Here is a 57119-nt window from a genome sequence, read left to right as displayed (position 1 = left end):
GCGGCGGCGTGCGATTTGTTGAAACCATAGTCGGCGAACTTGGCCAGCAGGTCGAAAATGAAGTCGGCTTGCGGCTTGCTGACGCCACGCTCGACCGCGCCGGAGACGAAGCGCTCGCGCTGCTTGTCCATCTCGGCGCGGATCTTCTTGCCCATGGCGCGGCGCAGCAGATCGGCTTCGCCGAGTGAATAGCCGGACAGCTCCTGCGCGATCTGCATCACCTGTTCCTGGTAGACGATGACGCCTTGCGTCTCCTTCACCAGATGGTCGATCTTGGGATGGATCGACGCCATCTCCTCCTCGCCATGCTTGCGGGCGTTGTAGGTCGGGATGTTCTCCATCGGCCCCGGCCGGTAGAGCGCGACCAGCGCGATGATGTCCTCGATGCAGTCGGGCCGCATGCCGATCAGCGCCTTGCGCATGCCGGCACTTTCCACCTGGAACACGCCGACCACCTCGCCGCGCGACAGCATGGCATAGGTGTCGGGATCGTCGAGCGGGATCGTCGCCAGGTCGATCTCGATGCCGCGCCGGCGGATCAGCTTCACCGCCGTCTCCAGCACGGTCAGCGTCTTCAGGCCGAGGAAGTCGAATTTCACCAGCCCAGCCTGCTCGACATATTTCATGTTGAACTGGGTGACCGGCATGTCCGAGCGCGGATCACGATACATCGGCACCAGTTCCGACAGCGGCCGGTCGCCGATGACGATGCCGGCAGCGTGGGTCGAGGCATGGCGGTAGAGGCCTTCCAGCTTCTGCGCCATGTCTAGCAGCGTCTGGACGATAGGCTCCCTCTCCGCCTCTTCGGCAAAGCGCGGTTCGTTGGCAATGGCCTCGGCGAGCTTGACCGGATTGGCCGGATTCTGCGGCACCATCTTGGAGAGCTTGTCGACCTGGCCATAGGGCATCTGCAGCACGCGGCCGACGTCGCGCAGCACGGCGCGCGCCTGCAGCGTACCGAAGGTGATGATCTGGCCGACCTGGTCGCGGCCGTATTTTTGCTGGACGTAGCGGATCACCTCCTCACGCCGATCCTGGCAGAAGTCGATATCGAAGTCGGGCATCGACACGCGGTCGGGATTGAGGAAGCGCTCGAAAAGAAGTGAGAAGCGCAGCGGATCGATGTCGGTGATGGTCGTCGAATAGGCGACCAGCGACCCGGCGCCCGAACCGCGTCCCGGCCCGACCGGGATGCCCTGTGCCTTCGCCCATTTGATGAAGTCGGCAACGATCAGGAAATAGCCGGGAAACTTCATCTTGGTGATGATGCCGAGCTCGAAATTCAACCGCTCGCGATATTGCTCGACCGTGTAGCCGGCTGTCGGGCCATGCGCGGCCAGCCGCGCGTCGAGCCCCTCATGCGCCTGGCGGGCCAGTTCATCGGCTTCCGCCTGCAAGGCCGCGTCATTGTCGGCGACATCGCCGCCGGTGAAGCGCGGCAGGATCGGGTTGCGGTTCTTCGGATAGTAGGAGCAGCGCAGCGCGATCTCGACGGTGTTGTCGATCGCCTCCGGCAGATCGGCGAACAGCCTGGCCATATCGGCCTGGCTGCGCAGGAAATTGTCTGGCGACAGCCGGCGGCGATTGTCGGCGGCGACAACCGAGCCCTCGGCAATGGCGATCAGCGCGTCATGCGCGTCATAATCGTCGCGGGCCGAGAAGAAGGCCTCGTTGGTGGCGACCAGAGGCAGTTCATGGGCATAAGCCAGATCGATCGAGGATTTCTCGATCACGCGATCATAGCCGGAAACCCGGTCCAGTTCGACATAGAGCCGGTCGCCGAACATCGCCTTGAGGGTCAAAAGCCGTGCCTCGGCCAGATCGCGGCGGTCTTCCTTGAGCGCTATGCCGATCGGCCCGCGCGGCCCGCCACTAAGGCAGATCAGCCCGTCACAATAGCCTTGCATCATTTCGGTGGTCAGGTGCACCGGCTCGCCGGGCGGCGTTTCGAGGTAGACGCGGCTGACCAGCCTGACCAGATTGGCATAGCCGGACTCGGTCGCGGCGATCAGGACGACCGGCCGCATATCAGGACCTTGCCGCCTTCGATCGCGCTGGCCATCGCTGTTCTCGCCGGAGAAGGCGAGCGCAGTCTGGCAGCCGATGATCGGCTGGATGCCGTCCTTCACCGCCTTCTGCGCGAACTCGAGCGCACCGAACAGATTGTTGGTGTCCGTGACGGCAATGGCCGGGGCTTCGTCCTTGACCGCGTGAGCCACCACCTTGCCGATCTGCAAGGCGCCTTCCAGCAGCGAATAGGCCGAATGCACGCGCAGATGGACGAAGGGCCGCGCCGGCGCCTCCGGCCGCGCCGCAGCAATCGCTGCTTCGCGCTTCAGGGGATCGCGGGGAAGTTTTTCGTCGGCCATGGTGCTGCGTGAAGGTCCTGAGTCGATAGAGATGTATTGTCCGGGACCGCGCGATGCCAGTCCAGCACAAACCACTGCTGGTCACAGGCTGCCTGCTCGGCTAGCCTTACGCAAACTCCATGATCACCGCGTCCACGGCTAGGCTGTCGCCCGGCTTGGCGTTGAGTTTCGAGACCACCAGATCGCGTTCGGCGCGCAGCACGTTTTCCATCTTCATCGCTTCGACCACCGCCAGCGTCTCGCCGGCCTTGACCTCCTGGCCTTCGGCGACGGCAATCGACACGACAAGGCCAGGCATCGGGCAAAGCAGCAGTTTCGACGTGTCCGGCGCTATCTTTTCCGGCATCAGCCTTTCCAGCTCGGCGGTGCGCGGCAGCATGGCGCGCGCTGTCACCGACATGCCCTTCCAGGCGATGCGAAAGCCGTTGGCAACCGGCCTGATCTGCGCCGTAACCTTGCGTTGGCCGACCGTGCCGCGCCAGATCAGGTCGCCCGGCCGCCAGTCGGATGAAACGGTCAGCGCCTTGCCGCCCTCGATCGACAGACCGACTTCCATCGGGATGGAAATCATGCCCTCGAGGATCGACGCCGACAGGTAGTCATCGCCGATCTTCACCACCCAGTCGCGCTTCAGCGCTCCCGAATGCGGCGCCAGGCGCCCGCCCAGCCGGTCGAGCCGGTCGCGGCGCAGCAGTTCCACTGCGGTGGCGATCGACGCCAGCACGGCTTTCTCATCGCCGTTCGGTACGACCGGCGCGAAGCCGTCGGGGTATTCCTCTGATATGAAAGCGGTCGATATCTGCCCTTCCCGCCAGCGCGGATGCTGCATCAGCGCCGCCAGGAACGGAATGTTGTGCTCGATGCCGTCGACGACAAAGCTGTCGAGCGCTTCCGACATCGCGTCGATAGCTGCGAGCCGCGTCGGCGCCCAGGTGCACAGCTTGGCGAGCATAGGATCGTAGAACATCGAGATTTCGGAGCCTTCGGTGACGCCGGTGTCGTTGCGGATGACGACGTCGCCGAATTGTCCTTCCTCAGGCGGCCGGTAGCGCGTCAGCCGGCCCATCGATGGCAGGAAATTGCGGTACGGGTCTTCGGCATAGAGCCGGCTTTCCACCGCCCAGCCGTTCAGCTTGATATCACTTTGCTTCAAGGCGAGCTTCTCGCCAGCGGCGACGCGGATCATCTGCTCGACCAGATCGATGCCGGTGACGAGCTCCGTCACCGGGTGCTCGACCTGCAATCGTGTATTCATTTCAAGGAAATAGAAGTTCTTGTCCTTGTCGACGATGAACTCGACCGTGCCGGCGCTTTGGTAGTCGACGGCCCTGGCCAGCGCCACCGACTGCTCGCCCATGGTCTTGCGTGTCGCGGCATCCAGGAACGGCGACGGCGCCTCTTCGGTGACCTTCTGGTTGCGGCGCTGGATCGAGCATTCGCGCTCGCCAAGATAGAGCGCGTTGCCATGCGCGTCGGCCAGCACCTGGATCTCGATATGGCGCGGATCGACGACGAATTTCTCGATGAAGACGCGATCGTCGCCGAACGAACTCTTGGCTTCCGAACGCGCCCGGTCGAAGCCGTCGCGCACTTCCGACCGATCCCAGGCGATGCGCATGCCCTTGCCGCCGCCGCCGGCGGAAGCCTTGATCATCACGGGATAGCCGATCTCGCCGGCGATCTTTTCGGCATGGTCGGCATTCTCGATGACGCCGAGCCAGCCGGGCACCGTGGAGACCTTGGCGGCGTTAGCGAACTTCTTCGATTCGATCTTGTCGCCCATCGCCCTGATCGCCTTGGGCTTTGGGCCGATGAAAATGATGCCTTCCGCTTCCAGCGCCTCACAGAACGCCGCCCGCTCGGACAGGAACCCGTAGCCGGGATGCACGGCCTGCGCACCCGTCTCCTTGCAGGCAGCGATGATCTTTTCAGGCAAGAGATAGCTCTCCGCGGCGGGCGAAGGCCCGATATGCACTGCCTCGTCGGCCATCTCGACATGCACGGCGTCGCGATCGGCATCGGAATAGACGGCAACCGTGGCGATGCCCATCTTGCGCGCCGTCTTTATGACGCGACAGGCAATCTCGCCACGATTGGCGATCAGGATTTTGGTGAACATGCTGATGTCATCCCTCGGTCGACCGTTCCTTTTATGGCCTGCGCTTGCAGGGTCAAGCCGACCATGCAAATCACTGTCTTTCAATCGATTTGCGATTCCAATTCAGCGCCGCGACCCAGTCTCGGCACCAGCTTCCAGTTGATCGTGTCGATAAAACCTGAAACCTTGGAAAAAATTCGCATTGGAGGAATTGCCCGATGAAAACCCGCGCCGCTGTCGCTGTCGCCGCCGGAAAGCCGCTGGAGATCATGGAGGTCGACCTCGATGGCCCGCGCGAGGGCGAGGTGCTGGTCGAGATCAAGGCGACCGGCATCTGCCACACCGACGAATTCACGCTGTCTGGCGCCGATCCCGAAGGCCTGTTCCCGGCCATCCTCGGCCATGAGGGCGCCGGCGTGGTCGTCGATGTCGGCAAGGGCGTCACCTCGGTCAAGAAGGGCGACCACGTCATCCCGCTCTACACGCCCGAATGCCGCCAGTGCCCGTCCTGCCTGTCTCGCAAGACCAATCTGTGCACCGCGATCCGCGCCACGCAGGGGCAAGGGTTGATGCCGGACGGCTCGTCGCGCTTCTCGATCGGCAAGGACAAGATCTCTCACTACATGGGCTGCTCGACCTTCTCCAACTTCACGGTGCTGCCCGAGATCGCGCTGGCCAAGGTCAATCCGGACGCGCCCTTCGACAAGATCTGCTACATCGGCTGCGGCGTCACCACCGGCATTGGTGCGGTCATCAACACCGCCAAGGTCGAGATCGGCGCGACCGCCGTCGTCTTCGGCCTCGGCGGTATTGGCTTGAATGTCATCCAGGGCCTGAAACTTGCCGGCGCCGACATGATCATCGGCGTCGATCTCAACAACGACAAGAAGGCCTGGGGCGAGAAATTCGGCATGACGCATTTCGTCAATCCGAAGGAGATCGACGGCGATGTCGTGCCTCACCTCGTCAACATGACCAAGCGCGGCGCCGACCAGATCGGCGGCGCCGACTACACCTTCGACTGCACCGGCAACACCAAGGTCATGCGCCAGGCGCTGGAAGCCTCGCATCGCGGCTGGGGCAGGTCGGTCGTCATCGGCGTGGCCGGCGCCGGTCAGGAAATCTCGACCAGGCCGTTCCAGCTTGTCACCGGGCGCACCTGGATGGGCACCGCCTTCGGCGGCGCGCGTGGCCGCACCGATGTGCCGAAGATCGTCGACTGGTACATGGACGGCAAGATCCAGATCGACCCGATGATCACCCACACGCTGAAGCTCGAGGACATCAACAAGGGTTTTGATCTCATGCATGAGGGCAAATCGATCAGGAGTGTGGTGGTTTACTGAGGAAGACCACAAGCCGCCGACCAGCCGGCCTGCGACCTCTGTGGTTCACAACTGGGAGGAGAAAAGAATGGCGGAGAAACTGCATCCGAAGATCGACAATGGCTTGCCCAAGGAAAGCGCGAGCTTTGCCGGCGGCACGCTGGTGTGCGCCTGCACCAGCAAGCCAGTGAAGGTGAAGGTCAAGGGCCAGATCGCCCACAATCACGCCTGCGGCTGCACCAAGTGCTGGAAGCCCGAAGGCGCGATCTTCTCGGTCGTTGCCGTGGCCGGCACGGGAGACGTCACCGTCACAGAGAATGGCGACAAGCTCAAAGTGGTCGATCCGAGTGCGCTGATTCAGCGCCATGCCTGCACCGGCTGCGGCGTCCATATGCACGGTCCGGTCGAGCGCGACCATGCTTTCAAGGGCCTGAGCTTCATCCACCCCGAGCGCTTTGTCGAGGATGGTTGGTCGCCGCCGGGCTTCGCCGCCTTCGTCTCGTCGATCATCGAATCGGGTGTCGACCCAAAGCGGATGGACGGTATTCGCGGACAGCTAAGGACAATCGGGCTCGAGCCCTATGACTGCCTCAGCCCTGGCCTGATGGACTATATCGCTACCTGGACAGCAAAGAAGTCCGGCGCCTTGCCGGCCTGATAGTCGTGAAATTTCAGGTTTGGGGCCGGACACGTTTCCGGCCCCTGCTTATTCTGGAGAGACAATGCCCTCACCCGCCATTCTCGTCGACGCCGACGCCTGCCCGGTCAAGGCCGAGGTCGAAAAGGTCGCCGAGCGCCATGGCATCGTCGTCACCTACGTCTCCAACGGTGGCCTGCGGCCTTCGCGCGATCCGATGATCCGCAATGTCGTGGTGTCCAAGGGCGCCGATGCGGCCGACGACTGGATCGTCGACAATGCGCGGAGCAACGACATCGTGATAACCGCGGACATTCCGCTGGCCGCCCGCGCGTTGGCGCTTGGCGCGCATGTGCTTGGGCCCACGGGGCGTCCGTTCACGCCGGAAACGATCGGCATGGCGGTGGCGATGCGCGATCTCAAGCAGCATTTGCGTGAGACCGGCGAAAGCAAGGGCTACAATGCCAGCTTCGCACCGCAGGACCGCTCGCGGTTTCTCGGCGAACTCGACCGCATCTTGCGGCGCGCCCTGAAATCCGCCACACCGAGCGCCATCCAAGGGTTGGAACCGCCATGGCTGCCGAAACTCCGATGAAGCCTCCCATGCAGCGCCACATGCTTTTCGCGGTGTCGTTCGGCTTCGGCGTTGTGGCACTGGTCGTGGCGTTGCTGCTGCACGCCTCGCTCGTCTATTCGATAGGTGCCAACGCATTCTTTGCCACCTACGTTATTCTTGTCGTTGCGCATATGCCGAAGTTCACCGGCAGGTATCTGAGCAAGAATGCACGCGCCACCGACCAGCCGGTGCTGGTCATCTTCGCCGTGACGCTGGTTGTCGTCGGCGTTGCCACCTTCTCGCTGTTTCAACTGATCAACCAGAAAGACAGCGCCCACCCCATCGAGCTCGGCTTCGCGCTGCTGTCGATCCCACTCGGCTGGTTCACCATCCATGCCATGGCAGCGCTCCATTATGCCCATCTCTTCTGGATGGACGGCGATGCGGTCGACGCCGAGACCAAGAAGAAGATGCCGGTCGGCGGATTGCTGTTTCCTGGTGACAAACGGCCAGAAGGCTGGGACTTCCTCTACTTCTCGACGGTGATCGGCATGACGGCGCAGACCGCAGACACCAACATCTCGACGACGCATATGCGCTGTGTCGTGCTTGTCCATTCGATCTTGTCGTTCTTCTTCAACACGGTCATCGTCGCTGCGGCCGTCAATCTCGCCGTCAGCCTGGGCGCTCCGTAATAAATCCGTGATCGGATGAAACATTGGTTTGGATTGCGACGTATCAGGAGGACAATGAACGCGCAGGCCAGGTCGCCAAGGCCAGGAGACGAGACAAGATGGAATCCGTTGCCAGAAGCCAATCCGCCGCCGGTCCAGGCGCTTCGGCGTCGAACGAAAAAACGCTGATCTACCGGCAGTCGCGCTGGACGCGGCTGACGCATTGGCTCTGGGCTATCTCGCTGTTCTTCATGCTGCTGTCCGGCCTGCAGATCTTCAATGCCCGCCCGCAGCTCTATATCGGCAAGCAGTCGGGCTTCGACTACAACAACACCATCTTCGCCATTGGCGCCGAGAACACGAACGCCGGGCCACGCGGCTACACTGAGATCTTCGGCAAACGCTTCGATACCACAGGTGTGCTCGGCTGGTCGGGGCCGGCAGGCCAGGAGACGTCCCGCGCCTTCCCGTCCTGGGCGACGATACCGTCCTACTATGATCTCGGCACCGCCCGCGTCATCCATTTCTTCTTTGCCTGGATACTCACCACGACCTTGATCGTCTGGCTGGTCGCCAGCACTGTGAGCGGCCATCTGCGGCGCGATCTCGCGCCGCGCCTCGATGATCTCAAGCGGCTGCCGCAAGACATAATCGACCACGCAAAGCTCAAATTCCACCACACGCGGGAATACAACACGCTGCAGAAGATGGCCTACGGCGGGGTGCTGTTCGTGCTCCTGCCACTGATGATCATCACCGGCCTGGCGATGTCGCCAAGCATGGATGCGGTGCTGCCGTTCCTCAACGATCTGCTCGGTGGCCGGCAGACGGCACGCACCATCCATTTCACCGTCATGGTGCTGCTGGTCGCCTTCTTCATCGTCCACATCCTGATGATCCTGGCCGCCGGCCCGATCAACGAGCTGCGCTCGATCATCACCGGCTGGTATCGCACCGATCCTCCCGCGCATGACGACAAGACAGCCGAGAGGAGTGCGTGACATGGCGAAGTTTGAGATCAGCCGCCGCAAATTCCTGACCGGTGCCAGTCTCGGCGCCTCCGGCATCATGCTGTCGGGCTGCGACGCTTTCGACAGCCAGCTGAGCATCGGCAGCGGCCTACGCGGTTTCCTAGAAAACGCCAATGGCCTGACATACAGGGCCCAACGCCTGCTTGCTGGGCGCGATGCGTTGGCGCAGGAATTCACCGAGGCCGACATCCGCCAGCCGCAGCGCCCGAACGGTGTCACGGCACCGGACGACGATGTTTACAAAGGTCTGCTCGCGAACAACTTCGCCGACTGGCGGCTGGAGGTCTCGGGCCTCGTCGAAAAGCCGCTGTCGCTCAGCCGCGAGCAGCTTCAGAACATGCCCAGCCGCACCCAGATCACCCGCCATGACTGCGTCGAAGGCTGGAGCTGCATCGCCAAATGGACCGGCACGCCGCTGTCGCTGGTGCTGGACCAGGCGGTAGTCAAGCCGCAGGCGCGCTACGTCATGTTCCATTGCCTCGACACGATCGACCGCAGCCTGTCGGGCGACATCAAATATTACGGTACCATCGATCTTGTCGATGCCCGTCACCCGCAGACGATCCTCGCCTATGGGCTGAACGGGAAGCCGCTGCCGGTCGAGAACGGCGCTCCGCTGCGTGTCCGCGTCGAGCGACAGCTCGGCTACAAGATGCCGAAATATCTCTACAAGATCGAACTCGTCGACGGCTTTGCCGATGTCGGCGGCGGCCGGGGGGGCTATTGGGAAGACAATGGCTACGACTGGTACGGCGGGATCTGAACCGCATGCCGCAAACGCTGCGGCTCTAAAGATGGCTAGGCCTACAGCGAGCGGCGAAACAGCTCGCCTTTTCCGGCAATCCGCTCGCCAATGCCGCCGAGCCGCAGCGTATGCCAGGCTATGGCATGGTTGCTCGAGGTGACAGGTTTCCCCAGCTCCTTCTCGACCTCCTCGATGATCCGGGCAACGCGCATGCTGGTGCAGGAAACGAACACGGCCTTACAGGCTCATGCATGACCACATCGCCATCAGTGTTCGGGAAGGCCTGGCCCGGATATACATCGACGTAGACCAGATCTGATCGGGCAACCCTTTTGCCGGTCAGGCGACCTTGTCGAGCAGCGGCCTCAGCGCCGGGTGGATTTCCGGCGATGCTTGCTTGATCAGCGTCAGCAGCGCGCGTTCGTTCTCGTAGAGAGGCCGGTCCGCGCCGATATGCCCGGTCAGCCAGGAGGCTTCGTCGGCATCGATTATCTCGGCGCGGCGGGCCAGGGCCTCGGCCGCCCTGTTCTTGGCTTCCCACTCGGCCCCGATGTCGCCTGGAGACCGATAGGCTTCCATGATGCCGGCGATGCCGCCGGAGATCATGCGGCTGAAGAACCCGCCGATTTCCGGATTGGCCTGTTCAAGGAAAACATCCCGGCGTAGCGCCACATCGCGCGTCGGCGCTTCGTAGCCGGCCGAGCACATGACGAAATTGGCGATCGCCTTGACGAACAGGTCGCTCCAGGACGGATCGTTGTGTCCTTGAGCGGTACGCTCATTGATCCTGAACAGCACCTCTGCCTCGGCGCGGGTGATGGCGATGTTGCCGTCGCCGCCATGGGCATGGAGGATCCGGCGCAGCAGCTCGACCTCAGCCTTGGCGATCAGTCCGGGAACCATTGCGCCGCCGAGCATCAGCGGCCCGTTGCCGTCGATAACGGCATGCGCCACCTGCTCCAGCGCATAGACGCAAAGCCGGCCTGGCGACGATCTCGCCTCTTCCAGCACGTGGACCAGCAATTCGAGTTCGGTCCGGCTGTCGACCATGCCGTCGCGTGAGATCATGCGGATCAGCCAGTCGGCACTGTCCCGCGAGATATAGCCCGATGGCTTTTCCTGGTGAACGATATAGTCGGTAACCGCCTCGATGAAGAAGGGCGGCCATTCCTGGCATTTGTCCTTGGCAGTGGCGTCGAGCGCAAACAGCGCCTCGGCCTCGCCGCGCGTCACAACGCCATCGCCGAACACCTCATGGCGCAGCATCGCCACATCCTCCACGGCGATACTGCCTTTCGAGGTCAGCCCGGCCACCGGCGCGCTCATGATCAACTCACCCATTTGTCGTCCCCGTCCGCTGCCGGCAAGCGCCAGCGCTAAGCCTCATGGCTGCCAACATATCAGCAGTGTCTTGAAAAACCGGCAAACGGCGTGGTTAGCGAAGACTTGTCGGTCTATGTCGCCCAAAAGTGTGCCGCGGTTTTGGGGGAACGACATGCATCAAAACAGAGAGCCAAAGCGCATCGCCCGAATCCGTTTCAGCGCGACTCGCTTTAGATGTCGCTGGCAGGTGACAAGCCGTCGCGCACAAGCTATGGATGGCGCGTCGAGGACTCAGGGTCTGAGTCCTACCTGTTTGCGGGAGAGAGCAGCGAAAGCTGCCGCCGAAGGGGAAATCGCCCGAAATCTCTCAGGCAAAAGAACCGTAGACGGGAAAGACACTCTGGAAAGTCGGGGCTTGCCCCCGCGCCGAAGGTGTAAGCGCCGCTGACAGAGTTCCAGCTGCGCGAGTCTCTCAGGCTTCAGACAGAGGGGCACGGACTGGTCGCCATTCGCGACCGATTGCGTGCGACTCTGGAGATGACATGACGGGCAACGACACCAAACACCTTCCCCTCGAAGAGATCCATGTGGCCGCCGGTGCGCGCTTTGGTGCCTTTGCCGGCTGGTCGATGCCGCTGACCTATCCGGCCGGCGTCATGAAGGAGCATCTTCACACCCGCGAACAGGCTGGCCTCTTCGACATCTCGCATATGAAACTGTTCGAGGTCAGCGGGCCGGAGGCGGTTGCGCTGCTCAACCGTGCTTGCCCCTTGGATGCAGGCGCGCTCGAAATCTCGCAATCCAAATTGTCCTTCTTCCTCAATGACGCAGGCGGGATTCTGGACGACCTGATCATCACCAGGCTTGGCGATATCACGTTCATGGTGGTCGCCAACGCCGGCAATGCCGTGGCCGACGAGAAGCATTTGCGTGCGCTTGCCGCGGATTTCGACGTCAGGGTCGAGCCGCTCGACCGCGTCTTTCTCGCCATCCAGGGTCCTGAAGCCTGGGCAGCCCTTTCCCGCGTCGGCATCGAGACCGGCTCGCTGCTGTTCATGCATGGTGTCGAACCGCGGAAGAACTGGTTCATGAGCCGCTCCGGTTATACCGGCGAGGACGGTTTCGAGATCGGGCTGCCCGAGGCCGATGCGCGTGATCTCGTTGCAAAGCTGCTCGGCGACGAGCGCGTCCTGTGGATCGGTCTGGCCGCTCGAGACAGCCTACGGCTTGAGGCAGGGCTCTGCCTGCATGGTCAGGACATCACGCCGGAGACCGACCCGGCCAGCGCCGCCTTGATGTGGGCGATCCCGAAGGACATCCGCGCTTCCGGCACTTTCATCGGCGCCGATGCGCTGCGTGCCGCCGTGGAACGAGGACCCGCGCAAAAGCGCGTAGGCCTGAGGCCGGAAGGCCGCCAGCCGGTGCGTGGCGGTGCTGCGCTCTTTGACGCCGACGGCAAGCCCGCCGGCCATGTCACGTCGGGCGGCTTCGGCCCCTCGGCCGGCCATCCGGTCGCCATGGGCTATGTCGCGGCACCGCTGGCCAAGCCCGGAACACGGGTCTTCGCCGATGTTCGCGGCACGAAAATCCCGGTCGATATCAGCTCCCTGCCCTTCACACCGCATCGCTACCGCAAAGGATGATCTCAATGGCAACGACCTATTTCACATCAGATCACGAATGGCTCCGCGTCGAGGGCGGCATCGCCACTGTCGGCATCACCGACTATGCGCAGGAGCAGCTCGGCGATCTCGTCTTCGTCGAACTGCCGGAGATCGGCAAGAAATTGACCAAGGGCGATACCGCCGTCGTGGTCGAATCCGTCAAGGCGGCTTCCGATGTCTACGCGCCGGTCGATGGCGAGATCACCGAAGCCAACGGCACGCTGTCGTCGGATCCGTCACTGGTCAACTCGGCGGCAACCGGAGCCGGCTGGCTGTGGAAGATGAAGCTTGCCGACGAAAGCCAGCTCGCCGGCCTCATGGATGAGGCCGCCTACAACGCCCATATCGGCTGATATCAGGACTCGAAAGACATGACCGCAGCACCCTACCCTTTCTCGGCCCGCCATATCGGTCCCGGCCTCAATGACACCAGAGCGATGCTGGCCGCCATCGGCGTACCCTCGATCGAGACGCTGATCAGCCAGTCCGTGCCGAAGTCGATCCGGCTCGATCGGCCGCTTGCCTTGCCAGCACCGGCGAGCGAGGCGGAAGCGCTGGCCGAGCTTTCAGCGACGATGGCCGGGAATACAGTGCTGAAGAGCTTCATCGGCGCCGGCTATCATGGCGTCCATGTGCCGCCGGTGATCCAGCGCAACCTGTTCGAGAACCCGGCCTGGTACACGGCCTACACGCCCTATCAGGCCGAGATCAGCCAGGGCCGGCTCGAAATGCTGTTCAACTTCCAGACGCTGGTCACCGAACTGACCGGCCTGCCGGTGGCGTCGGCCTCGCTGCTTGACGAAGCAACCGCCGTCGCCGAAGCGGTCGGCATTGCGCTGCGCCATCACCGCGACAAGCGCACCAAGATCGCGCTTGCCGGCACGCCGCATCCGCAGACACTGGACGTGGTGCGCACGCGCGCCGAGCCGCTCGGCATCGAGATCGATGGTGAGACGATCGACGACAACACCGCCGCCCTGCTCGTCTCCTGGCCGGATACGTTTGGCGTCTATGGCGACCACAAGGCGGCGATCGACAAGGCGCGCGCGACCGGCGCCATCGTCGTCTTCATCGCCGACCCGCTCGGACTGACGCTGGCCGATGCGCCGGCCAAGCTTGGCGCCGACATTGCGGTCGGCCCGATGCAGCGCTTCGGCGTGCCGATGGGCTTTGGCGGCCCGCACGCGGCCTATTGCGCCGTCTCCGACAAGTTGACGCGGTTGATGCCCGGCCGCCTGGTCGGCCAATCCACTGACAGCAAGGGCCGGCCCGGCTACCGGCTTGCCTTGCAGACACGCGAGCAGCATATCCGCCGCGACAAGGCGACCTCCAACATCTGCACGGCGCAGGCGCTGCTCGCCAACATGGCGACCGCCTATGCCATCTGGCACGGCCCCGCTGGGCTGCAGGCGATTGCCGGGCGCATCCATGCACTGGCCAACCGGCTGGCAAGCGGCCTTGAAGCGGCAGGTGCGTCGGTGATCGGCGCCAGCCGTTTCGACACGGTGACCGTGGAGACCAAGGGCAAGGCGGCGCAGATCGCCGCCGCGGCCGAAAAGACCGGCCGGCTGCTGCGCATCATCGATGCCGACCATGTCGGCATCAGCTTCGATGAGACCTCGACCGATGCCGATCTCGATGCGATCGCGGCCCTGTTCGGCGCCAAGGCTGGTTCCTCAGCCGCCAGCACGATGCCCGGCAAGCCGCGCGGCAAGGAGTTCCTGACACAGCCTGTTTTCCACGAAAACAAGTCGGAAACCGAGATGATGCGCTTCCTGCGCCGGCTGGCCGACAAGGACCTGGCACTCGATCGCGCCATGATCCCGCTCGGATCCTGCACCATGAAGCTCAACGCCGCCGCCGAGATGATGCCGGTGAGCTGGCCAAGCATCGCCAACCTGCATCCTTTCGCCCCGGCTGCGCACTCGGCCGGCTACCGCGCCATGATCGGCGAGCTGGAAGGCTGGCTGTCGGAGATCACCGGCTTCGACGCGGTCACCTTGCAGCCCAATGCCGGCAGCCAGGGTGAATATGCCGGACTGCTCGCCATTCGCGGCTATCACCGCTCACGCGGTGACAACCACCGCACCGTCTGCCTGATCCCTTCCTCGGCGCATGGCACCAATCCGGCAAGCGCGGCGATGGCCGGCATGAGCGTCGTCGTCGTGCGCTGCACCGAAGACGGCAACATCGACATGGACGACATGAAGGCCAAGGCGACTGAGCATGCGCAAAACCTCGCGGCGCTGATGTTCACCTATCCCTCGACGCATGGCGTGTTCGAGGAAGGCGCGCGCGATCTCTGCGCGCTCATCCATGAACATGGCGGCCAGGTCTATTTCGACGGTGCCAACCTCAACGCGCTGGTCGGGCTTGCCCGTCCGGGCGACATCGGCGCCGATGTCTGCCACATGAACCTGCACAAGACCTTCTGCATCCCGCATGGCGGCGGCGGTCCCGGCGTCGGTCCGATCGGCGTCAAGGCGCATCTGAAGCCCTACTTGCCCGGCCATGTCACCGAAGGTTCGCGCCATGCGGTGTCCGCCGCCGCCTTCGGCAGCGCTTCGATCCTGCCGATCACCTGGATGTACATCCGCATGATGGGCGCGTCGGGCCTCAAGCAAGCGACTGAAACGGCGATCCTGTCCGCCAACTACATCGCGACGCGGCTCGGTGCGCATTTCCCGGTGCTCTACAAGGGCAGGCAGGGACGCGTCGCGCATGAATGCATCCTCGACACCCGCGTGCTCAAGGACAGCGCAGGCATCAGTGTCGACGATGTCGCCAAGCGCCTGATCGACTATGGTTTTCACGCGCCGACCATGTCCTTCCCGGTCTCCGGCACGCTGATGGTGGAGCCGACCGAATCCGAGCCCAAGCGGGAACTGGACCGCTTCTGCGAGGCGATGATCGCCATCGCAGGCGAAGCGTCGAAAGTCGCCAGGGGCGAATGGCCTTTGGCCGATAATCCGCTGGTCAACGCGCCGCACACGGCCGCCGAGGCACTGGCCGCCCAGTGGACCCATCCCTACTCGCGCCTGGAGGCGGCCTATCCCGCCGGCGACGCCGACGCGGCAGCCAAATACTGGCCGCCGGTGTCACGAATCGACAATGTCGCCGGCGACCGCAACCTGGTCTGCTCGTGCCCGCCCCTGTCGGACTATCTGGGTGCGGCGGAATAATTAGGCAGAGCGCAAGGCCGGCTTGATCGGCTCGGCCTTGGCCATCCTCTTGCGGCTGATGACGCAATTTCGCCCGGCACGCTTGGCCGCGTAGAGTGCCGCGTCTGCCTCGGCGAGCACCCCGTCGAGGCTGCTGCCGACTGCCTCGCCAAAACCGATGCCGCCGCTGACTGTGCTGCGCAACTTGCCGAGTTGGGTGGGAACGATTTCGGTGCCGAAGGCAACGCCGATCTTGCTGGCGAGATCATAGGCCCGCTCTTCCGTCATCCGCGACATGACGATTGCGAACTCCTCGCCGCCCAGGCGAAAAGCGTCGACACCGGTCCTGGCATATCTCTTGATGACGGCGGCGAAGCGGCAGAGAACCTGATCCCCGACCGGGTGACCGTAGACGTCGTTGGTGCGCTTGAAATGGTCGAGGTCGAACATGACGATCGCCATGAACGGGCCGAAACTCCGCTCGCCGTAGAGTGACATCAGCCCTCGACGGTTCATCAGCCCCGTCAGCGGATCGGTCATGGTCTCTGCCTTCAACTCGATCTGCGCCTGCAGATGATGGAGGGAGAGCGTCAATGCGCCGAGCCCGGTCATGCAGGCCACCGCCACGGCGGAATTCAGTCGTTCGGCCCAGTTGTCGGGCGCGGCCGCCAGCGTCCATTGCCCCTTGGTCAGCAGAACCACGCCGCAGAGCGCAAACGACACCGCGCAGGTGCCGCTCAGAAATGAAACCACCAGCAGGATGCGGCGATCGTGACTGCCGTTGATCCAGAACATGATGCCTATCGCCGACAGCAGCGCCGTCACAGTGGTGTAGGTGACGATGAAGCCGACGCCGTCAAGCCCCAGGAAGGTGACAGTGGCACAGATGGCCATGGCGGCAAGCGCAGGTGCAATGGCGCGTCTGTAGCCGGGCACGCCCAGATATTGCATGGCCGACACGCAGAGGATCAGAAATCCCAGGCTGAGCAGCGCAAGCACGATCTGGCAAAGCAGCGGGTCAGGATCCTTGGTGTATCGCCAGAACAGGATCACATGCGCGACGAGCACCAGAATGCCGCACGCCACCGTCAGCACGAAGCCTGCCTTGGGCGCGGTGAACCAGATCGCAAACATGGTGACGCTGAGGCAGATGCCCGACAGCGCGGCTGCGAGCAGGAGCGAACTGAAGTCCAGCATATCGGGCAAGGGCCTCTCGAGCGTCGGCGGTTACGCCGCATTCTAGGTCAGCGGCAGCCCTCAGACATGGTTTTGGAGCCGATCTTTCGACGCAACCTGCCGATAGGGTTTACAAAGCGTCGATGCCTTATGTCCCGAAACCGGACCTAGAACGCGACGACCGGATCAACCCTTGTTCAAGAGAGCGAGGTTGGCGTTGACGACGGTGGGATCGGCCATGCCGGCCTTCGCTTCGAGCAACAGCGCCTTGGCCTTCTTGCGATTGCCGCGCAGCAGTTGCGAATAGCCCATGTTGTTGACGATCTGCGGCTTGCGGCCGGCGACTTTCAAAAGCTGGCTGTAGGCACGATCGGCGAAGTCGAAGCGGCCGAGCTCGTCGTAGGAAGCAGCGAGCCCCATCCAGGCCTCCGCATTGTCGGCCTTCAACTCGACGGCCTTGCGAAAGTGCTTTTCGGCAAGGCCGTAATTGGCATCGCGAAACTGCGCCTTGCCTTGCGCCAGATCGGAGGTATCGACGTCTTTTGCCGCCGGTTGGATGGCGGTGGTCTTGGTGGTGTCGACCCCGCTTGTCGTACAACCAGACATCATCAAGACGGCCGCTATCGCGGCCATTGCAGTGAAATTACTGTGACGCATGCCCCTGCCTCATCGCCCGATTTGCCGGGTCGTTCTTCAGGAAACACATTACATGAGCGGCGATTAAACTTCGGTGCCGAAACGCCACTAAAATTTCGTTTCGGGCACACCAGCCATTAACCACCAGGCGCGAGATGAAGACTTATTCCCGAGAGAACCCCTGCACCAGGGACGCGAGCGGCCTTTTCACGGCCCCATGACTTTGAGTGCCTCGGGAACCGGATAGAGGTTGCCATCATAGCGCAGCCGGTAGGTCCGGTTCACCGGCTTGCCGGGACGAGACTGGCACTCACCATCCTTGTCGGGAGACGGGTTATCGGTATCCGTCCGCTCGGCCACTGAGATGTCGTGATAGCCGTGATGGCTCACCGGGCTCATTGCTAGGCTGACCTGGCTCGAATGAAAGGATCCCGCACAATTGGCATCGCCTTCGCCGCCATTGCCGGCCACGACGAGGCCGTCGAGCACCAACCGCAAGGCATCGCCGTCGAGGGCATAGAGCCGCAGGTCGGTTTCGCTGAAGGGGTTGGCCTGCGAATGGTTTGCGATTTCGACGCGCAGGCCGAAGGCGGAGACCTTGGGCGCCAGCCGGTAGCGGCCGGTATCGAGTTCGATCTTGCGGATGGCTATGGCATCATCGGTGATCAGCCCTGGCTCGAGCAGGCGCTGGCGCACCTGCAGGCTGTTCTTGTCGACGACCAGAAGCTCGATATCGCCGACATGCCCGTCGTCACTGGATTGGGCGCTGTCGGTCAGCGGCACCGCGACCAACAGCAGATCGTCATGGGCGGGCCAGATCTTACAGACCAGGACAAATGGCGTATCGGCATCCGCCAGGGCGATGCTGATATGGGGTTCAAGCGTGAACGAGGCGCCGTCAGCGCTCTTTCGAGCCTTGGGATAGGCCTGCTGCACCAAGGCGGCAGCATCGCCGCAATCGTCGGCCGCGGCCCAGGCGGGCGACAGGCCGGCGGCGGCTAGGCCGAGGAACAGAGTACGCAACAGCATTCGCATGGGCTTCTCACGTCGCAGGGCCGAGTTCGGGCAGGACAATGGGTTGTCAGCCCCTCGCCAGGACTTTCGTGGGGCGCTTGCTAATGCGCAGCCGTCATTTTGACGATAATCGGGATGATCGCAATCATCAGCACCACCGGCAGGATGCAGACCGTTACCGGCACCGACATCTTGGCCGGCAGGGCGTGCGCCTTTTCCTCGGCCAGCGACATGCGTTTGTGGCGCATTTCGTCGGAAAAGACGCGCAGCGCCCCCGACAGGCTGGTGCCGAGTTCCTTGGACTGTTGCAGCAGCGTGGCGAAGGAACGCACTTCGTCCAGGCTGAGGCGGTCGGCGAGCGCCTTCAGCGCGTCGTCGAGGCTGCGCCCTGCCCTCAACTCGAGCGACACAAGCTGCAAGTTCTGGCTGAGCGCCGGATAAGTCTTGGCGAGCTCCTTCGAGACGCGCTCGATGCCGGCCTCCATGCTCATGCCGGCGTCCGAGCAGACGATCATCAGATCCATGAAATCGGGAAAGCCGTTGCGGTATTCGCGCCTCTTTTCCCGCACCTTCTGGGTCAGCACCAGACCAGGCAGAAAGTAGCCCGCTGCTCCCGACAGGATGACGAACGTCCAGCGGCTGGCCATCGTCGCGTCCGGGCTGGCCATCCACTGGTTGAGTACAAAGACACCGATTGCCGTGCCGATCATGGCTGTGAACCGGACAAGGAAAAACATGCCGACGGCGCGGGGCTCCATGTAGCCCGCCTGGATGAGCTTCATGCGCAGCCTGGCGACATTTTCCGGATCGCTCTTGGCGTAGAATTCCTGCGCCCGCTTCACCGCCTTCTCGCGCACGATACCGGCGTTCTTCTTCTGCACCGGCTCTGGTTTTGCCGCCGCGGGACCGTCGCCGACCTTGAGCCGACGCATGACCTCGTTGCGGTCGCCCTTCGCCGTCACCATCGGCCAGGCAACCGCGACTGCGCCCATGGCCAGCAGCAGGATGGCCACCGGCATCAACGAGGTCGGCGTAAGCGAGGCGAGGAATTCGATCAAGCCCTGCATGTCAGAACCGGAAATTCGACATCTTGAACATCATCAGATTGCCCAGCATCAGCCAGGTGATCGAGCCGCCAATCAGGTACCAGGTCTTCGGCTCGCCCCAGACATCACGGTAGAAGCCCGGCATCAGCGCCATGATGGCGGCAAACAGCAGCGCCGGTATCGCCGTCAGGATGTAGGCCGACATGCGGCCTTCGGTCGAAATGGCGCGCACCTTGCGGCGCAGCTTGCCGCGCTCGCGGATCGTCAGCGCCAGGCCATCAAGGATCTCGCGCAGGTTGCCGCCCGAGCTGCTCTGGATCGAAACGGCGGTGATGAAGAGCGGCAGGTCCTCATGGCCGACCCGTTCGAACAGCGAGTTCAACGCCGAAACCAGATCCGATCCGTAGGTCACTTCATCGGCGATGACGCCGAACTCGGTGCCGATCGGGTCGGGCATCTCGCGCGCGACCATGGCGATCGCCACCGGCACTGGATGGCCGGCCTTCAGGCCACGCGTGATCAGTTCCAGTGCCTCCGGCAGCTGCATGCCGAACCGCTTCAGCCGGCGGTTGCGCTTGAAACGCAGCGTCATCACCGGCAGAATCGGCACAAGCACCACAAACAGCACAAGCCCCATCAGCGGCGGCAAGCCATACCAGATGGCGACCAGACCAGCGGCGAATGCCACGCCGCTGGTGATCATCAGGAACTTCGACAGCGGCATGATCATGCCCGACTGGGTTCGCAGAGCGCGAAACCGGTCCGGCGAAAACAGCGGCGTACCCGCATCAAGGCCCCGCTCCTTGCGCAGCTGGACGAGCACCTGCTCCTGGCTGATCTTGTTTTCCTGCAGCTTCATGCGCCGGTTGATGGCGGTGCGCTTGTCGCTGCGGCCGGCATAAAGCAGATAGCAGGCCTCGGCGATCAGTATGCCGGTCAGTGCTGCCGCGGCATAGACGACATAGATCGCGCTGAGTCCGTCGAACACGTTGGCTACTCCTGCGGCCGGCCGGGTTCGAAATATCGTCCGGGAAACTCGATACCCATGGCGCGCAGATCCTCGAGGAACCGCGGCCGGATGCCGGTTGCCTCGTAGTAGCCGAGGATCTTGCCGTCGGCCTCCATGCCGGTACGCACGAAGCGGAAGATCTCCTGCATCTGGATGACATCGCCTTCCATGCCGGTCACCTCGGCGACGCTGGTCACCTTGCGCTTGCCGTCGGACAGGCGCGTCAGCTGGACGATCAGGTCGAGCGCGCTGGCGATCTGGCTGCGGATGGACTGCACCGTCATCGGCATGCCGGTCATGCCAAGCATCTGCTCAAGCCGCGAGATGGCGTCGCGCGGCGTGTTGGCATGGATGGTCGCCATCGACCCTTCGTGACCGGTGTTCATCGCCTGCAGCATGTCGAAGGCTTCCTCGCCGCGGCACTCGCCGAGGATGACGCGGTCGGGACGCATGCGCAGCGCGTTCTTGACGAGGTCGCGTTGCTTCAGCTCGCCATGGCCTTCGATGTTGGCCGGACGCGTTTCCATGCGCGCGACATGCGGCTGCTGCAATTGCAGCTCGGCCGCGTCCTCGATGGTGATCAGCCGTTCATCTTCCGGAATGAAGGCCGACAGCGCATTGAGCATGGTCGTCTTGCCGGTACCGGTGCCGCCCGAAATGATCGTCGTCTTGCGGGCATGCACGGCCGCCGCCAGCACTTCGGCCATGTTCTGGGTGATGGCGCCGAATTCGACCAGTTTATGCAGGCCGAGCTTGTTCTTGGAGAATTTGCGGATCGACACCAGCGGACCGTCAACCGCAACCGGACGGATGGCTGCGTTGAAACGCGAGCCGTCCAGCATGCGTGCATCGACCATCGGCTGCGATTCGTCGACACGACGGCCGACCGCGGCAACGATCTTGTTGACGATGCGCAAGAGATGCGCCTCGTCCTTGAACGGAATGTGGACCGGCTGCAGCTTGCCCTTCTTTTCGACAAAGCAGTTCAGGTGGCCGTTGATCAGGATGTCGTTGATGTCGGGGTCCTTCAGCAGCGGCTCGAGCGGACCGAGACCGACCATCTCGTCGACGATGTCGTCGACCAGCGCATCAAGCTCGACGGTGTTGATCGCCATCCGCTCCTGCTTGGTCTTTTCCGACACGAAATCATGCACTTGCCGGCGCATCTCATCCTTGGGCAGACGCTCCAGCGCGACTAGATTGATCTCCTCGAGCAGCAGCCGGTGGATGCGCACGCGCGCATCGAGCACCTTGTTGGCATTCTTTGCCGGTGCGGCTTCAGGCTTGACCGGCAACGCCTTTCGGTTCGTCGGAATGACGACGGCATGATGGGCGACCGGCATTGGCTCGGCAGTGCGCTGCGGGCGCGCATCGCGGTTCTGCAGGGTGGAGAAACGGCTGGTCATCCGGCTTTCCTCTTCAGCAATCCACGGCCCATGCCAAACAACGAGCGCGATTTCGCCCGGGTTGGGACCGCCTCCTCCGGCAGGATGATCTTCTTCAGATCGTTGATGACATTGGCGTTCGGATCGATCTCGTGCAACGGCACGCCGCGATCGACCGCCTCGCGCACCAGCCGGTAGTTGTTGGCGATACCACCGACGAAATGCTCGCCGAGGATTTCCTGGACGTCCGCTTGCTTGATGCCGTTGTCGAACATCTTCTGTTCGAAGCGATTGACGATGACGTTCGGCTTCACTTCCTTGCCGGCGGTCTCGTAGACCGCCTGGATCAGCCGCTGTGTATGGCGCAGGCACGGCACCGTCATTTCGGCGACGATGTAGAGCTTGTTGGAACCGAGCAGCACGGTCTCCGTCCACGGAAACCAGGTGCGTGGCATGTCGATGACGACATTGTCGAAATAGGCCGAAACGAGGTCCAGCATGCGCACCACGACATCGGTCTTGAACGAGCGCATTTCCGACGGATGCGTCGGTGCCGCCAGCACACAGAGCCCGCTCGCGTGCTTAGACAGCATCACATCGAGCAGTTGGCGGTCGAGGCGTTCGGGCTGGTTCTCGATCTCGGTGATGTCGAAGCGCGGTTCGAGGTCGAGATATTCGGCGCAGGCGCCCTGCTGGAAATTGAGGTCGACGACGCAGGTCGAGGCACCGCGCGTTACCGAATGATGCAGCTGGAATGCGGTTTGCAACGCCAGCGTCGTGGTGCCGACGCCGCCCGCGGCCGGCATGAAGGTGTAGATCTGCGACTCGGTATTTTCCTCGCGCCCGGGTCCCTGCAGCGCCCGCACCACGGAGCGCACGAGATCGGCGGTGGTGATCGGCTTGACCAGGAAATCCGCGACCTTGAGCTGCACCAGAATGCGCACCGCGGCCGCGTTGAACTCCTGCGTGACGACGACGACCGGCACCTTGTCCTCGAGCCGGCGCATGATGCGCTGCAGCGACTCGACCTCCTCCAGTCTTGCAGCATCCATGTCGACGATGATGGCGCCGAAGTCGGCCTCCTGGATCTCGCCGCGCAGCTCGGTGACATTCTTCTCCACTGTCGAGAGCTGGATGATCTCGGAGGCGGCGAATGCGGTTCGCGTGTCCTGCACAAAGGTCCTGTCGGTCGATACGAGCAAGATCTTCCTGGTCTTGATGCCGTTTGCCATTCTGTCAGCCTGTCAGGTCGCCCGTTGGACCAGTTGCCCGTTGAATCAGTTGCTCGTGGTGGACTGCGACGCCTTCGCATCGGCTGCCTGATCGGGTGTGACGGCCGCCGCGCTGCCTCGCTGGGCCGGCACCAGAAGTCTGGTGTTCTGGACCCCGTATTTCCAGGGATCGACCATCTGCATGACGGTGTTGGCGGCCTGCGCCTCGCCCGCGCCGGTCGTCAGCCCTTCGCTGCGCACATAGTCGTCGCTGGTGCAGCCGGCGGCAAAACCCGCCAGCAGCAAGGCGATGCTCGATCTCAAAACCAGGCGCATGACTTCAGTCCTTCGGCAGGTCGAGGAAATGCCCGACCGTGGTGACGGCAGCCGGCTGCGCGATGCTGCCGTCGGCCATTGCCAACGCGCGGTTGGTGTCGGACGTCTTCACTTCCTCGGTGTTGTTGAGAAAATAGTCGGCATTGCTGGCCGGCTGCGTGCCGTCGATCGGCTCGACGAGCTTCTTCGACGGATCGACCGGCTTGACCAGATAGGGGGTGACGATAATGACCAGGTCGGTCTCGCGCCGCTGATAGGACTTCGAGGAGAACAGCGCCCCAAGCACCGGCATCTTGCCGAGACCGGGAATGCGCGACGTGGTGATGTCGTTTTGCGACTGCAGCAATCCGGCGATCATGAAGCTCTGGCCGTTCTTCAGGTCGACCGACGTCCTGGCACGGCGCACAATGAAGCCGGGAACCGAGATGGTGCCGATATTGTAGGAAGCCGAAGCGTCGATCGAGGAGACTTCCGGCGCGATGTCCAGGCTGACCAGCCCGTCCTTCAGGACGGTCGGCGTGAAATCCAGGCTGACGCCGTATTTCTTGTAACTGACCGAGATCTTGCCGTTGTCCTCGGAGACCGGGATCGGGAATTCTCCGCCAGCGAGGAAGCTCGCCGTCTGGCCGGATCGGGCGATCAGGTTCGGCTCGGCCAACCGGCGGGCGAGACCACGCTCCTCCAGCGCTTTGATGGCGATATCGATCGAGACGCCGTTCGACAAAAGCCGGCCGATGATCTCGCCGGTGCCGGCGGTCGGCACCGTACCCGGATCGATCGTCACATCGCGTCCGCCGATGCCGTAGGCGAAATTGGCGGCGTACTTGGCGCCCAGGTCCTGGCCCGCCTGCCGGTTGATCTCGACGAAGCGAACATTGAGCTGAACCTGCTGCGACGACGAGATGTTGACCGAGTTGATCACTTCCTCGTTGCCGGAAAAGCGCGTCGCGATCTTGTTTGCCTTTTCAGCGGCGACGGCGTCATCCGCCTCGCCAGACAGCACGACACGGCCATTGGCCGAGCCAACCTTGATCCTGGCATCCGGTACGCTGGCGCGAATGGTGCTGGCCAGTTGGTCGGTGTCGAGCGTCACCTCGATGTCGACGGTGCCGACAAGCTGCTTCTTCTCATCGAACAGTGCAATACCGGTGGTGCCGAGATTGTTGCCGAGCACGTAGAAGGACTTATCGGTCAGCGGATTGACGTTGGCGATCTCCGGATCGCCGATGACGATCTGGTAGAAGGCAGCACTCGTCATGATCGTCTTCGGCTTGCCCTTGGCAACCTTGATCGACGCATTCTTGGTCGACGATACATAGACGATGTCGTTGTCGGCCCTGGCTGAGGTGCCGAAGGCCAGCATCGCGGCGGCAGCCAGCGAAGTCGCGACGGCCACGGTGCGCAAAACGCGCAACCGTCCCATGACCCGATATGTGATCAGCCCGAACATTGTCCCGTCCCTCACCCAGTCCCCACTGGCTTCTATTTCTGGTCCCGCGAAGGAACCTGGTATTCCTCGGCCTTTGTGCCGCGCGTCACGATGACCGTCTTGAACTTCGGTTTCTCCGGCTCCTTGGTGGCGGCATCGAACAATGAGCCGGCCGCGGCCTGCACATTCGAGGCGACCGATCCACCGAAGGAAGAGATGGTGGTGACGCCGTTCTTGTCGTCTCCGCCTTCGCTGGAGGACCGAAGCGACAAGGACAAGGTGCCGACGGTGCGGGCAAGTGCCACTTTCTGCGCGCCGTCGGTCGTCACCTCGATAGTCACGGAATTGGAAATCTGCGGCGTCGTCTGACGCTCGTCGGCACCCTGCCCGACGCTCAGCACCTTGGCATCGGCGACAACGATCTCGGAGGTGATGGTGGAACCGGCAGCGCCCTGTGCGTTCTTGGCCACCTCCTGGATTTCGCCGGCATCGCGTGTCAGCACGACATCAACCCGGTCGCCCGGCGTGACGAAGCCGCCGACCCCGGCGATTTCGTCGGTGCGGATGGTCACCGCCCGCATTCCGGGCGTCATCATGTTGGAAAGCGTCGCGCGGCCATTTGGCCCGGACAGCTTGGTCAGCAGCACCGGTTCGTTGACTTCGATCGGCGACAGCACCACGCGGCTGCCGTCGGCGAGCAACGCATTGATGGTGGCGAAGGCGCCCTTCGGCACGGACCCTTCCGACCACGGAATTTCGCTAAGCTGCGCCCGGTCGAGTTCCATGCCGTAACGCAGCGGCGCATTCGCCACCACGATGGTCTTGAACTCTACCCTGGGCACAACAGGTGCCGGGATCGACGCCGTCTTCTCTTCGGAATCGGCCTTGGCCTGGCTTTTGACCCAGAAATCCGCGGCAAAGATCGAGATCGCGCCAAAAACGGCGGCGATGCCGATCATCGATATGGCCTTGCCCCTCACGCCGAAACCCCTGATGCCCGCAGTTTCTTGTTTTGTTGGGCTCACGCTAGGCGGCATTGTTAAAGAATCAGGAATCTTGCGCGGCGGTATCCGACCTATTTCCGCCGTCTTGGTTATCGAATGGTTTTGAGTTAAGAGGGATCATATCCCCGAACGGAACAGGAACCTCGGTCGCTTGGCGCTGAAAAGCGTGGCAGTATCGTGAGGTGATTCGCAGCATCTATGGCAGACATGGACGACAACAACGATCTCTTCGGCAATATGGACAAGCAGCCTCAGCCGGTTCGCACGCCGGCGCGCCCGGCGGATCCGCTGGTTCAGGCCACCAAGCGTCCTGTCGCGACAAAGGATGGCAGCGAAGGCTATAGCGCTGCCGACATCGAGGTGCTGGAAGGGCTGGAGCCGGTGCGCCGCCGGCCAGGCATGTATATCGGCGGCACCGACGACAAGGCGATGCACCATCTGTTCGCCGAGGTCATCGACAATTCGATGGACGAAGCGGTGGCCGGGCATGCCACCTTCATCGATGTCGAACTCTCGGCCGACGGCTATCTCGCCGTCACCGACAATGGCCGCGGCATCCCGGTCGATCCGCATCCGAAATTCAAGAAGCCTGCACTCGAAGTGATCATGACGACGCTGCATTCGGGCGGCAAGTTCGACTCCAAGGTCTACGAGACATCGGGCGGCCTGCATGGCGTCGGCGTGTCCGTGGTCAACGCACTGTCGGATCATCTCGAGGTCGAGGTCGCACGAGGCCGCCAGCTCTATCGCCAGCGCTTTTCGCGCGGCGTTCCCGTGACCGGCCTGGAACAATTGGGCGAGGTCCACAACCGGCGCGGAACGAAAATCCGCTTCCACCCCGACGAGCAGATTTTCGGCAAGGGCGCGGCGTTCGAACCGGCGCGACTCTACCGCATGACGCGCTCGAAAGCCTATCTGTTCGGCGGAGTCGAGATCCGCTGGACCTGCGATCCGTCACTGATCAAGGAAAAGGATCAGACGCCGGCCAAGGCTGAATTCCATTTTCCCGGCGGCCTGAAGGATTATCTCAAGGCATCGCTCGGCGACGACTTCCAGGTCACCCGCGAGATGTTTGCCGGCAAAAGCGACAAGCAAGGTGGCCATGGCTCGCTTGAGTGGGCGGTGACCTGGTTCGGCGGCGACGGCTTCATCAATTCCTACTGCAACACCATCCCGACCGGCGAAGGCGGCACCCACGAGGCCGGCTTCCGCAACGTGCTGACGCGGGGCCTGCGCGCCTATGCCGATCTCGTCGGCAACAAGCGCGCCTCGATCGTCACCTCGGAAGACGTCATGATCTCGGCGGCAGGCATGCTGTCGGTGTTCATCCGCGAGCCGGAATTCGTCGGCCAGACCAAGGACAGGCTGGCGACGATCGAGGCGATCCGTATCGTCGAGACCGCGATCCGTGATCCGTTCGACCATTGGCTGGCCGATAATCCGCAGGAAGCCTCGAAGCTGCTCGAATGGGTGATCGCACGCGCCGACGAACGGGTGCGCCGGCGGCAGGAAAAGGAAGTGTCGCGCAAGAGCGCGGTGCGCAAATTGCGCCTTCCGGGCAAGCTCGCCGACTGCACGCAGAATGCCGCGGCCGGCGCCGAACTGTTCATCGTTGAAGGTGACTCGGCCGGCGGCTCGGCCAAGCAGGCGCGCGACCGCGCCAGCCAGGCCGTCCTGCCGCTGCGCGGAAAAATCCTCAACGTCGCCAGCGCCGGCAACGACAAGCTTGCCGGCAACCAGCAGATATCCGACCTGATCCAGGCGCTCGGCTGCGGCACGCGATCGAAATACCGCGACGAAGATTTGCGCTACGACCGCGTCATCATCATGACCGACGCCGACGTCGACGGCGCCCACATCGCTTCGCTGCTGATCACCTTCTTCTACCAGGAGATGCCGGCGCTGGTTCGTGGCGGCCATCTCTACCTCGCGGTGCCACCGCTTTACTCTATCAGGCAGGGCGGCAAGGTCGCCTACGCCCGTGACGACGCGCACAAGGACGAGCTTTTGCGCACCGAGTTCACCGGGCGCGGCAAGGTCGAACTCGGCCGCTTCAAGGGTCTGGGCGAGATGATGGCCGCCCAGCTCAAGGAAACCACCATGGATCCGAGGAAGCGCACCTTGCTCAGGATCGATGTGATTGACGCCGAGGCCGCTACCAAGGACGCGGTCGACGCGCTGATGGGCACCAAGCCGGAGGCTCGCTTCCGCTTCATCCAGGAACGAGCCGAATTCGCCGAGACGGAAGTGCTGGATATCTAGCCGCCAGCGGTTTAGCTCTTTGTTTTCCGGCAGGAAAACCGTTTCACACTTTTCCGGGAATTGCTCTAGCCTGCGCTTCTGATACGGAGACCAGCATGTGATCTGGGCGCGGCTGAAAGCCTATTTCGACACCAGTCTGGCCGGGTTGAGGCAACCGACGCGTTCGGACTGGATTTTCTCCCTGCGCACCGTTTCGGCCGGCCTGATCGCGCTTCTGGTCGCCTACGTGCTGAAGCTCGACCACCCGCAATGGGCCATGATGACGGTGTTCATCGTCGCCCAGCCGGTTGCCGGCATGGTGCTGGCGAAGGGCTTCTACCGGTTGCTCGGCACGCTGGTCGGCGGCGTTGCGGCGATCGGCATCACCACGGTGTTCGGCACCGGCCCCTGGGTGCTGGTGACGGTGCTGGCCGTCTGGATCGGCATTTGCACCTTCGTCTCGTCGCTGCTGCGCAATCCCGAAGCCTATGGTGCCGCACTTGCCGGCTACACCGCGATGATCATCGGCCTGCCCGCCTTCGGACAGCCGCACCTCGTCGTCGACCTCGCCGTCGCGCGCTGTGCCGAGATCGTGCTCGGGATTGTCTGCGCCGGCCTGACCAGCCGGCTGATCCTGCCGAAACTGGCCAGCGACGCCATCGTGTCGCGCCTGAAACGATGCATCCTCGATCTCGCGACATACGCCGGCGGAGCGTTCTCTGGCGGCGATCCCGCAACGCTCTCCGGCTTGCACCGAAAACTGGTCGCCGACACACAGACGCTTGGCGAGATGCGCGCCTATGCCAGACTCGAGGCGCCGAGCTTCGCGCCCCGCGCCCACCCGGTCCGGCGCACCATAGGACAGCTGCTCTCGGCGCTCTCGGCGGCACGCGCGCTGCATTCGCACGCCGCCCCGAAGAATGCGGCGCTTATTCCGGTACGCTCGGAATTACAGTCGCTGGTCAGCGAGCTGGCAACAAAGCCCGGCGCATTGGACGATACGGCGCCGTGGGTGGCTCGGCTCGATGCGATTGCCGGAAACGCTCGGCAAATGCCCGATGCCTCGACTGACCAGGGCGACGACAGGGTCGGCACCATCACCCGCCTTACCATCGCCGCCGATTTCGCCGAGGCGCTCAAGCAGGTGCTGCGCGGCCTCGACGCCTTGCGCGCGCCTGCCACGCGCCCGCTCCAGGGCAGCAGGCAGCCTGCACTGGTGGTGCATCGCGATTACCCCGGCGCATCGCGCAACGCCGTGCGCGCTGCCCTTGCCACGCTGCTGGTCGCGGCCTTCTGGCTAACGACGAAATGGTCGGAAGCGGCCGGCACGGTCATTCTCGTTGCCGTCGTATCGAGCCTGTTTGCCGCTCGCCCCGACCCGGTGCAGGTGGCCTGGGGCTTCTTCAGAGGAACGCTGTTCGCTTTGCCCTTTGCCTTTCTCGTCGGCCAGATCGCGCTGCCCGCCTTGCCCGGCTTCGGCTGGTTCATGCTGTTTGTCGTGCCCATCCTGGTGCCGACGGCGCTCGCCATGGCCAATCCGCGCTATGTCGGCGTGGCGACGGCTTTCGCCATCAACTTCCTCGCCTTCCTTAGTCCGCATCAGGCGATGACCTACGATCCCGGCCCGTTCTTTGCCGGTTCGGCTTCGATCCTGGTCGGTATCCTGCTGGCGATCGGCGTCTTCATCGTCGTGCTGCCCGCCGATCCATGGCTCGCGGCCAACCGCATCGTGCGCGCCATGCGCGAGGATCTGGCGCGGCTATGCCTGCATGAACGCGTGCCGAGGCGTTCGGCCTTCGAGAGCCTCGCCTATGATCGCATCAACCAGTTGATGCCGCTGGTGCAGAACGCCGGCAGGAAGGGCGACGCGGTTCTGGGCGGCGGCGTTGCGGCCGTCACCGTTGGCCTGGAGATCCTGCGGCTGCGTAGAGCAAGCCAGGGCCATGCCATCCCATCCGAGACCGCGCTTTCGATTGCCAACTTTCTAAGAGGGCTGGCGCGCGAACTGCTCTTCCGCGCCCCCGGTGATCAGCAGACCTCGACCGTCGCCGTCGCGCGCCAATATTCGGTGAGCATCGCCCAACGAAACGGCACTGGCGAGATGCTGCAGATCGCGGCATCGCTGCGCATCATCGCCGCCGCGATGGAGGATTTTCCGGATTTCTTCGCGAGGGATAAAGGCTAGGCCGCCGCGATCGCCAGCGCGTGGCCCCGCGCGTTCTCGCGCAGCGCATCGAGATGGATCGACTTGACCAGCGCGGCAAGATCACCCTCGGCGGATTGCCCGCCCACTTCCTTGAGCATCAGCCAGCTGACCTCCTGCACACCGGCGACGCGCTTGCCGTTGGCGACTTCGCGCCAGATCTTCAGCGCGCGCAGGATGATGGCGTGCGTCGCCGCGGCGAGGCCCGCGCTGCGAAACAACGCCTGCAAGGCGACATCGTGCCCGCCGGCCAGCAGCGCCCTCACCCTTTGTTCGGACTGCTGGCTGAGCGCGACCATCGCCGAGCCGAAGAAATCGACCTTGCCATGCGCGATGGTGCGGATGAGAAAGCTCGCGGTGAGATCGCCGCGCAGCCTGAGATGCTCGATCAGCGCCGCATGTTCTTCCTGGCGCGTACCCTCGATCAGCGTCACCGAGGCCTTGACGCAGGCGTCGCGCATGACGCGATCGGCTCGCGCCGCGCCCATCAATGCCATCACCAGTGGCGACGTTTTCAGCATCTCGCCGAGTTTGACGAGCAGCATGTGCCGGCAGTCGGCAGGCAGGCGGGCATCCGATATCAGCGCCTCGCGCACCAAGGGCAGATGCCCGTGCCGTTCGGCCATGCGGCGGAAACTGAGCGAAGCGATGTCGGCGCCGCTGTTGGCGAGCAGCACGGCGCAGGCCTCCGCCTCGCCGATCTCGGCGATGGCCGCCGACAGCGCCATCGAGACGAGCGGCCGGTCGGCGATCAATTTTTGCGTCGCCTTCGGACTTGAGGCCACGCGGTTGATCAGATCGGCGTCGGTAAGCAGCGGCGAGCGCGCCAGCACCACGCCGGCCACTTCCGGTTGGTCGGAGGCAAGCACGCTGATGATCTGCAATGGCGCGTGGTGGCTCATCGACAGCGCCTCGGCCATCGCCAGGCGCACCTTCGACGAGGCATCGTCGAGCAACAGCGTCAGCGCCGCCTCGGCGGCGCAGCGGTCCTCGAATGGCAGGTCGGAATTGACATAGGCTCGGGCCAACGCGCTGGCCGCGGCGGCGCGCTCCGACACCCTGGCGGTGTAGATCCATTTCAGGAAATGCGAAACAACAACCATGCCCGTCTGCTTACGCCCCTTGCCAGAATGTTTCTGGCCCCGGTCAGGACCGTAGGCAGAAATAGTTTACGAACGGTTCACCATGTTCATTAACTGGCTTGCGAGCCCTGAATGCAGCGCCTATCAACCATCAAACAATAGAGGGACCGAAAATGGCCGGGCTTTATCTCGAAGAGTTCGTCGTCGGCCATGTCTTCCAGCACACGCTGCGCAAGACCGTTACCGAAAGCGACAACATGCTGTTTTCGGTGATGACGCTGAACCCGCAGCCGCTGCACATCGACTTCGATTTTGCCGCCAAGAGCGAATGGGGCAAGCCGCTGGTCAACTCGCTTTTCACGCTCGGGCTGATGATCGGCATTTCGGTCAATGACATCACCGTTGGCACAACGGTCGCCAATCTCGGCATGAAGGAAACCGTGTTTCCGCATCCGGTCTTCCATGGCGACACCATCCGGGTCGAGACGACAGTCATCTCGGTGCGGGAGTCGAAGTCGAAACCCGACCGCGGCATCGTCGAATTCGAGCATCGCGCCTACAACCAGCATGGCGATCTCGTCGCCAAATGCGCCAGGCAAGCGATGATGCTGAAGAAGGCGAACTGACGCATGCGTTCGCTGCTGTTCGTCCCCGGCGATTCCGAGAGGAAACTGGATAAGGGTTTTGGTGCCGGTGCCGACGTGGTCATCGTCGACCTTGAAGATTCCGTGGCGCCGCAGAACAAGGCGCTGGCACGCGAGGTGGCGGCGCGCTTTATCGCCGAGCGCAGGGCGCAAACCGGCTCAGCGATCTATGTCAGGGTCAACGATCTCTCAACCGGCCTGACGGATGACGATCTGGCGGCGCTCGTTTCAGCCAAGCCCGACGGCATAATGCTGCCCAAGTCGAACAGCGGCCAGGATGTGCAGCATTTGTCGGTAAAGCTCAGGGTGCGCGAGGCTGAAAACGGCCTGGCCGACGGCGCGATCAAGATCCTGCCGATCATCACCGAAACGCCGGCAGGCGTGCTGGCGGCGGCGACCTATGCCGGGACGAGCGCGCGGCTTGCCGGTCTCACCTGGGGCGCCGAGGATCTGTCGGCTGCGATCGGCGCACGCACGGCCCGCGACGAGCGCGGCCGCTACACGGACGTGTTCCGTCACGCTCGCACGATGACCATACTCGCCGCTGGTGCGGCGGAGGTCGCGGCTATCGACACCGTCTTTACGAATTTTCGCGACATGGCGGCCTTCCAAGCTGAATGCAGTGAAGCCGAGCGCGATGGCTTCACCGGCAAGATGGCTATCCACCCCGATCAGGTGCCGGTCATCAACGCCGCCTTCACGCCGTCGCTCGAGGCGGTGAGACAATCGGCGGCAATCGTCGCCGCGTTCGCGGCAGTGGGAAATCCCGGCGTCGTCGGCATCGACGGCAAGATGTACGACCGCCCGCATTTGCGGCTGGCCGAGCGGCTTCTGGCGCGGGCAAAGGCGGCAGGAGTCTCGGCTTAGTCCTTGTCCCAGCGTGGCCGTCGCATCGAAAACACCTCGTTGACGCTGGCATAGTCCATATAGCCGAGTCGGGCGACATTGCCGGCCCTGGTGATGTCGAACAGACCGTCTGTCAGGAAGGCGTCGTCGATGTATACGCCGACCACTTCACCGGCGACGACGACGGCACTTGTCGGCGATCCGTCCAGTGCCTTTGGCCGAAAGACTTCCGTCACCCGGCATTCGAGCGCTGCAGGCGCTGCCGCCACGCGCGGCGGCGCGACCAGGCGCGACGGCGCCATGGCGAGGTCGGCATAGACGAACTCATTGACGCCGCGCGGTGCATTGACCGATGTGCGGTTCATCTTCTCCGCGAGGTCGCGACTGACGAGATTGGCAACGAACTCGCCGGTTTCCTGCGCGAAGGAGGCGCTGTCTTTCTCGCCTTCGGAGGAAAACCAGACGATGAAGGGTCGCGTCGAGAAGGCATTAAAGAAGGAATATGGCGCGAGGTTGATCTCACCAGCCCTGTTCAGCGTCGAAATCCAGCCGATCGGACGCGGCGCCACGATCGCCTTCGAAGGGTCGTGGGGCAGGCCGTGGCCCTTTGAAGGTTCGTAGAACATTCAGCCCACCCACGGCCCCGAATAGTCGCCATAGAGCTTTGCCGGATCGGGCCGGGGCCGCTCCGGCGCCGGGCCAGCATAGGAGCCGATATGGATGAAGCCGATGACCCGCTCCTGCGGTGCCAGCCCCAGCAACGCCCTGCCCTCCGGCACATCCGAATACCAGTTGCTGATCATGTTGGTGCCATAGCCCAGCGCATTGGCTGATATCATCAGGTTCATTGCCGCCAGGCCGCCTGACAGGAACATTTCCCATTGCGGGATTTTTGGATTCTCCCTGGGAATCGACACGACGCCGATCACCAGCGGCGCGCGCGAGAATCGCGCCAGTTCCTGGTTGCGGCGGCCTTCCGGCAAGGGTCCTTCCCGCTGCTCCGCAAGGGTCGCCAGTTGTCTGCCGATCTCGACGCGGGCTTCACCACGGTAGAGGATGAAGCGCCAGGGCTCCAACCGGCCATGGTCGGGCACCCGCGAGGCAGCAGTGATCATCGTCGCGATCTCCGCATCGCTCGGCGCCGGCTCCTTCAGATCAGGGATCGGTGCGGAGTTTCGGGTCAGCAGGAAATCGATGATTGGCGACGCCATGGGCGCAAGTCTCCTAGACATTCTGTTTTGAGCTGAAGCGCACCATCGGGAATTCGGGCGGCTCGGGCATTGGCGCGGGATACGTCGGACGGAAGAGTCGTATCGATCGGACTCTTAAGCCTTGAAATTGCCACCGCCATGGGCTTCAACGCAAGGTATGTTTGAGGGGACTGTCCGTCTTTTCCTGGTCTGGCTCGGCGCCCTGCTGTTCATGGCGCCGGTTTCGTTCGCCATGGCGCAGAACGTCGACGGTGTCAGCGACCTGAAGCTTCCGGGAATTTCGAGCTACGCGACGCCGAAAGGTGAGACGTCCCTGGCTCTGAGCGGCGGCGGTGCCATCACACTGTCCGCGCAGTTGACCGACAAGGGCGCCGACATCACGCGCGGCATTGTCTGGCGGGTCTTCAAGCCCGAAGCCGTCAACGGTAAATTGCCCATGGTCGCCTCCGCCCATGGCGGCACCGCCGTCTTCCAGCTCGAGCCCGGCAGCTATCTGGTTCACGCCTCCTACGGCCGGGCCGGCGCCACCAAGCGCATCACTGTCGGCAAGGACACCAAGCGCGAAAGCCTCGTGCTCGACGCAGGCGGCCTCAAACTCGACGCCGTGCTGTCCGGCGGCGTGCGCATTCCGCCGAAGAAACTGCGCTTTTCGATCTACGAGGGCACCGCCGAGGCCAATGGCGATCGCGCGCTGATCATTCCCGATGTCGAGCCCAACAGTGTCGTGCGGCTCAACGCCGGCATCTATCATGTCGTCTCGACTTATGGCGCGGTCAATGCGGTCATCCGCTCCGACATCCGCGTCGAGGCCGGCAAGCTGACCGAAGCCACCGTCGAGCACCACGCCGCCGAGATCACGATGAAGCTGGTGCGCGAAACCGGTGGCGAGGCGATCGCCGATACGTCCTGGTCGCTGCTCAACGAATCCGGCGATCCGATCAAGGAAACCGTCGGCGCCTTCGCCTCGATGGTGCTGGCCGAGGGCGACTACACCATCATCGCCAAGAACCGCGACCGCATCTACCAGAAGGATTTTACCGTCGTGGCCGGGCAGAACCAGGAGATCGAGGTTCTGGCCACCGAGGCCGCGGCGATGGACCCTGAAGAAGGCGCGGACTAACCTTCCGCGGCACGGTTCCCACTTTCAGGCTGCCAGCTTGGTCCGCGCCGGCAGGAATGGAATGCGGCGGCGCGCCACGACTGGCGCCAGATCGAACACGCCGCGATAAAGCCGGTCGAGCAACGCCTTGCGGTCGCGCAGTGGCTCCAGCTCATTCCAGCTCAGCACATCGCCGACGCGCACCTCGATCGCCTTGCCGGACAGCCGCGCGAATTCGTGGATGAGCAGCGATGTGCGCAGCGTCAGCGAGGCCTTGCCGACGAATTTCGCCACCCGGCCGTCGCGCTCTGCCATGTTCATCGGCCCGCTGACCAGATGGAACAGCCTGCCGTTCTGCCCGGAAAAATGCATCGGGATGACCGACGCCTTGGCGTCCTGGACGAGGCGGGCCGGAAACATCTTCCACGGCAAGTCGCGCGCCCGGCCAAAGCCCTTCGGCGCGGTGGCGACACCGCCGGCCGGAAACACCACGATGGTGACGCCTTCCTTCAGCAGCCGCACCGCTTCATGGCGCACAGCCATGTTGTTCTTGAGCGCGTCCTTGCTCTCGGAAAAGTCGATCGGCAGCGAGTAAGGCTCCATCTCGCGGATCTTGAGCAGATCCTTGTGGATCATCACCCGGAACGGGCGTCCGAGCTGCTCAACCAACGACAGCACGGCAATACCGTCACCGATGCCGAACGGATGATTGGCGACGATCACCAGCGGCGTATCCGGCAATTGCGCCGGCGGCCATTGATCTGATGTCCGCACGCGGACGTCGATCAGGTCGAGCATGCGGCTGAACACGCGTTCGCCAGTCGGCACGACCTGGCGGCGCCAGAAATCATAAAGTGCGGTGTAACGGTCGCGGCCCGACAGGCCTTCGACCGAATGAATGAACCAGCGCGTCAGCGCCGGCTGGCGCGGATTGGCATAGGAAAGCTCGGGAAAGGGTCGTTCGCGCAATTTCAACTTGAGCATAGGGGCTCGTTACAAGGTCGGCGTGACAGGGATATGAAAATGGCGGTGGATCGCTCCACCGCCATTTCGTCGGAACTGTGCCAATTACGCCGCGCGTTTGCGCCTGCGGTCGGGCGTGATCGCTTCTTCGGTCAACTGCGCGATCGCCTGGTCAAGGCCAAGCGATTCCTGATCGCGCGAGCCCAGCCGGCGCATGTTGACGGTCTGCTCCTCCGCCTCACGCTTGCCGCAGACGAGGATGACCGGCACCTTGGCCAAGCTGTGTTCGCGGACCTTGTAATTGATCTTCTCGTTGCGCAGATCCGCTTCTGCCAACAGGCCCGCGGCCTTCAGCCTTGCCACCACCTCGGTCGCATAGCCGTCGGCATCGGACGTGATCGTCGCCACCACCACTTGCAGTGGCGCGAACCACAGCGGGAAATGGCCGGAATAGTTCTCGATCAGGATGCCGAGGAAACGCTCCATCGAGCCGCAGATAGCACGGTGCACCATGACAGGCTGCTTCTTCTCGGAATCCGAGCCGATGTAGAAGGCGCCAAACCGTTCTGGCAGGTTGAAGTCGACCTGCGTCGTGCCACACTGCCATTCGCGGCCGATGGCATCCTTCAGCACATATTCGAATTTCGGCCCGTAGAACGCGCCCTCGCCCGGATTGATCGAGGTCTTGATCCGATTGCCGGACCGCGTCCTGATCGTCTCCAGCACGCTGCCCATGATCGCCTCTGCGTGGTCCCACGCTTCGTCGGTGCCGACGCGCTTGTCCGGCCGCGTCGACAGCTTCACGCTGATTTCGTCGAAACCGAAATCGGCATAGGTCGACAGGATCAGGTCGTTGATGCGCAGGCATTCCGCTGCCAGCTGTTCTTCAGTGCAGAAGATGTGCGCATCGTCCTGCGTGAAGCCGCGCACGCGCATCAGCCCATGCAGCGCGCCGGATGGCTCGTAGCGATGCACATTGCCAAATTCTGCAAGTTTTACGGGCAGATCGCGATAAGACTTCAACCCGTGCTTGAAAATCTGCACATGGCCCGGGCAATTCATCGGCTTTAGCGCGAAGACGCGGTCGTCATCGGTGTCGTCGCCGGCGACCGTCACCTTGAACATGGCGTCGCGATACCAGCCCCAGTGGCCTGACGTCTCCCACAGGCTCTTGTCTAGAACCTGCGGCGCGTTGACCTCCTGATAGCCCTGCTCGTCGAGGCGGCGGCGCATGTAGTTGACCAGATTCTGGAACATCTTCCAGCCCTTGGCGTGCCAGAAGACGACGCCAGGGCCCTCTTCCTGGAAATGGAAAAGGTCCATCTCGCGGCCGATCTTCCTGTGGTCGCGCTTCTCGGCCTCCTCCAGCATCATCTGGTAGGCTTCGAGCTGCGCCTGGTCGGCCCAGGCGGTGCCGTAGATGCGCGTCAGCATCGGGTTGTTCGAGTCGCCGCGCCAATAGGCGCCGGCCACCTTCATCAGTTTGAAGGCGTTGCCGATCTGCCCGGTCGAGGCCATGTGCGGGCCACGGCAAAGGTCGAACCAGCCGCCCTGCGCGTAGATCTTGAGATCCTGATCCTCGGGAATGGCGTCGATCAGCTCCAGCTTGTAGCGTTCGCCCTTGTCGGCAAATACTTTTTTCGCCTTGTCGCGCGACCAGACCTCTTTCGTGAACGGCTTGTTGCGCGCAATGATCTCGCGCATCTTCTTCTCGATCACCGGAAAATCGTCAGGCGTGAACGGCTCGTTGCGGGCAAAGTCGTAATAGAAGCCGTTCTCAATCACCGGCCCGATGGTCACCTGCGTTCCCGGCCACAACTCCTGCACGGCTTCCGCCAGCACATGTGCAGCGTCGTGGCGGATCAGCTCCAGCGCGCGCGGGTCGTCGCGGGTGACGATCTCGACCTTGCCGGATTTGCCGAGCGGATCGCTGAGGTCGCGCACGGTGCCGTCGATCGAGTAGGCGACGGCCTTCTTGGCCAGCGACTTGGAGATCGATTCGGCCAGGCCAGCACCGGTCATCGCCGCGTCGTATTCGCGAACGGAACCATCGGGAAATGTCAGGAAAATGGAATTCAGCATGTGTATCTCCTATCCAGTCCCGCAAACGAGCGCGGGTGGTTGAAAATGCATGTCGTCCAAAAATGGGTTTGGAGCCACGACATGCAAAGAGTAAGCCGGATGCGTCCGGCGGCGGCTGTCTTTTATGGACAGATTCCTCCGCCGTAAAGCCCGGCTCAGGTGTCAGGCCTTCATTTGATCAGCAGCGGCAGATCCTTCAGGAATGCGGCCCGGGTCTTGAGGCCCTTCGGCATATCGGTGCGGTTGGTGTCGACGACAAGCCGCGCAAAAACGATCTGGCGACCATCCTTTTGCGCCCAGCCGACGAACCAGCCGAGTGAGCGCTTGTCCTGGACCTTGTCGGCAGCGTTGCGCAGCCTGGTACTGCCGGTCTTGCCTTGCACCGTCCAGCCTCCGGCCTGGAAGGTCGGGATGATCGCTGATGTCATGTCGTAAGCCCTGGCCGAGACAGGCAGCTTGCGGGCCAGCAGCTTGCGCAGGAAATCGACCTGCTCGACCGGCGTGATCGTGAGCGAGGAATTCACCCAGGACTGGGTCAGACCATCATTCTTACCGGGATTGCCGGAAACATCGGCGTTGCCGTAGTCGAATTTCGAGACATAGCCGGCAAAACTCTGCGGCCCAAGCCGGCGGGTGATTTCTCGGGAAAACCACAGAATCGAATCCCGCTCCCAGACCACCGGATCGACGGTCTTCTGATCCCGCTTCACCGCGTTGAATTCAGGCTTGTAATCCCAGCTCGGCGTGTGCTCGTCGCTCAGGATCCCGCTATCATAACCGATCAGCGACAGCGGCACCTTGAACGTCGAAGCCGGGCTGAACCGTTGGTCGCACACACCATCCTGGTAAAGCGTCTTGCCGCTCGCCGCGTCAGCGATCACCGTACATTGAACGTCCCTCAGCGGCGCCGATTGCGCGCGCAGCGGAAATCCCAGCAGCCAGGCGAGCAGGAACAGGATTCCGGCAAAGATGAAGGGAAGACGGTCGAAATTGCGCATTGATGCTCGCTCCAGGAGAGTGTTCGCGAGCGGCTTACCGAGGTCTCTTGTCTCGATTTTGTCTCAAATGCGCAGTCTTTGTGCAGGCTTGCATTAACCCTACCAGATCGTAAACACAGCCTAGAGGATTACCGGCCTTCGAACGGGCTTGCGCGGCTGCGGATCAGGTTTTGAAGCGCTTTTGGTGGCCTGACCTGATCTTGTCGGGTTTTCATTCATAGCTTTCGGCACGTCGCGCGGCTGCGGCGTTATTCCGAGAAATTCGGGCAGCAATCCATCGCCCCGTTTTGCAGCGTGGATGTGAATGGCAAGAAACAGCGACATCATGGCAAACCTCATATCCTGGAGCTCTCAGTGTCGCCTCGGCCCGCAGGCGTCGCCACCCGTTTCCGGACTATCCTCAGTTGTTCGCTTTGCCGCTCTTTCTGCCGATCCGCCAGTACCGCCATGGCATGAACCAGACATAACGCTCCGCCAAGGCTTCCGGCACGCGGTCGATGCCATGCGTGCCGAATGGCCCGCAGCGCAGCACGCGGAAAAACCCCATCCAGCCGCCGGCCCACAGGCCGTGGCGGGCGATCGCCTCATGCGCATATTCCGAACAGGTCGGCAGATGCCGGCAGGAATTGCCGACAAAGCCGGAAAGCGTCAGTTGATAAAGGCGCACGAGCGACGTGCCGAGCAGACGGCCCGGCGTCTTGCGCCACGGGCCGGGCCAGTTGCGGCCGCGCTTTGGCGGTCCGGCACTATGCGCATGCCCATGCTGGTCGCCCACCGCAGTCTCCGTCCCAGAGCATGATCCCGAAAAGTGGAAGCCGGCTTTCTTGGACAAACGGAAACCGTTTGTCCAAAAACCATGCTCAAACAAGTGCATTCCCTCGCGATAGATGTGGGCTTCCACTGGAGAACGCAATCCCCGCTCCTTGCGCGCCTCCCGCCGTCACGGACGGAAACGTCGAAACGGCTGCCGGTCAGCCGAAGGCGCCCAGCGGCCACGACTGGTCGGCTCATCGCAGCGTTCTTCACGCTGTCTCTCGTCGCGCCATTGAAACGTTGCGATCCGCATGACATCGCCAAAGATGCTCAGCAACTGGATCATGATCGGTCTCCTTTGACGCGATTAGACCGCCGCTGGCCTTCGCCTTCAAACGAGTATAATTTCAACTTCGGATAATCCTGGATTATGCGAATGAAGCGCGGGCGCTTGCCGCTGACGGCATTGAGGAGCTTCGAGGCAGCGGGCCGGCATCTGAGCTTCAGCCGAGCCGCCGAGGAGCTTTTCGTCTCGCAGGCCGCGATCAGCCGGCAGATCCGCGAACTCGAAACCTTCCTGCGTCAGCCCCTGTTCGAACGTCGCCATCGCCGTGTCGAACTGACCGACACCGGCCGGCGTCTGCTGGATCAGCTCGTCAGAAGTTTCGACGCCATCGACACCTTGCTTGGGGAACTGGTGGCGACGCCGCTGCAGTCCGTGGTTCGCGTCAGTGTGGAGCCGTCGCTCGCATCCGTGTGGCTGGTCCCCCGGCTCAATCAATTTCGCGAATTGCGGCCCGATATCGACGTCTCTCTCGAAGTCGATCCAAGGCTGATCGAGTTCCGCAGCGATCAGCCGGAGCTTGCCCTGCGCTTCAGCGCACATGCCACCTCGTGGCCGCGCAGCCAGGCTGAGCGGCTTGCCTCGACGGTCGATTCACCGGTTCTATCGCCGGCGCTGCTTGCCTCGGGCCCTGCCCTCGAGAAACCCATTGATCTTGGTCGCTACACGCTTTTGCACGAGGAGAACCGTCAGGGTTGGGCGCGCTGGTTCGAAGCGGCCGGCGTGCCTGCCGACGCCGTGCCCGCGCGCGGTCCGATGCTGGCGGACGCGTCGCTTTCAAAGCAGGCCGCCCTGCTCGGACATGGCGTGGCACTGGGCGATCTCCTGCAGATCGGCGGGGAAATCGCATCCGGCGCGCTGATCAAGCCGTTCGATATCGACGTCGCGTCCGGTGCCTACTGGCTGGTCGCCAGGAGCCTGCGCGACCTGTCGGAGCCGGCCGCCGCGTTCGCTGACTGGGTGCGCGGCGAATTTGCCGAAACCAGACGTGCTCTGTAACGGTCGGTTATCGGCCCTCAGGCTGCTCCTTCGGCGCGCTGCTTCTCGATCTGGCCGATCGCGTCGACCACGGCATCGAAAGTCAGCATGGTCGAGGCATGACGGGCCTTGTAGTCGCGCACCGGCTCCAGATATTTCAGGTCCGCGAAGCGACCGTCCGGCGGGGCGCCATTTTCCTTCAGCATTTTCAGCATCGTGTCGCGCACCGCGCGCAATTCCTCGGTGCTCGCGCCAACGACATGCTGCGCCATGATCGAGGATGACGCCTGGCCGAGCGCGCAGGCCTTCACGTCATGGGCAAAGTCCGTGACCACGCCATCCTGCATCTTGAGGTCGACGGTGACGGTCGAGCCGCACAGCTTGGAATGCGCCTTGGCGGTCGCGTCGGGATGATCGAGGCGGCCGATGCGGGCGATGTTTCCGGCAAAACCGAGAATTTTTGCATTGTAGATGTCGTTTATCATTATTTTCCAATCCGTCGCCGCCAAGCGAACAGCGATTGCCGCTGTCGTGTCTTCCTTTCGCTCATCATGACCATATATAATGCTGGCAGTCCGGTATCGACAAGACAACGAAAGCCAGTGTCCTTGCCGGGAAGTTCACGCCACTTGCGGGGCTGGAAACCGGGCGAGTTTCCGACACCGAAAGGTCGTGGTCCGTTCAACTCGTTCCTCCGCCGAGAGGGACTACGGGAGACGCCTTTTATGGATGCCGTCATCAAGAAACTCATGCCCCAGTCAGCCTATATGGAGAAGCCGGTTACCGACCGGCCGAGCGAAGCCGAAGTCGAGGCCGCCGTGCGCACGCTTTTGCGCTGGACCGGCGACAATCCGGACCGCGAAGGGTTGATCGACACGCCCAAGCGCGTGGCCAAGGCCTATCGCGAAATGTTCGGCGGCTACGACATGTGCCCGGCCGAAGAACTCGGCCGCACCTTCGAGGAGGTTGCCGGCTACGATGACTTGGTCATCGTCAAGGACATAACATTCCATTCGCATTGCGAGCATCACATGGTGCCGATCATCGGCAAGGCGCATGTCGGGTATCTGCCGGATGGCAAGGTTGTCGGCCTGTCCAAGATCGCGCGCGTCGTCGACATCTTCGCCCACCGCCTGCAGACCCAGGAAGCCCTGACTGCGCAGATCGCCGGCGTCATCCAGGACGTGCTCAATCCGCGCGGCGTCGCCGTCATGATCGAGGCCGAGCACATGTGCATGGCCATGCGCGGCATTCGCAAACAGGGTTCAACCACGCTGACCTCGACCTTCACCGGTGTCTTCAAGGACACGCCCGAAGAGCAGGTCCGTTTCGTCACCATGGTGCGCGGCAGCGGGGTCTGAATCGCGCTCGCCGGCCACTAGGAACAAGGACCGGCGATGTCGGCACTGGAATTTCCAAAAGCTCCCTCAGACAAGAAAGCGCTCGAGGAAGGCGCAGTGTTTTCACCGCGCTTCGACGCTGCCGGCCTCGTTACGGTCGTCGTCACCGACGCCCAGGACGGCATGCTGTTGATGGTTGCGCACATGAATGCGCAGGCGCTGGCGCTGACGCTGGAGACAGGCATCGCTCACTACTGGTCACGCTCGCGCAACGCGCTTTGGAAAAAGGGGGAAACCTCGGGCAATTTTCAGCATGTCGTCGAGATGCGCGCCGATTGCGACCAGGATGCATTGTGGCTGCGCGTCAAAGTGTTGGGCCACGACGCAACCTGTCACACCGGTCGGCGTTCATGCTTTTATCGGACGGTGGGGCTGGTCGATGGCAAGGGGACGCTTGCCGACGACGGCAGCAAACCGCTGTTCGATGCGGAAAACACGTATCGAAAGCCTTTGTGAACCATTCAATATTCACAAGCCACTCATGTTCACTATTCTCAAACGTACTTCCTGTAGAAGGGGAGTGGGACAAGGGAGATTATGATGCTCGAGTGGGCGTCATTTCGTAGCAGGACAGACGTTCGGGAAGCCAACGGCCTCTCCTCGTCCGGCGCGTCCGAAACGAAACATCCGAAGAAAACAGGCATTTCGCTCGCGTTGGGCGGCGGTTGCGCCCGCGGCTGGGCGCATATCGGCGTGTTGCGCGCGCTCGACGAAGCCGGCATCGAAGTGTCGATGATCGCCGGCACCTCGATCGGCGCGCTGGTCGGCGGCTGCTATCTCGCTGGCAAGCTGGACGAACTCGAAGAATTCGCCCGCAGCCTGACCAAGCGCCGCATCTTCGGCCTGCTCGATCTCAACCTGCGCGGCAGCGGCCTGTTCGGCGGCATGAAGCTCGACGCCCGACTGCGCGAGCACATGGCTGGCATTCGTTTCGAGGATCTGGCCAAGCCGTTCGTCGCAGTCACGTCGGAAATCCGCACCGGCCACGAAATCTGGCTGTCGAGCGGCTCGCTGATCACCGCCATGCGCGCTTCCTACGCGCTGCCCGGCGTGTTCGAGCCGGTGAATTGCAACGGCCGCGTGCTGGTTGACGGTGCTCTGGTCAACCCGGTGCCGGTTTCGGTCTGCCGCGCCTATGAGCAGCCACTCGTGGTGGCGGTCAATCTTCACTATGATTTGTTCGGCCGTGCCGCCGTCATCAAGCACAGCGCCGGCGAACTGGTCATCGAAAAGGACGCACCAAGACCGGGCCAGGTCGATGCCGAGCACCAGTCGCATCAGACGCGACTCGGCATCACCGGCGTCATGGTCGAGGCCTTCAACATCATCCAGGACCGCATTTCGCGCGCCAGGCTTGCCGGCGACCCGCCCGACATGTCGCTGCAGCCGAAGCTCAGCCATATCGGCCTGACCGAGTTCCACCGCGCCGACGAGGCGATCAACCTCGGTTATCAGGCGACGATGGCCCAGATCGGCGAACTGACCCGGCTGCAGTCCGTTCTCGCCTAGGTATACCTGCCGTGCAACAAATGATCGGTGCGCTGCTGCGTTGCGCATCGGCTGCCCAATCTGCGCGACCTCACGCGCGCGCCGCATCGACAATGCGAAATTGCACCGTGCGGTTGCCACTCCAGTAATTGCCCGACAGCGAACCGGCGACGTGGATTGTCTTGCCCCGGTTCTTGAACAGGAATTCGCCAAGGGCGGTGTCGACGGCGCGAAAGGCGATCGCCTGGATGCGACCGCCGCTTTCCGATTGCAGCTCGACGCGGATGTGGTTGGTGCCGACCGGCCGCGCATCTGCCAACCGGTGACGCGGCAGCGCGAAAACGGGTGCTGCATGCCCGGCGCCGAACGGTCCGGCCTTTTCCAGCGCGTCGAGCAGACTGAGCGTCGCGCCTTCGGCGGCAAGCGCGCCGTCGATCGCCAGACTTTCCTCGCCTTGCAGCCGGAACACATCGGCCGCCGCCCGTTCTTCGAAAAACGCCCTGAGCTCGCCAAGCTTCGCCCGCTCCACGGTGATGCCCGCCGCCATTCCGTGGCCGCCGCCCTTGACGATCAGCCCGGCACCGGCCGCCTCGCGCACCAGCCGACCGAGGTCGAAACCCGACACCGAGCGGCCCGAGCCGGTGCCGGTGCCGTTGGCGTTGAAGGCGATGGCGAAGGCCGGCCGCCGCGCATGATCCTTCAGCCGTGAGGCGAGCAGACCGACAATGCCCGGATGCCAGTTGTTGCTGGCGGTGACGACGATCGCCGGGCCATTGCCGCCGGCAAGCTCTGCATCGGCCTCCGCGCGTGCTGCGGCGAGCATCTCCTGCTCCATCAGCTGCCGCTCCTGGTTGAGCCGATCGAGCGTCTCGGCAATGGTGCGCGCCTCGACCGGGTCGTCGGTCGCAAGCAGCCGGCTGCCAAGTGCGGCATCGCCGATGCGCCCGCCGGCATTGATGCGCGGGCCAATCAGATAGGCCAGATGGAAAGTGCTGATCGGCTCGCCGATCCGCGACACCCGTGCCAGTGCCGCCAGCCCTTCATTCTTCTGCTGGCGCGCCATCTGTAGCCCCTTGACCACGAAGGCACGGTTGACGCCGGTCAGCGGCACCACGTCGCAGACGGTGGCCAGTGCCACGATATCAAGCAGCGAAAGCAGGTCCGGCGGCGTAGCATCGGCCATGCGGCCGCGCAGGATCTTGGCCGTCTGCACAAGGGCGAGGAAGACCACGCCGGCGGCACAGAGATGGCCCTGTCCGGAAAGATCGTCGTCGCGGTTGGGATTGACGACGGCGATTGCCGCCGGCAAGGCACCGCCGACCTGATGGTGGTCGAGCACCACGACATCGGCCCCGGCCTCGTTGGCGGCATCGATGGAAACGGCACTGTTGGTGCCGCAATCGACAGTGACGATCAGTGTCGCGCCACGCGAAACCAGTTCGCGCATGGCGTCGGGGTTGGGACCATAGCCCTCGAAAATGCGATCTGGGATGTAGATTTCCGACGGCACCGAGAAATGCGCAAGGAACCGTTTCAGCAAGGCCGACGAGGCGGCGCCGTCGACATCATAGTCGCCGAAGATCGCCACCTTTTCTCTGGCCATCACCGCGGCGGCGATGCGAGCCGCCGCCCGGTCCATGTCGGTCAGCGATGCCGGATCCGGCAGAAGATCGCGGATCGTCGGGTCGAGAAACCGCTCGGTCTGCTCGGCGGTGACGCCACGACCGGCAAGCACCCGCGCGACGATGTCGGGCACGCCATGGCCCTGCGCGATGGCGAGCGCGATCATGTCTTGCCGCTCGGTCAGCCGATGCTCCCAGGAGACCCCGGTAGCCGACTGCCTGACATCGAGGAAGAGGCGTTTCTCGCCGGTCATTCGCTTTGCCAACTCATGATTGGCCGCAGGATAGTGCATGTCGCCCGAAAGTGTGCAGCGGTTTTGGGACAACGACATGCATAAAAGCGCGTCGCGTGAACGCGACGCGCTTTAGGCCAAAGGCAGGCAAAGCCAAGCGGTTCACGGATGTGCGCCGTCGCGGATGATGTCAAGAAAACTACGCTTTCCGCTTTTCAGCCTGGCGCCGAAGCCACTCGTCGGCCGCATCGCCCATCGTCTTGTCTGCACCGTCCTTGAGCCAGGCCATGAACGGCCGGTCGAACCTGAACGCATCGCCGCATTCGCGGATGAGAAAGCGGTGCACGTTCTGGGTGTTGCGATAGGACTTCGTTATGGCGGTGGCGCGCGAGATCGGATCCGCGTGCCAGTCGAACGGTTTCATCGTCAAATCCCCGCAGCCAGCATCGAATGCGCCCAAATGGTGACAACTGCAAGGTGGCTTCGCAAGCGAGCGTCAGAACTTATCCAGATCCTGGTGCCTGGCCTTGATCTCGCGCACCGTCCGCGACGATGAGCGCAGCACGATCGTGTGGGTGGTGATGTAATTCTGGCCGAACTTGACGCCAGCCAGCATATTGCCGTCGGTGACACCGGTGGCCGCGAACAGCACATCGCCGCGCGCCATGTCCTCCGTCCGATAGACGCGTTTCGGATTGGAAATACCCATCTTTGCCGCGCGAGTGACCTTTTCCGGCGTGTCGAGGATCAGCCGGCCCTGCATCTGGCCGCCGGTGCAACGCAGCGCGGCCGCCGCCAGCACGCCCTCGGGTGCGCCGCCAGTGCCGAGATAGATGTCGATGCCGGTTTCTTCCGGATCCGTGGTGTGGATGACGCCGGCGACATCGCCGTCGCCGATCAGCCGGATCGCGGCGCCCGTGGCGCGCACGGCATCGATCAGCTTGGCATGACGTGGCCGGTCGAGAATGCAGGTGGTGATGTCCGATATAGCGACGCCCTTGGCCCGGGCGAGGCTCGCGATGTTTTCGGCCGGCGAGGCATCGATGTCGATGACGCCGTCCGCATAGCCCGGGCCGATGGCGATCTTGTCCATGTAGACATCGGGTGCGAACAGCAGGCTGCCCTTCTCGGCGATCGCGATGACGGCGAGCGCATTGGGCAGGTTCTTGGCGCAGATCGTCGTGCCTTCGAGCGGATCGAGTGCGATATCGACGGCCGGACCTTTGCCCGAGCCGACTTCCTCGCCGATATAGAGCATTGGCGCCTCGTCCCTCTCGCCCTCGCCGATCACCACCGTGCCCCTGATGGCAAGCCGGTTGAGCTCCTGGCGCATGGCATCCACGGCGACCTGGTCGGCCGCCTTTTCGTCGCCGCGCCCACGCAGCCTGGCAGCGGCGACGGCGGCCCGTTCGGTGACGCGCACCAGTTCCATGGTGAGTATCCGGTCAAGACCGGCGACGATGTTCTGGGCAACATTCATCTGGTGATATCCTCGTTCGCAATGCGGCCTCCCGCCGGAGGCGGCCTGTTTTGTCAAACGAGCATGACAACGGCAAGACCTGCCATGAGTTTTATCGAATAGCCAGTAATATCAATCGATTAAACCGACTTCCAAAACGGCGCCGGCCCGGTCGCAATGAACCGGGCCGGGTTGAAAAAGTCAAAATCGGCACCTTTCGCGGCCTAGAAAACCGCAAGGTATTTGAGCAACGAAATGATGCCGATGATGATCACGATGACCTGAGCGATCTGCCTCATGCGGGCATCGAGCGGCAGGCGCTGAACCAGATAGAGAACGAGGATGATGACGAGGAATGTGATCAGGATGCTGATCAACGCGGATGAAGCCATGGTGCCCTCCTTAACGATGACGTACTGAAAACAGGCAAATGAGCCGGAGAAACCGGCCCTATCGCGACGCGACTAATACCAGCGGCGCGACGTGTCGTTCATCGACTGGCCAATGGCGAAGCCGGCCAGAAAGCCGAGCAGGCCGATCACGCCGACCACGGCTGTCGTCGTACCGGGATTTTCGCGTGCGACTTCCGAAACAGCATGGGCCTGGCTGCGCAGCTGTTGGGCGGTTCGCGATGCGCGGGCCGCCGCCGTGTCATAGAAATCGGAAGCCTGTTCGCTGGCGTCATCGAGCATCTCCGCACTCCGCGCCGAAATGCTCTTGTTGATCTTGGTGATCTCCTTGCGCAGTTCGTCAATCTGCTTTTCCAGCGTCTTTTGGATGTCGTCGATGTGTGGGGTGTCGGATTTGTTGGTATCGGCCATGAAGCGGCTCCCTCTGGTTACTGTCCAAGAGAACGGCGGCGGCGCGAATTCGTTCCGGCCGGGCGCGGCTGTTTGCCGTCCGAATGGCCTCAATGCGTGCGGGATTCTTGTCCCACGCGGCTACCGGGCGCGAAACTATCCTGCCCGCTCGATGCGGATGACCTGCGGCTTGTCGGTCAGATGGCCGTCCTTGGTGATGCCATCGACGGCCTTGCGCACGGCCGCCTCGGTCGTCTCGTGGGTGACGAGGATCACCGTCTTCTGTGCTGCCGCCTCGCCATTGACCGCGTGCTGGACGATCGATTCCAGCGAAATGTCGTTGTCGGCCATGCGCTTGGCTATTGCCGCAAACACGCCAATGCGATCATGCACGGTCAGCCGGATGAAGTAGCCGCCGGCATGGCTGCGCATCTGCGCCTTCTTGTACGGTTTCAGTTCCTTCGCCGGCCGGCCGAAGACCGGACCGTGCTGGAAGCCGGGCCGGCTCTTGGCGATGTCGGCGATGTCGCCGATGACGGCCGAGGCGGTGGCGTTGCCGCCCGCACCGGGGCCGGACAGCAGCAACTCGCCAAGAATGTCGGTCTCGATCGCCACCGCATTGGTGACGCCATGCACCTGCGCGATGACCGAGGAGGTCGGCACCATGGTCGGATGCACGCGCTGCTCGATGCCGCTCTCGGTGCGCTGGGCGACACCAAGCAGCTTGATCCGGTAGCCAAGATCGCCGGCCGCACGGATGTCGGCCTGGGTGATGTTGGAAATGCCTTCCATATAGATGTCGTTGGCGGCGATCCTGGTGCCGAAGGCAAGGCTGGTCAGGATCGACAGCTTGTGCGCGGTGTCGTGGCCCTCGATGTCGAACGTCGGATCGGCTTCGGCATAGCCCAGCCGCTGCGCGTCCTTCAGGCAGGCGTCGAACGAAATGCCCTCGGCCTCCATGCGGGTCAGGATATAGTTGCAGGTGCCGTTGAGGATGCCGAACACGCGGGTGACCGAATTGCCGGCCATCGCCTCGCGCATCGTCTTGATGACGGGGATGCCGCCAGCCACCGCCGCCTCGTAGTTGAGCAGCACGCCCTTCTTCTCGGCGATCTCGGCCAGCGCCACGCCATGCTTGGCGAGCAGCGCCTTGTTGGCGGTGACGACGTGACGGCCGGCTTCGAGTGCCGCCTTCACCGACGAGCGCGCCGGCCCCTCGTCGCCGCCGATCAGTTCGACGAACACGTCGATTTCGGCGGCCTGCGCCATCTTGACCGGATCGTCGAACCACTTTGCCGAGCTCAGATCGACGCCGCGGTCACGCTTCTGGTCGCGCGCCGAGACGGCGGTGACGATCACGTCACGACCGCACTGGCGGGTCAGTTCCACTGCCTTGTCGCGCAGCACACGCGCCACCGACGCGCCAACCGTACCGAGGCCGGCAATTCCAACACGCAATGCTTCAGCCATAGAAGGCAACGTCCCTCAAGTCAGATCGAAATCGAAATGGTGTGCGGCAAGCTTACCGGTGGGCGGAAAGCGGAACCACATTGTTGGGCTGCTTGGCGCTGGTCAACAGGAAGCGCTTGATGTTGCGCGCCGCCTGGCGGATCCGGTGCTCGTTCTCGACCAGCGCGATGCGGACGTGATCATCGCCATGTTCGCCGAAGCCGACACCGGGCGCCACCGCCACGTCGGCATGTTCGATGAGCAGCTTGGAGAATTCGAGCGAGCCGAGATGGCGGAACGGCTCAGGGATCGGCGCCCAGGCAAACATCGACGCCGCCGGTGCCGGAATGGTCCAGCCGGCGCGGCCGAAGGCATCGACCATCACGTCGCGGCGCTTGTGATAGATGTCGCGGACCTCGGCAATGTCGGCGCCGTCGCCGTTGAGCGCGTGTGCCGCCGCCACCTGGATCGGCGTGAAGGCGCCGTAATCGAGATAGGATTTCACCCTGGTCAGCGCCGAGATCAGCCGCTCGTTGCCAACGGCAAAGCCCATGCGCCAGCCCGGCATCGAGAAGGTCTTCGACATCGAGGTGAATTCGACGCAGACATCGATCGCGCCCTGAACCTGCAGCACCGAAGGCGGTGGATTGCCGTCGAAATAGATTTCTGAATAGGCAAGGTCGGACAGGATGATGATGTCGTTCTTCTTGGCGAAGGCCACCACATCCTTGTAGAAATCAAGCGAAGCGACCAGCGCCGTCGGGTTCGACGGATAGTTGAGGATCAGCGCCAGCGGCTTCGGGATCGAATGCTTGACACCGCGCTCGAGCGCCGGGATGAAGCCGTCATCGGGCTCCACCTGCAGCGAGCGGATGACGCCGCCCGACATGATGAAGCCGAAGGCGTGGATCGGATAGGTCGGATTCGGGCACAGGATCACGTCGCCCGGCGCCGTGATTGCCTGCGCCATGTTGGCGAAGCCTTCCTTCGAACCAAGCGTGGCCACCACTTGCGTGTCGGGGTTGAGCTTCACGCCGAAGCGCCTGCTATAGTAGGCGGCCTGGGCGCGGCGCAGGCCCGGAATGCCGCGCGACGAGGAATAGCGGTGCGTACGCGGATCGCGCACGACCTCGCACAGCTTGTCGACGATGGCCTTGGGCGTCGGCAGATCCGGATTGCCCATGCCGAGGTCGATGATGTCGGCGCCGCGCGAACGGGCGCTGGCCTTGAGCCGGTTGACCTGCTCGAAGACGTAAGGCGGAAGCCGGCGAACCTTGTGAAATTCTTCCATGGCAGTTCCAGACAGCAAAGGGGGTATTGGGCGCGCGCTATATACTTATTTGCAGGTAGGGTCGAGGGCGGGGTCGCATTTGGCTTCGATCTGCTTCAGCGTTTCGTCGCCATGCTTCTTGGCGAGATCCGTCAGCGTCGCCTGGTTGGCGACCTTCGGACCGCCGCCTTTGGCCGCCTGCGCATTCTTGTCCGCCTTCAATTGCGCAAGCCTGGCGTTCTTCTCGGCTTCGGTGAACTGCGGCGCCGCCACTTGCGGCTTGATGTTCAGGTTCGGAAAGGTGCCGGTATCCTTCGGACCCGTACCAGCCGCGACGGACGTCGGGCCGTCGGTGCTGGAGCACCCGGCAATCCCCATGAGGACGATCGCCGCGCCGATGCGGCAAAAACGTCCGGCATCGAAAAAAACAGTCTCGCCAATATTAATCGTCATATTGTTTCCTTGGCAGCCGAGGTAGAGCGAGATTGGACCCGGTCGGATGTCCCATGTTAATATGTCAAGAAAAGGCCTCGGGAGGAACCCCGCCTACCATGTCCAAAACACCCGATTCGGGCAAAGCGGAAGATGACGAGCCTTCGACCGTCGAGCAATATCTGGTGAAGGACCCGGAACGCTTCGCTCTGAATATGGCGCGCATGATCGAGCAGGCCGGCAAGGCGGCTTCCGCCTGGGCCGAGCCGCGCGAAAAAGGCGAGGTGCGCGATCACGTCGCCGAGCCGGTTGTCGACATGGTGAAGACCTTTTCCAAGCTCAGCGAATACTGGCTTTCCGATCCGCAGCGCGCACTGGAAGCGCAGACACGGCTGTTCGCCGGCTACATGACGGTCTGGGCCAACGCCATTCAGCGTACCAGCAACGCCGCGCAAGAAACCGAAGACGCCGTCAAGCCGGAGCGCGGCGACAAGCGCTTCCTCGACCCCGAATGGGGCCGCAACGCCTTCTTCGATTTTCTCAAGCAGGCCTATCTCGTCACCTCGCGCTGGGCGGCCGATCTGGTCGAACACGCCGAAGGTCTGGACGAGCACACCCGCCACAAGGCGAGCTTCTACGTCAAGCAGGTGTCCAACGCCATCTCGCCGTCGAATTTCATCCTGACCAACCCGGAGCTGTTTCGCGAGACCGTCGCTTCCAACGGCGAGAACCTGGTGCGCGGCATGAAGATGCTGGCCGAGGACATTGCCGCCGGCAAGGGCGACCTGAAACTGCGCCAGGCCGACTATTCGCCCTTCGAGATCGGCCGGAACATCGCCACCACCCCTGGCAAGGTGGTTGGCCGTAGCGATGTCGCCGAGATCATCCAATACGATCCGGCGACCGAGACGGTGCTCAAGCGGCCGCTGCTGATCTGTCCGCCATGGATCAACAAGTTCTACATCCTTGATCTGAACCCGCAGAAATCCTTCATCCGCTGGGCGGTCGAACAGGGCCACACCGTGTTCGTCATCTCCTGGATCAACCCGGACGAGCGCCACGGCGCCAAGGGTTGGGAGGCCTATATCCGCGAGGGCCTGCAATATGGCCTCGACACGGTCGAGAAGGCCTCCGGCGAGCGCGACGTCAACGCCATCGGCTATTGCGTCGGCGGCACGCTTTTGGCGGCGGCACTGGCGCTGTTGGCACGCGAGGGCGACGACCGCATCAAGTCAGCCACCTTCTTCACCACCCAGGTCGATTTCACCCATGCCGGCGACCTGAAAGTATTCGTCGACGAAGAGCAGGTCGCCGCGGTGGAAAAGTCGATGAGCGAAAAGGGCTATCTCGACGGCACCAAGATGGCGACCGCCTTCAACATGCTGCGCTCGGGCGACCTGATCTGGCCCTATGTCGTCAACAACTACATGCGCGGCAAGGATCCCCTGCCCTTCGACCTGCTCTACTGGAACGCCGATTCGACCCGCATGGCGGCGGCCAATCATTCCTTCTACCTGCGCAACTGCTACCTCGATAACACGCTTTCACAGGGCAAGATGGAACTCGCCGGCCACACCATCTCACTGGGCGACATCACCATCCCGGTCTACAACCTCGCCTCCAAGGAAGATCACATCGCGCCGGCGCTTTCGGTGTTCCTCGGCTCGAAATATTTCGGTGGCAAGGTCGAATACGTCATGGCGGGATCGGGTCACATAGCAGGCGTCGTCAACCCGCCGGCCTCCAACAAATACCAGTACTGGACCGGGGGTACGCCGACAGGCGACTTCGGACAGTGGGTAGCCAAGGCCACCGAGCACCCAGGGTCCTGGTGGCCGCACTGGCAGAACTGGATAGAGGCCAGGGACAACACCCGCGTGCCAGCCCGCAAACCCGGCAACCATATGAAAACCTTGGGGGATGCTCCCGGTACCTATGTGAAGGTGCGTGTGTAACGGACTGTAATGTCTGGTGAGTTGACGGGCCGGTAAAAGCGGGCGAAATGGTGTCGTCAACCATCAAGCGGCCGTAATTCGGCAATCACTGCAAAAATACTTCCAGGCTTGCGGATTTGACACAGGTCTCGTTTCCGGATCGGAGACAAAGGTCACCTTGACGCGGCGTATCGGTGCCGCACCAAGGACATACCGACCGGGCATCGAGGGGGAATTTGACTTTGAAATCAGCAGGATGGAGCCTCGCAAAGGGAGAACGCCGCGCCATCGTGGCAGCGCTCTGCTCCTTGCTTCTGGCCTCCTGCACCTCGGCTGGCGACCCGACAATGTCGGTCGGAATGCCCGGCTACAATGCCACCGCATCGGACATAAGTGCTGCCTCGAGCGGCAAGGCGACCGTCGCCTCCGATTCGTCTGAGGTCACGACCGAGCAGACGACCGTGATGACGGCGAGCGATACGGCGCTGCCCGAGAAGGTCGCCTATGTCCCGGTGGCCAATCCCGAAACCGCCTTTCCGTTGACAACGCCGGCCGGTGCCGAAACAATCGTCGGCAACACACCGCAGTCGCTGACACAGCAGGCGCAGACCGCGCAGCAGAACGACACGGTTGCTCAGCAGATCGCCGCCGCCGACGCCGGCGTAAACGCGCAGAAGCCGACAGCCGCTCCGGCCATGAACAACCCGGTCTACGTGACGGCTGGCGAGATGCCGCAGGCCGAAGCACCAAAGAAAAAAGGCTTCCTGGCCTCGATGTTTGGTGCCACGCCAGCCTCGGCGACGCCCCTTATCAACACCCGGTCGGGCGAGCAGCCCGTGGTGCAGGCAAAAGCGGCGCCAGCAACGGCAAAGCCGATCATCACGTTGGCCTCGGCCGATTCCACGGCAAAGCCGGTGCAACTGGCTTCGCTCGGCGGCGATACCGGCCACATCACCGGTAGCGATGCCCTGCCCGGCGTGCGCCAGACGGCCCTGTTCGAAATCAAGCGCAAGTCCGGCCTTGATGACGAAAGCGACGTCGACCTCAACGAGGATGAGGGGCCAGTCGGCGGCTCCTATCAGGTCGCGTCCGCCGCCGGCATGGCCCGACTGGCGCCCAACGGGCTGCTCAAGCAGAACGAGAGCGTCGATGTGGCCTGCCTAAAGCCGTCGCTGGTGCGCGTGCTGAAGACGATCGAAGGCCACTACGGCCGCAAGATGACGGTGACGTCAGGCTATCGCGACCCGGCCCGCAACCGGCGCGCCAACGGCGCCAAGAATTCGCTGCATATGTATTGCGCTGCCGCCGACATTCAGGTGCCCGGCGTTTCGAAATGGGAGCTGGCAAGCTACATCAGGAGCATGCCCGGCCGTGGCGGCGTCGGCACCTACTGCCACACAGACTCGGTTCACGTCGACGTCGGCCCCGAGCGCGACTGGAACTGGCGCTGCCGCCGGCGCAGCGGCGGTGGCGACGGCTAACGGCATTATTCTGCGATTTGGCGCGATGCGTCCCGTCTTCGTCATCCTAGGGCGAAGCAGGAGCGAAGCTCCGTCGCAAAGACCCTGGGATTCATGCCGGGATTTTAGCCGACGAGAACAGCGGAGCAGAATTCCGCACCTTGCCGGACGTAGCGAAATCCTTGTTCAAAGGCCCGGAAAAAAGTTGTCCAAGGTGGCACCTGACGGGTTGCCGGTTGCGCACAACGCCAGTATAAGCCGCTTCGTCTGAGCGCGCCCATCGTCTAGCGGTTAGGACACCGCCCTTTCACGGCGGTAACAGGGGTTCGATTCCCCTTGGGCGTACCAGAGACTTCAACCGCACTTGCAATTGGACATACCGAGGCCTGCGGGGACGGCATTGCGTGTGAGAGCCAATGCTGAAACGAGAGCCCGTCCGTTAAGGCGGCCCTCTTTCAGCGCTTCAACTTGGCGTCCGCCAAAGCAAAATCAAAAGCCGGTTATGATCCACGGATTCGAGTCGTATCCGAGGCGCGGCTCTGCCTTCGCGCCGCTATCTTCCGGTTTGGCAGTTCCGGTAAAACTGCAGTCCAGATTTGGAACGGGCTTCTTGGCTGACGGGTTGGTAGAACACAAGGCGGCGGCATCACTGATTGCCACCTTCTTCTCCTTGGCAACAGCCACACCAGTCGCGGCGAACACGACAGCCGTGCAAAATATAGCCACTCTCATTGGCCCCCCACAATGCAAATACCCCGAGGGATGCCCGGGCATGACGCTACGTCAATTTAATATTAGCATTAACAAATATATAAGATAGCCCTGTGCCATCAAAAAGCTGGCCGGAGTGCGTCACGTGACCGCCAAAAGCGGTGCCGATGGGGGCACCGGCCGGGCATGAGCCGCATTCTGCTATGGGAGAAGGGCGTGGATAAACTGAACATAGGGGCTGATCAGGCTAAACGCTGGCGAGACCGGGCCCTGCGCGGTCGCCGAAGGCGTCTATCGCATAACGTCGTGTCGTGGGCACTGATCCTGACGGCGATAATCATTCTCTGTGGTCTGATCGCGCTCAAGGCGTACAGGTAAGCAGAACCCCAGCGCGCGTTCTCGGTGATAGCTGTCCTGCCAGAGCCTAGCCGCCGACCAGCGGCACGGTGACGGTTGTCGCGTAGTTGATCGGGAAGGCGCTGAAGTAAGGGAAGTCGATGACGAAGGCGTAGGTGGCGGTCAGATGCGCCATACGGAAGCCGCCGCTCACCGGGTCGATGGCGATCGTGACGTTCACATCCTTCAAACCCAGGGCCTGCAATTTTTGCGTGAGGATCGATTGGATGTCGGCCTGGGTCAGCGTGTTCTTAAGCTGCAGCGAGCGCGATGACGTCTCCAGCGTATAACGAACACTGGAGACCGAGTGCATCGACCAGCCGAAGGCGAAGATGCCGAACAGCAGCATGACGAGGAAAGGCGCGATCAGCGCGAACTCCAACCCGGCCCCGGCCGATCGATCCCGCCCGAACGCGCTTGCTCTAGCGGACACGGATCATCTCCTGGTGGCCGATGATGCTGGAAGCGGAAAAAGCACCGAAGGCAACGGGCGGCACCCAAGTGGCCGAGGCCTGGATCTGGACATAGACCGATGGCGCCTTCGGGCCACTGCACAAGGTGGAAGCGTTGACCACGGTCGTCCCGCACATGTAAATCCGGGTTAGCGTGACTTGGCCGTCCTCCGGCCGATTCTCCCAGCTCGCAATGGCAACAGCCTTGGTCGCCGCATCATTGGTCGATCCGCCCATGACCAGGTTCGCGGCAGTCTTCACGCCGGCGCGCATCGACAGCGAGCTCGTTACGTAGGACCAGCCGTCCAGAATGCCGAGCAGCACCAGGCACAGGATGGGCAGCACCATCGCGAACTCCACCGCCGCAGCGCCCGCATCATCGCCAAGGGTCCGGATCGATTGGCGTTTCACGAAGCTACTCGACCAGCGCCACGGACTGCCCCGCCGGAATGTCGCGCATTCCGAGGCTCGTGCAATCCTGGTTGACGGTTGTGCTGCCGGACCATTGAATCGTATTGGCGACGACCTGGGTGCAGCCGCCGTTGCCCGAGAAGTTGCCAAGATAGTTTACTTGCTGTTTGGGGAAGTAGATGGCCCCGGTCAGCAGCGAGTCCGCTGTGCCGTTGAATGTGCTGGATGCGGCGATACCGGTCCTGTCGCCGTAAAACAGAACGCCTGAATAGGTGCCCGAGGTCGGCGCGCTGAGCTTCACGGAGGCATTGCCATTCATGCTGACGGTCG

The 57119-nt window shown here is 62.9% G+C and carries 56 protein-coding genes, 1 tRNA gene and 1 riboswitch (2 of these 58 cut by a window edge); of the genes, 21 read left to right on the top strand and 36 right to left on the bottom strand.

Features of this window, described 5'->3' with window-relative positions; all coding sequences use genetic code 11:
* Both dnaE and ASD12_RS03960 read right to left on the bottom strand, forming a co-directional pair.
* Positions 1-2369: the 5' portion of a DNA polymerase III subunit alpha gene (gene dnaE, locus ASD12_RS03965; RefSeq protein ID WP_056582131.1), read on the bottom strand. The gene continues 1159 nt to the left of window position 1, outside the view; the window shows 2369 of its 3528 coding nt (coding positions 1-2369); its start codon is at positions 2367-2369; its stop codon lies off the left edge, out of view.
* A gap of 106 nt (positions 2370-2475) precedes the next feature.
* On the bottom strand, positions 2476-4488 hold the full coding sequence (locus ASD12_RS03960) for an acetyl/propionyl/methylcrotonyl-CoA carboxylase subunit alpha (RefSeq protein ID WP_056582129.1): 2013 nt from the start codon (positions 4486-4488) through the stop codon (positions 2476-2478).
* A gap of 197 nt (positions 4489-4685) precedes the next feature.
* Here ASD12_RS03960 and ASD12_RS03955 point away from each other — a divergent pair, with 197 nt between their 5' ends.
* The 6 genes from ASD12_RS03955 to ASD12_RS03930 all read left to right on the top strand — a co-directional run bounded on the left by ASD12_RS03955 (position 4686) and on the right by ASD12_RS03930 (position 9453).
* The gene (locus ASD12_RS03955) at positions 4686-5813 is read left to right on the top strand and encodes an S-(hydroxymethyl)glutathione dehydrogenase/class III alcohol dehydrogenase (RefSeq protein WP_056582127.1); all 1128 of its coding nucleotides are present in this window, start codon (positions 4686-4688) and stop codon (positions 5811-5813) included.
* Between the two features lie 67 nt (positions 5814-5880).
* A complete protein-coding gene (gfa, locus tag ASD12_RS03950) occupies positions 5881-6450 on the top strand; it encodes an S-(hydroxymethyl)glutathione synthase (RefSeq protein ID WP_056582125.1) in 570 nt (189 codons plus the stop codon).
* A 64-nt stretch (positions 6451-6514) separates the two neighbouring features.
* Positions 6515-7024, top strand: a complete 510-nt coding sequence (locus ASD12_RS03945) for a YaiI/YqxD family protein (RefSeq protein WP_056582123.1) — start codon at positions 6515-6517, stop codon at positions 7022-7024.
* Positions 7003-7680 (top strand): DUF1345 domain-containing protein, encoded by a 678-nt coding sequence (locus ASD12_RS03940; protein WP_056582121.1) that lies wholly within the window; start codon positions 7003-7005, stop codon positions 7678-7680. The genes ASD12_RS03945 and ASD12_RS03940 overlap by 22 nt, the downstream gene beginning before the upstream one ends.
* A gap of 98 nt (positions 7681-7778) precedes the next feature.
* A complete protein-coding gene (locus ASD12_RS03935; protein WP_056582119.1) occupies positions 7779-8660 on the top strand; it encodes a cytochrome b/b6 domain-containing protein in 882 nt (293 codons plus the stop codon).
* Position 8661: 1 nt separating this feature from the next.
* Positions 8662-9453, top strand: coding sequence for a molybdopterin-binding protein (locus ASD12_RS03930; RefSeq protein ID WP_056582117.1), 792 nt, complete (start codon positions 8662-8664; stop codon positions 9451-9453).
* Positions 9454-9494: 41 nt separating this feature from the next.
* Here the strand turns inward: ASD12_RS03930 and ASD12_RS32735 are convergent, their stop codons facing one another.
* Entirely contained in the window at positions 9495-9668 is a 174-nt protein-coding gene (locus ASD12_RS32735) for a hypothetical protein (RefSeq protein ID WP_244482730.1), read from the bottom strand.
* A 106-nt stretch (positions 9669-9774) separates the two neighbouring features.
* Entirely contained in the window at positions 9775-10776 is a 1002-nt protein-coding gene (locus ASD12_RS03925) for a hypothetical protein (protein WP_056582115.1), read from the bottom strand.
* A 288-nt stretch (positions 10777-11064) separates the two neighbouring features.
* A riboswitch (glycine riboswitch) is annotated at positions 11065-11151 on the top strand.
* A gap of 149 nt (positions 11152-11300) precedes the next feature.
* Between ASD12_RS03925 and gcvT the strand changes: the two genes are divergently transcribed.
* The 3 genes from gcvT to gcvP are packed head-to-tail and all read left to right on the top strand — an operon-like array spanning position 11301 to position 15604.
* Positions 11301-12401: a glycine cleavage system aminomethyltransferase GcvT gene (gene gcvT, locus ASD12_RS03920; RefSeq protein ID WP_056582113.1), complete on the top strand. Its 1101-nt coding sequence runs from the start codon at positions 11301-11303 to the stop codon at positions 12399-12401.
* A gap of 5 nt (positions 12402-12406) precedes the next feature.
* Complete coding sequence (gene gcvH, locus ASD12_RS03915; RefSeq protein ID WP_056582391.1) at positions 12407-12775, top strand: glycine cleavage system protein GcvH; 369 nt, start codon at positions 12407-12409, stop codon at positions 12773-12775.
* Positions 12776-12793: 18 nt separating this feature from the next.
* Positions 12794-15604 carry an aminomethyl-transferring glycine dehydrogenase gene (gene gcvP, locus ASD12_RS03910; protein WP_056582111.1) on the top strand — a complete coding sequence of 937 codons (2811 nt, stop codon included), beginning with the start codon at positions 12794-12796 and terminating at the stop codon, positions 15602-15604.
* Here the strand turns inward: gcvP and ASD12_RS03905 are convergent, their stop codons facing one another.
* From ASD12_RS03905 to cpaB, 10 genes are all read right to left on the bottom strand, one after another.
* A complete protein-coding gene (locus ASD12_RS03905) occupies positions 15605-16780 on the bottom strand; it encodes a GGDEF domain-containing protein (RefSeq protein WP_056582109.1) in 1176 nt (391 codons plus the stop codon). It abuts the gene before it with no gap.
* Between the two features lie 165 nt (positions 16781-16945).
* Positions 16946-17416, bottom strand: a complete 471-nt coding sequence (locus tag ASD12_RS03900) for a hypothetical protein (protein WP_056582108.1) — start codon at positions 17414-17416, stop codon at positions 16946-16948.
* A gap of 186 nt (positions 17417-17602) precedes the next feature.
* Positions 17603-18424, bottom strand: coding sequence for a hypothetical protein (locus ASD12_RS03895; RefSeq protein WP_082525243.1), 822 nt, complete (start codon positions 18422-18424; stop codon positions 17603-17605).
* Between the two features lie 86 nt (positions 18425-18510).
* Positions 18511-19476: a type II secretion system F family protein gene (locus tag ASD12_RS03890; RefSeq protein WP_056582104.1), complete on the bottom strand. Its 966-nt coding sequence runs from the start codon at positions 19474-19476 to the stop codon at positions 18511-18513.
* Position 19477: 1 nt separating this feature from the next.
* Positions 19478-20443, bottom strand: coding sequence for a type II secretion system F family protein (locus ASD12_RS03885; RefSeq protein ID WP_056582102.1), 966 nt, complete (start codon positions 20441-20443; stop codon positions 19478-19480).
* Positions 20444-20448: 5 nt separating this feature from the next.
* Positions 20449-21870: a CpaF family protein gene (locus ASD12_RS03880; protein WP_056582101.1), complete on the bottom strand. Its 1422-nt coding sequence runs from the start codon at positions 21868-21870 to the stop codon at positions 20449-20451.
* Positions 21867-23081 (bottom strand): response regulator, encoded by a 1215-nt coding sequence (locus ASD12_RS03875; RefSeq protein WP_056582099.1) that lies wholly within the window; start codon positions 23079-23081, stop codon positions 21867-21869. The genes ASD12_RS03880 and ASD12_RS03875 overlap by 4 nt, the downstream gene beginning before the upstream one ends.
* A 45-nt stretch (positions 23082-23126) precedes the next feature.
* The gene (locus ASD12_RS03870; protein WP_056582098.1) at positions 23127-23396 is read right to left on the bottom strand and encodes a hypothetical protein; all 270 of its coding nucleotides are present in this window, start codon (positions 23394-23396) and stop codon (positions 23127-23129) included.
* Between the two features lie 4 nt (positions 23397-23400).
* Entirely contained in the window at positions 23401-24846 is a 1446-nt protein-coding gene (locus ASD12_RS03865; RefSeq protein ID WP_056582096.1) for a type II and III secretion system protein family protein, read from the bottom strand.
* 32 nt (positions 24847-24878) lie between these two features.
* Positions 24879-25805 carry a Flp pilus assembly protein CpaB gene (gene cpaB, locus ASD12_RS03860; RefSeq protein WP_244482729.1) on the bottom strand — a complete coding sequence of 309 codons (927 nt, stop codon included), beginning with the start codon at positions 25803-25805 and terminating at the stop codon, positions 24879-24881.
* A 231-nt stretch (positions 25806-26036) separates the two neighbouring features.
* Between cpaB and parE the strand changes: the two genes are divergently transcribed.
* Together parE and ASD12_RS03850 are read left to right on the top strand one after the other, a co-directional pair.
* Positions 26037-28091, top strand: coding sequence for a DNA topoisomerase IV subunit B (gene parE, locus ASD12_RS03855; RefSeq protein ID WP_056582389.1), 2055 nt, complete (start codon positions 26037-26039; stop codon positions 28089-28091).
* Between the two features lie 97 nt (positions 28092-28188).
* Positions 28189-30255, top strand: coding sequence for an FUSC family protein (locus ASD12_RS03850; protein WP_056582092.1), 2067 nt, complete (start codon positions 28189-28191; stop codon positions 30253-30255).
* Here the strand turns inward: ASD12_RS03850 and ASD12_RS03845 are convergent.
* Positions 30252-31376 carry a DUF2336 domain-containing protein gene (locus ASD12_RS03845; protein WP_056582090.1) on the bottom strand — a complete coding sequence of 375 codons (1125 nt, stop codon included), beginning with the start codon at positions 31374-31376 and terminating at the stop codon, positions 30252-30254. The two genes, ASD12_RS03850 and ASD12_RS03845, sit on opposite strands and share 4 nt — an antisense overlap.
* Before the next feature lie 152 nt (positions 31377-31528).
* On the opposite strand from ASD12_RS03845, the gene ASD12_RS03840 reads away from it, so the two are divergent.
* Both ASD12_RS03840 and ASD12_RS03835 read left to right on the top strand, forming a co-directional pair.
* Complete coding sequence (locus tag ASD12_RS03840; protein WP_056582088.1) at positions 31529-31981, top strand: MaoC family dehydratase; 453 nt, start codon at positions 31529-31531, stop codon at positions 31979-31981.
* A gap of 3 nt (positions 31982-31984) precedes the next feature.
* On the top strand, positions 31985-32866 hold the full coding sequence (locus ASD12_RS03835) for a CoA ester lyase (RefSeq protein WP_056582087.1): 882 nt from the start codon (positions 31985-31987) through the stop codon (positions 32864-32866).
* Here ASD12_RS03835 and ASD12_RS03830 read toward each other — a convergent pair.
* Together ASD12_RS03830 and ASD12_RS03825 are read right to left on the bottom strand one after the other, a co-directional pair.
* Positions 32863-33471, bottom strand: a complete 609-nt coding sequence (locus tag ASD12_RS03830; RefSeq protein ID WP_056582085.1) for a flavin reductase family protein — start codon at positions 33469-33471, stop codon at positions 32863-32865. The two genes, ASD12_RS03835 and ASD12_RS03830, sit on opposite strands and share 4 nt — an antisense overlap.
* Complete coding sequence (locus tag ASD12_RS03825; protein ID WP_056582082.1) at positions 33472-34056, bottom strand: nitroreductase; 585 nt, start codon at positions 34054-34056, stop codon at positions 33472-33474. It abuts the gene before it with no gap.
* Between the two features lie 157 nt (positions 34057-34213).
* Between ASD12_RS03825 and ASD12_RS03820 the strand changes: the two genes are divergently transcribed.
* A complete protein-coding gene (locus ASD12_RS03820) occupies positions 34214-35176 on the top strand; it encodes a hypothetical protein (protein WP_056582080.1) in 963 nt (320 codons plus the stop codon).
* Positions 35177-35200: 24 nt separating this feature from the next.
* Here the strand turns inward: ASD12_RS03820 and ASD12_RS03815 are convergent, their stop codons facing one another.
* The 6 genes from ASD12_RS03815 to ASD12_RS34760 all read right to left on the bottom strand — a co-directional run bounded on the left by ASD12_RS03815 (position 35201) and on the right by ASD12_RS34760 (position 40297).
* On the bottom strand, positions 35201-36139 hold the full coding sequence (locus tag ASD12_RS03815) for a GNAT family N-acetyltransferase (RefSeq protein WP_056582078.1): 939 nt from the start codon (positions 36137-36139) through the stop codon (positions 35201-35203).
* Between the two features lie 84 nt (positions 36140-36223).
* Complete coding sequence (gene thrS / locus ASD12_RS03810; RefSeq protein ID WP_056582076.1) at positions 36224-38200, bottom strand: threonine--tRNA ligase; 1977 nt, start codon at positions 38198-38200, stop codon at positions 36224-36226.
* A gap of 170 nt (positions 38201-38370) precedes the next feature.
* Entirely contained in the window at positions 38371-39198 is an 828-nt protein-coding gene (gene blaOXA, locus ASD12_RS03805) for a class D beta-lactamase (protein ID WP_056582074.1), read from the bottom strand.
* 120 nt (positions 39199-39318) lie between these two features.
* Positions 39319-39525 carry a hypothetical protein gene (locus tag ASD12_RS33940; protein ID WP_156398530.1) on the bottom strand — a complete coding sequence of 69 codons (207 nt, stop codon included), beginning with the start codon at positions 39523-39525 and terminating at the stop codon, positions 39319-39321.
* Between the two features lie 73 nt (positions 39526-39598).
* Positions 39599-39973, bottom strand: a complete 375-nt coding sequence (gene yidD / locus ASD12_RS03800; RefSeq protein WP_056582072.1) for a membrane protein insertion efficiency factor YidD — start codon at positions 39971-39973, stop codon at positions 39599-39601.
* 165 nt (positions 39974-40138) lie between these two features.
* On the bottom strand, positions 40139-40297 hold the full coding sequence (locus ASD12_RS34760; protein ID WP_082525242.1) for a hypothetical protein: 159 nt from the start codon (positions 40295-40297) through the stop codon (positions 40139-40141).
* A 90-nt stretch (positions 40298-40387) separates the two neighbouring features.
* Here ASD12_RS34760 and ASD12_RS03795 point away from each other — a divergent pair, with 90 nt between their 5' ends.
* Positions 40388-41293, top strand: coding sequence for a LysR substrate-binding domain-containing protein (locus ASD12_RS03795; protein WP_056582070.1), 906 nt, complete (start codon positions 40388-40390; stop codon positions 41291-41293).
* Positions 41294-41310: 17 nt separating this feature from the next.
* Here ASD12_RS03795 and ASD12_RS03790 read toward each other — a convergent pair whose 3' ends face one another.
* Positions 41311-41757 (bottom strand): iron-sulfur cluster assembly scaffold protein, encoded by a 447-nt coding sequence (locus ASD12_RS03790; protein ID WP_056582068.1) that lies wholly within the window; start codon positions 41755-41757, stop codon positions 41311-41313.
* 240 nt (positions 41758-41997) lie between these two features.
* On the opposite strand from ASD12_RS03790, the gene folE reads away from it, so the two are divergent.
* From folE to ASD12_RS03775, 3 genes are all read left to right on the top strand, one after another.
* Complete coding sequence (folE, locus tag ASD12_RS03785) at positions 41998-42633, top strand: GTP cyclohydrolase I FolE (RefSeq protein WP_056582066.1); 636 nt, start codon at positions 41998-42000, stop codon at positions 42631-42633.
* 36 nt (positions 42634-42669) lie between these two features.
* On the top strand, positions 42670-43128 hold the full coding sequence (hisI, locus tag ASD12_RS03780) for a phosphoribosyl-AMP cyclohydrolase (protein WP_056582064.1): 459 nt from the start codon (positions 42670-42672) through the stop codon (positions 43126-43128).
* A gap of 84 nt (positions 43129-43212) precedes the next feature.
* A complete protein-coding gene (locus tag ASD12_RS03775; protein WP_056582062.1) occupies positions 43213-44181 on the top strand; it encodes a patatin family protein in 969 nt (322 codons plus the stop codon).
* Between the two features lie 70 nt (positions 44182-44251).
* Here the strand turns inward: ASD12_RS03775 and recJ are convergent, their stop codons facing one another.
* The 8 genes from recJ to ASD12_RS03740 form a co-directional block, all read right to left on the bottom strand.
* Positions 44252-46036 (bottom strand): single-stranded-DNA-specific exonuclease RecJ, encoded by a 1785-nt coding sequence (recJ, locus tag ASD12_RS03770; protein ID WP_056582061.1) that lies wholly within the window; start codon positions 46034-46036, stop codon positions 44252-44254.
* A gap of 178 nt (positions 46037-46214) precedes the next feature.
* Positions 46215-46439, bottom strand: coding sequence for a DUF6434 domain-containing protein (locus ASD12_RS03765; RefSeq protein WP_056582387.1), 225 nt, complete (start codon positions 46437-46439; stop codon positions 46215-46217).
* Positions 46440-46511: 72 nt separating this feature from the next.
* Positions 46512-47495, bottom strand: coding sequence for a class II fructose-bisphosphatase (gene glpX, locus ASD12_RS03760; protein WP_056582059.1), 984 nt, complete (start codon positions 47493-47495; stop codon positions 46512-46514).
* A gap of 203 nt (positions 47496-47698) precedes the next feature.
* A complete protein-coding gene (locus tag ASD12_RS34755) occupies positions 47699-47866 on the bottom strand; it encodes a Thivi_2564 family membrane protein (RefSeq protein WP_082525241.1) in 168 nt (55 codons plus the stop codon).
* A 72-nt stretch (positions 47867-47938) separates the two neighbouring features.
* Positions 47939-48295 carry a hypothetical protein gene (locus tag ASD12_RS03755; RefSeq protein ID WP_056582057.1) on the bottom strand — a complete coding sequence of 119 codons (357 nt, stop codon included), beginning with the start codon at positions 48293-48295 and terminating at the stop codon, positions 47939-47941.
* Between the two features lie 135 nt (positions 48296-48430).
* Positions 48431-49744, bottom strand: coding sequence for a homoserine dehydrogenase (locus ASD12_RS03750; protein ID WP_056582056.1), 1314 nt, complete (start codon positions 49742-49744; stop codon positions 48431-48433).
* Positions 49745-49796: 52 nt separating this feature from the next.
* Positions 49797-51014 carry an LL-diaminopimelate aminotransferase gene (locus ASD12_RS03745; protein WP_056582054.1) on the bottom strand — a complete coding sequence of 406 codons (1218 nt, stop codon included), beginning with the start codon at positions 51012-51014 and terminating at the stop codon, positions 49797-49799.
* 45 nt (positions 51015-51059) lie between these two features.
* A complete protein-coding gene (locus ASD12_RS03740) occupies positions 51060-51446 on the bottom strand; it encodes a hypothetical protein (RefSeq protein ID WP_056582052.1) in 387 nt (128 codons plus the stop codon).
* Between the two features lie 98 nt (positions 51447-51544).
* On the opposite strand from ASD12_RS03740, the gene phaC reads away from it, so the two are divergent.
* The 3 genes from phaC to ASD12_RS03725 all read left to right on the top strand — a co-directional run bounded on the left by phaC (position 51545) and on the right by ASD12_RS03725 (position 55167).
* Positions 51545-53380: a class I poly(R)-hydroxyalkanoic acid synthase gene (gene phaC, locus ASD12_RS03735; protein ID WP_056582050.1), complete on the top strand. Its 1836-nt coding sequence runs from the start codon at positions 51545-51547 to the stop codon at positions 53378-53380.
* Between the two features lie 215 nt (positions 53381-53595).
* The gene (locus tag ASD12_RS03730; RefSeq protein ID WP_056582048.1) at positions 53596-54840 is read left to right on the top strand and encodes a YcbK family protein; all 1245 of its coding nucleotides are present in this window, start codon (positions 53596-53598) and stop codon (positions 54838-54840) included.
* A 252-nt stretch (positions 54841-55092) separates the two neighbouring features.
* Positions 55093-55167, top strand: a tRNA-Glu gene (locus ASD12_RS03725).
* Between the two features lie 141 nt (positions 55168-55308).
* Here the strand turns inward: ASD12_RS03725 and ASD12_RS32715 are convergent.
* From ASD12_RS32715 to ASD12_RS03705, 4 genes are all read right to left on the bottom strand, one after another.
* Complete coding sequence (locus tag ASD12_RS32715; protein ID WP_162252211.1) at positions 55309-55479, bottom strand: hypothetical protein; 171 nt, start codon at positions 55477-55479, stop codon at positions 55309-55311.
* A 475-nt stretch (positions 55480-55954) separates the two neighbouring features.
* Positions 55955-56359 carry a TadE/TadG family type IV pilus assembly protein gene (locus tag ASD12_RS03715; RefSeq protein ID WP_056582044.1) on the bottom strand — a complete coding sequence of 135 codons (405 nt, stop codon included), beginning with the start codon at positions 56357-56359 and terminating at the stop codon, positions 55955-55957.
* Positions 56349-56738 (bottom strand): TadE/TadG family type IV pilus assembly protein, encoded by a 390-nt coding sequence (locus ASD12_RS03710; RefSeq protein ID WP_274533728.1) that lies wholly within the window; start codon positions 56736-56738, stop codon positions 56349-56351. The genes ASD12_RS03715 and ASD12_RS03710 overlap by 11 nt, the downstream gene beginning before the upstream one ends.
* Before the next feature lie 55 nt (positions 56739-56793).
* On the bottom strand, positions 56794-57119 hold the end of the coding sequence (locus ASD12_RS03705; protein ID WP_082525240.1) for a pilus assembly protein TadG-related protein. Its footprint extends 856 nt past the window's final position; 326 of the gene's 1182 nt are visible here — the last part of the coding sequence; its start codon lies off the right edge, out of view; it ends in the stop codon at positions 56794-56796.

Source organism: Mesorhizobium sp. Root102, assembly GCF_001425625.1.
Lineage (GTDB): Bacteria > Pseudomonadota > Alphaproteobacteria > Rhizobiales > Rhizobiaceae > Mesorhizobium.
This window is presented reverse-complemented; position numbering and strand designations above follow the sequence as displayed.

Coding starts and splice junctions, on each gene's coding strand:
- ASD12_RS03960 (WP_056582129.1), bottom strand. CDS start 4,488: ATGTTCACCAAAATCCTGATCGCCAATCGTGGCGAGATTGCCTGTCGC.
- ASD12_RS03955 (WP_056582127.1), top strand. CDS start 4,686: ATGAAAACCCGCGCCGCTGTCGCTGTCGCCGCCGGAAAGCCGCTGGAG.
- gfa (WP_056582125.1), top strand. CDS start 5,881: ATGGCGGAGAAACTGCATCCGAAGATCGACAATGGCTTGCCCAAGGAA.
- ASD12_RS03945 (WP_056582123.1), top strand. CDS start 6,515: ATGCCCTCACCCGCCATTCTCGTCGACGCCGACGCCTGCCCGGTCAAG.
- ASD12_RS03940 (WP_056582121.1), top strand. CDS start 7,003: ATGGCTGCCGAAACTCCGATGAAGCCTCCCATGCAGCGCCACATGCTT.
- ASD12_RS03935 (WP_056582119.1), top strand. CDS start 7,779: ATGGAATCCGTTGCCAGAAGCCAATCCGCCGCCGGTCCAGGCGCTTCG.
- ASD12_RS03930 (WP_056582117.1), top strand. CDS start 8,662: ATGGCGAAGTTTGAGATCAGCCGCCGCAAATTCCTGACCGGTGCCAGT.
- ASD12_RS03925 (WP_056582115.1), bottom strand. CDS start 10,776: ATGGGTGAGTTGATCATGAGCGCGCCGGTGGCCGGGCTGACCTCGAAA.
- gcvT (WP_056582113.1), top strand. CDS start 11,301: ATGACGGGCAACGACACCAAACACCTTCCCCTCGAAGAGATCCATGTG.
- gcvH (WP_056582391.1), top strand. CDS start 12,407: ATGGCAACGACCTATTTCACATCAGATCACGAATGGCTCCGCGTCGAG.
- gcvP (WP_056582111.1), top strand. CDS start 12,794: ATGACCGCAGCACCCTACCCTTTCTCGGCCCGCCATATCGGTCCCGGC.
- ASD12_RS03905 (WP_056582109.1), bottom strand. CDS start 16,780: ATGCTGGACTTCAGTTCGCTCCTGCTCGCAGCCGCGCTGTCGGGCATC.
- ASD12_RS03900 (WP_056582108.1), bottom strand. CDS start 17,416: ATGCGTCACAGTAATTTCACTGCAATGGCCGCGATAGCGGCCGTCTTG.
- ASD12_RS03895 (WP_082525243.1), bottom strand. CDS start 18,424: ATGCTGTTGCGTACTCTGTTCCTCGGCCTAGCCGCCGCCGGCCTGTCG.
- ASD12_RS03890 (WP_056582104.1), bottom strand. CDS start 19,476: ATGCAGGGCTTGATCGAATTCCTCGCCTCGCTTACGCCGACCTCGTTG.
- ASD12_RS03880 (WP_056582101.1), bottom strand. CDS start 21,870: ATGACCAGCCGTTTCTCCACCCTGCAGAACCGCGATGCGCGCCCGCAG.
- ASD12_RS03875 (WP_056582099.1), bottom strand. CDS start 23,081: ATGGCAAACGGCATCAAGACCAGGAAGATCTTGCTCGTATCGACCGAC.
- ASD12_RS03870 (WP_056582098.1), bottom strand. CDS start 23,396: ATGCGCCTGGTTTTGAGATCGAGCATCGCCTTGCTGCTGGCGGGTTTT.
- ASD12_RS03865 (WP_056582096.1), bottom strand. CDS start 24,846: ATGTTCGGGCTGATCACATATCGGGTCATGGGACGGTTGCGCGTTTTG.
- parE (WP_056582389.1), top strand. CDS start 26,037: ATGGACGACAACAACGATCTCTTCGGCAATATGGACAAGCAGCCTCAG.
- ASD12_RS03845 (WP_056582090.1), bottom strand. CDS start 31,376: ATGGTTGTTGTTTCGCATTTCCTGAAATGGATCTACACCGCCAGGGTG.
- ASD12_RS03840 (WP_056582088.1), top strand. CDS start 31,529: ATGGCCGGGCTTTATCTCGAAGAGTTCGTCGTCGGCCATGTCTTCCAG.
- ASD12_RS03835 (WP_056582087.1), top strand. CDS start 31,985: ATGCGTTCGCTGCTGTTCGTCCCCGGCGATTCCGAGAGGAAACTGGAT.
- ASD12_RS03830 (WP_056582085.1), bottom strand. CDS start 33,471: ATGTTCTACGAACCTTCAAAGGGCCACGGCCTGCCCCACGACCCTTCG.
- ASD12_RS03825 (WP_056582082.1), bottom strand. CDS start 34,056: ATGGCGTCGCCAATCATCGATTTCCTGCTGACCCGAAACTCCGCACCG.
- ASD12_RS03820 (WP_056582080.1), top strand. CDS start 34,214: ATGTTTGAGGGGACTGTCCGTCTTTTCCTGGTCTGGCTCGGCGCCCTG.
- ASD12_RS03815 (WP_056582078.1), bottom strand. CDS start 36,139: ATGCTCAAGTTGAAATTGCGCGAACGACCCTTTCCCGAGCTTTCCTAT.
- thrS (WP_056582076.1), bottom strand. CDS start 38,200: ATGCTGAATTCCATTTTCCTGACATTTCCCGATGGTTCCGTTCGCGAA.
- blaOXA (WP_056582074.1), bottom strand. CDS start 39,198: ATGCGCAATTTCGACCGTCTTCCCTTCATCTTTGCCGGAATCCTGTTC.
- ASD12_RS33940 (WP_156398530.1), bottom strand. CDS start 39,525: ATGATGTCGCTGTTTCTTGCCATTCACATCCACGCTGCAAAACGGGGC.
- ASD12_RS34760 (WP_082525242.1), bottom strand. CDS start 40,297: ATGATCCAGTTGCTGAGCATCTTTGGCGATGTCATGCGGATCGCAACG.
- ASD12_RS03795 (WP_056582070.1), top strand. CDS start 40,388: ATGAAGCGCGGGCGCTTGCCGCTGACGGCATTGAGGAGCTTCGAGGCA.
- ASD12_RS03790 (WP_056582068.1), bottom strand. CDS start 41,757: ATGATAAACGACATCTACAATGCAAAAATTCTCGGTTTTGCCGGAAAC.
- folE (WP_056582066.1), top strand. CDS start 41,998: ATGGATGCCGTCATCAAGAAACTCATGCCCCAGTCAGCCTATATGGAG.
- hisI (WP_056582064.1), top strand. CDS start 42,670: ATGTCGGCACTGGAATTTCCAAAAGCTCCCTCAGACAAGAAAGCGCTC.
- ASD12_RS03775 (WP_056582062.1), top strand. CDS start 43,213: ATGCTCGAGTGGGCGTCATTTCGTAGCAGGACAGACGTTCGGGAAGCC.
- recJ (WP_056582061.1), bottom strand. CDS start 46,036: ATGACCGGCGAGAAACGCCTCTTCCTCGATGTCAGGCAGTCGGCTACC.
- ASD12_RS03765 (WP_056582387.1), bottom strand. CDS start 46,439: ATGAAACCGTTCGACTGGCACGCGGATCCGATCTCGCGCGCCACCGCC.
- glpX (WP_056582059.1), bottom strand. CDS start 47,495: ATGAATGTTGCCCAGAACATCGTCGCCGGTCTTGACCGGATACTCACC.
- ASD12_RS34755 (WP_082525241.1), bottom strand. CDS start 47,866: ATGGCTTCATCCGCGTTGATCAGCATCCTGATCACATTCCTCGTCATC.
- ASD12_RS03755 (WP_056582057.1), bottom strand. CDS start 48,295: ATGGCCGATACCAACAAATCCGACACCCCACACATCGACGACATCCAA.
- ASD12_RS03750 (WP_056582056.1), bottom strand. CDS start 49,744: ATGGCTGAAGCATTGCGTGTTGGAATTGCCGGCCTCGGTACGGTTGGC.
- ASD12_RS03745 (WP_056582054.1), bottom strand. CDS start 51,014: ATGGAAGAATTTCACAAGGTTCGCCGGCTTCCGCCTTACGTCTTCGAG.
- ASD12_RS03740 (WP_056582052.1), bottom strand. CDS start 51,446: ATGACGATTAATATTGGCGAGACTGTTTTTTTCGATGCCGGACGTTTT.
- phaC (WP_056582050.1), top strand. CDS start 51,545: ATGTCCAAAACACCCGATTCGGGCAAAGCGGAAGATGACGAGCCTTCG.